Source organism: Gillisia sp. JM1 (assembly GCF_000424645.1).
Lineage (GTDB): Bacteria > Bacteroidota > Bacteroidia > Flavobacteriales > Flavobacteriaceae > Gillisia.
In genome coordinates this window covers 2,285,795-2,343,465 of the sequence record NZ_KE384218.1, presented here as the reverse complement: position 1 = coordinate 2,343,465, position 57,671 = coordinate 2,285,795, and the positions used below count along the sequence as shown (strand labels likewise).

General features: G+C 33.4%; 58 protein-coding genes (2 of these 58 running past the window's edge). 17 read left to right on the top strand and 41 right to left on the bottom strand.

Annotated elements, in window-relative coordinates; all coding sequences use genetic code 11:
- Positions 1-369, bottom strand: the 5' end (the start) of a protein-coding gene (locus H033_RS20320; RefSeq protein WP_231367624.1) for a hypothetical protein. Its footprint begins 582 nt before the window's first position; only the first 369 of its 951 coding nucleotides appear in the window; the start codon lies at positions 367-369; its stop codon lies off the left edge, out of view.
- Positions 370-602: 233 nt separating this feature from the next.
- On the opposite strand from H033_RS20320, the gene istA reads away from it, so the two are divergent.
- On the top strand, positions 603-1,529 hold the full coding sequence (istA, locus tag H033_RS20315; protein WP_231367623.1) for an IS21 family transposase: 927 nt from the start codon (positions 603-605) through the stop codon (positions 1,527-1,529).
- Here the strand turns inward: istA and H033_RS0113985 are convergent.
- Complete coding sequence (locus H033_RS0113985; protein WP_026836997.1) at positions 1,505-2,515, bottom strand: DDE-type integrase/transposase/recombinase; 1,011 nt, start codon at positions 2,513-2,515, stop codon at positions 1,505-1,507. The genes istA and H033_RS0113985 overlap by 25 nt on opposite strands.
- 102 nt (positions 2,516-2,617) lie before the next feature.
- Here H033_RS0113985 and H033_RS22155 point away from each other — a divergent pair, with 102 nt between their 5' ends.
- Both H033_RS22155 and istB read left to right on the top strand, forming a co-directional pair.
- Positions 2,618-3,319 (top strand): Mu transposase domain-containing protein, encoded by a 702-nt coding sequence (locus H033_RS22155; RefSeq protein WP_231367622.1) that lies wholly within the window; start codon positions 2,618-2,620, stop codon positions 3,317-3,319.
- A 24-nt stretch (positions 3,320-3,343) separates the two neighbouring features.
- Positions 3,344-4,084, top strand: a complete 741-nt coding sequence (istB, locus tag H033_RS0113975; RefSeq protein ID WP_026838127.1) for an IS21-like element helper ATPase IstB — start codon at positions 3,344-3,346, stop codon at positions 4,082-4,084.
- 30 nt (positions 4,085-4,114) lie between these two features.
- On the opposite strand, the gene H033_RS20305 is transcribed toward istB, so the two are convergent.
- The 27 genes from H033_RS20305 to H033_RS0113825 all read right to left on the bottom strand — a co-directional run bounded on the left by H033_RS20305 (position 4,115) and on the right by H033_RS0113825 (position 31,101).
- Positions 4,115-5,065 (bottom strand): hypothetical protein, encoded by a 951-nt coding sequence (locus H033_RS20305; RefSeq protein WP_231367621.1) that lies wholly within the window; start codon positions 5,063-5,065, stop codon positions 4,115-4,117.
- Positions 5,066-5,769: 704 nt separating this feature from the next.
- Positions 5,770-6,348, bottom strand: a complete 579-nt coding sequence (locus H033_RS0113965; protein ID WP_026838867.1) for a GNAT family N-acetyltransferase — start codon at positions 6,346-6,348, stop codon at positions 5,770-5,772.
- A 173-nt stretch (positions 6,349-6,521) separates the two neighbouring features.
- Positions 6,522-7,472 carry a hypothetical protein gene (locus H033_RS0113960; protein WP_026838866.1) on the bottom strand — a complete coding sequence of 317 codons (951 nt, stop codon included), beginning with the start codon at positions 7,470-7,472 and terminating at the stop codon, positions 6,522-6,524.
- A 185-nt stretch (positions 7,473-7,657) separates the two neighbouring features.
- Positions 7,658-8,002, bottom strand: coding sequence for a hypothetical protein (locus tag H033_RS20300; protein ID WP_155827824.1), 345 nt, complete (start codon positions 8,000-8,002; stop codon positions 7,658-7,660).
- A gap of 507 nt (positions 8,003-8,509) precedes the next feature.
- Positions 8,510-8,932, bottom strand: coding sequence for a hypothetical protein (locus H033_RS20295; protein ID WP_034886225.1), 423 nt, complete (start codon positions 8,930-8,932; stop codon positions 8,510-8,512).
- 1 nt (position 8,933) lies between these two features.
- Positions 8,934-9,725 carry a hypothetical protein gene (locus H033_RS0113940; RefSeq protein WP_026838865.1) on the bottom strand — a complete coding sequence of 264 codons (792 nt, stop codon included), beginning with the start codon at positions 9,723-9,725 and terminating at the stop codon, positions 8,934-8,936.
- 192 nt (positions 9,726-9,917) lie between these two features.
- A complete protein-coding gene (locus H033_RS0113935) occupies positions 9,918-10,139 on the bottom strand; it encodes a PLDc N-terminal domain-containing protein (protein ID WP_026838864.1) in 222 nt (73 codons plus the stop codon).
- 1,004 nt (positions 10,140-11,143) lie between these two features.
- On the bottom strand, positions 11,144-11,542 hold the full coding sequence (locus H033_RS0113930) for a hypothetical protein (RefSeq protein WP_026838863.1): 399 nt from the start codon (positions 11,540-11,542) through the stop codon (positions 11,144-11,146).
- Positions 11,543-11,545: 3 nt separating this feature from the next.
- Positions 11,546-11,695, bottom strand: a complete 150-nt coding sequence (locus tag H033_RS21655; RefSeq protein WP_155827822.1) for a hypothetical protein — start codon at positions 11,693-11,695, stop codon at positions 11,546-11,548.
- Positions 11,696-12,429: 734 nt separating this feature from the next.
- Positions 12,430-12,987 (bottom strand): hypothetical protein, encoded by a 558-nt coding sequence (locus H033_RS0113920; RefSeq protein ID WP_026838862.1) that lies wholly within the window; start codon positions 12,985-12,987, stop codon positions 12,430-12,432.
- 273 nt (positions 12,988-13,260) lie between these two features.
- The gene (locus H033_RS0113915; protein ID WP_026838861.1) at positions 13,261-14,322 is read right to left on the bottom strand and encodes a hypothetical protein; all 1,062 of its coding nucleotides are present in this window, start codon (positions 14,320-14,322) and stop codon (positions 13,261-13,263) included.
- A gap of 220 nt (positions 14,323-14,542) precedes the next feature.
- Positions 14,543-14,719: a hypothetical protein gene (locus tag H033_RS22400; RefSeq protein ID WP_316928642.1), complete on the bottom strand. Its 177-nt coding sequence runs from the start codon at positions 14,717-14,719 to the stop codon at positions 14,543-14,545.
- Between the two features lie 623 nt (positions 14,720-15,342).
- Positions 15,343-15,672, bottom strand: coding sequence for a hypothetical protein (locus H033_RS0113905; protein ID WP_026838860.1), 330 nt, complete (start codon positions 15,670-15,672; stop codon positions 15,343-15,345).
- 380 nt (positions 15,673-16,052) lie between these two features.
- Positions 16,053-16,661 carry a hypothetical protein gene (locus H033_RS0113895; protein ID WP_026838859.1) on the bottom strand — a complete coding sequence of 203 codons (609 nt, stop codon included), beginning with the start codon at positions 16,659-16,661 and terminating at the stop codon, positions 16,053-16,055.
- A gap of 866 nt (positions 16,662-17,527) precedes the next feature.
- On the bottom strand, positions 17,528-18,196 hold the full coding sequence (locus tag H033_RS20285; protein WP_155827820.1) for a hypothetical protein: 669 nt from the start codon (positions 18,194-18,196) through the stop codon (positions 17,528-17,530).
- A gap of 60 nt (positions 18,197-18,256) precedes the next feature.
- Positions 18,257-19,144, bottom strand: coding sequence for an IS3 family transposase (locus H033_RS0113885; RefSeq protein WP_155827685.1), 888 nt, complete (start codon positions 19,142-19,144; stop codon positions 18,257-18,259).
- 8 nt (positions 19,145-19,152) lie between these two features.
- Complete coding sequence (locus tag H033_RS0113880) at positions 19,153-19,464, bottom strand: transposase (protein ID WP_026836989.1); 312 nt, start codon at positions 19,462-19,464, stop codon at positions 19,153-19,155.
- A 2,218-nt stretch (positions 19,465-21,682) separates the two neighbouring features.
- Positions 21,683-22,240: a hypothetical protein gene (locus H033_RS0113870; protein ID WP_034886223.1), complete on the bottom strand. Its 558-nt coding sequence runs from the start codon at positions 22,238-22,240 to the stop codon at positions 21,683-21,685.
- A 48-nt stretch (positions 22,241-22,288) separates the two neighbouring features.
- Positions 22,289-22,741, bottom strand: coding sequence for a hypothetical protein (locus H033_RS0113865; RefSeq protein WP_026838856.1), 453 nt, complete (start codon positions 22,739-22,741; stop codon positions 22,289-22,291).
- Positions 22,742-23,626: 885 nt separating this feature from the next.
- Entirely contained in the window at positions 23,627-24,766 is a 1,140-nt protein-coding gene (gene xerA / locus H033_RS0113860) for a site-specific tyrosine recombinase/integron integrase (protein WP_026838855.1), read from the bottom strand.
- 187 nt (positions 24,767-24,953) lie between these two features.
- Positions 24,954-25,388: a type II toxin-antitoxin system VapC family toxin gene (locus H033_RS20280; protein ID WP_051227918.1), complete on the bottom strand. Its 435-nt coding sequence runs from the start codon at positions 25,386-25,388 to the stop codon at positions 24,954-24,956.
- A complete protein-coding gene (locus H033_RS0113850) occupies positions 25,388-25,639 on the bottom strand; it encodes a DUF6364 family protein (protein WP_026838854.1) in 252 nt (83 codons plus the stop codon). Before H033_RS0113850 ends, H033_RS20280 begins: the two co-directional genes overlap by 1 nt.
- A 270-nt stretch (positions 25,640-25,909) precedes the next feature.
- Positions 25,910-28,105, bottom strand: a complete 2,196-nt coding sequence (locus H033_RS0113845) for a B12-binding domain-containing radical SAM protein (protein ID WP_026838853.1) — start codon at positions 28,103-28,105, stop codon at positions 25,910-25,912.
- A gap of 34 nt (positions 28,106-28,139) precedes the next feature.
- Entirely contained in the window at positions 28,140-29,087 is a 948-nt protein-coding gene (locus H033_RS0113840; RefSeq protein WP_026838852.1) for a tRNA dihydrouridine synthase, read from the bottom strand.
- Positions 29,088-29,168: 81 nt separating this feature from the next.
- A complete protein-coding gene (locus H033_RS0113835; protein WP_026838851.1) occupies positions 29,169-29,867 on the bottom strand; it encodes a hypothetical protein in 699 nt (232 codons plus the stop codon).
- A gap of 135 nt (positions 29,868-30,002) precedes the next feature.
- Positions 30,003-30,431 (bottom strand): DUF4268 domain-containing protein, encoded by a 429-nt coding sequence (locus H033_RS0113830; protein ID WP_026838850.1) that lies wholly within the window; start codon positions 30,429-30,431, stop codon positions 30,003-30,005.
- 1 nt (position 30,432) lies between these two features.
- Positions 30,433-31,101 carry a ZIP family metal transporter gene (locus H033_RS0113825; RefSeq protein WP_026838849.1) on the bottom strand — a complete coding sequence of 223 codons (669 nt, stop codon included), beginning with the start codon at positions 31,099-31,101 and terminating at the stop codon, positions 30,433-30,435.
- A 146-nt stretch (positions 31,102-31,247) separates the two neighbouring features.
- Here H033_RS0113825 and H033_RS0113820 point away from each other — a divergent pair, with 146 nt between their 5' ends.
- A complete protein-coding gene (locus tag H033_RS0113820; RefSeq protein WP_034886408.1) occupies positions 31,248-32,420 on the top strand; it encodes a class I SAM-dependent RNA methyltransferase in 1,173 nt (390 codons plus the stop codon).
- A 1,546-nt stretch (positions 32,421-33,966) separates the two neighbouring features.
- Here H033_RS0113820 and H033_RS0113815 read toward each other — a convergent pair.
- Genes H033_RS0113815 through rlmD form a run of 3 tightly spaced genes read right to left on the bottom strand, consistent with a single transcriptional unit; the run spans position 33,967 to position 36,573 of the window.
- Complete coding sequence (locus H033_RS0113815; protein WP_026838847.1) at positions 33,967-34,674, bottom strand: DUF6048 family protein; 708 nt, start codon at positions 34,672-34,674, stop codon at positions 33,967-33,969.
- Positions 34,640-35,182, bottom strand: a complete 543-nt coding sequence (locus H033_RS0113810) for a DUF6452 family protein (protein WP_026838846.1) — start codon at positions 35,180-35,182, stop codon at positions 34,640-34,642. Before H033_RS0113810 ends, H033_RS0113815 begins: the two co-directional genes overlap by 35 nt.
- Positions 35,164-36,573: a 23S rRNA (uracil(1939)-C(5))-methyltransferase RlmD gene (rlmD, locus tag H033_RS0113805; RefSeq protein ID WP_026838845.1), complete on the bottom strand. Its 1,410-nt coding sequence runs from the start codon at positions 36,571-36,573 to the stop codon at positions 35,164-35,166. The genes H033_RS0113810 and rlmD overlap by 19 nt, the downstream gene beginning before the upstream one ends.
- Before the next feature lie 170 nt (positions 36,574-36,743).
- Between rlmD and rocD the strand changes: the two genes are divergently transcribed.
- The 3 genes from rocD to H033_RS0113790 all read left to right on the top strand — a co-directional run bounded on the left by rocD (position 36,744) and on the right by H033_RS0113790 (position 39,562).
- On the top strand, positions 36,744-38,024 hold the full coding sequence (gene rocD, locus H033_RS0113800) for an ornithine--oxo-acid transaminase (RefSeq protein WP_026838844.1): 1,281 nt from the start codon (positions 36,744-36,746) through the stop codon (positions 38,022-38,024).
- Positions 38,025-38,319: 295 nt separating this feature from the next.
- Positions 38,320-38,973, top strand: a complete 654-nt coding sequence (locus tag H033_RS0113795; RefSeq protein WP_026838843.1) for a TrmH family RNA methyltransferase — start codon at positions 38,320-38,322, stop codon at positions 38,971-38,973.
- Positions 38,974-39,010: 37 nt separating this feature from the next.
- The gene (locus H033_RS0113790) at positions 39,011-39,562 is read left to right on the top strand and encodes an SRPBCC family protein (protein ID WP_026838842.1); all 552 of its coding nucleotides are present in this window, start codon (positions 39,011-39,013) and stop codon (positions 39,560-39,562) included.
- A gap of 228 nt (positions 39,563-39,790) precedes the next feature.
- Here H033_RS0113790 and H033_RS0113785 read toward each other — a convergent pair whose 3' ends face one another.
- The 4 genes from H033_RS0113785 to rlmH all read right to left on the bottom strand — a co-directional run bounded on the left by H033_RS0113785 (position 39,791) and on the right by rlmH (position 43,616).
- Entirely contained in the window at positions 39,791-40,549 is a 759-nt protein-coding gene (locus tag H033_RS0113785) for a carboxypeptidase-like regulatory domain-containing protein (RefSeq protein WP_026838841.1), read from the bottom strand.
- Between the two features lie 68 nt (positions 40,550-40,617).
- Positions 40,618-42,483, bottom strand: coding sequence for a DEAD/DEAH box helicase (locus H033_RS0113780; protein WP_026838840.1), 1,866 nt, complete (start codon positions 42,481-42,483; stop codon positions 40,618-40,620).
- Between the two features lie 76 nt (positions 42,484-42,559).
- Complete coding sequence (locus H033_RS0113775; protein ID WP_026838839.1) at positions 42,560-43,132, bottom strand: non-canonical purine NTP diphosphatase; 573 nt, start codon at positions 43,130-43,132, stop codon at positions 42,560-42,562.
- A 10-nt stretch (positions 43,133-43,142) separates the two neighbouring features.
- Entirely contained in the window at positions 43,143-43,616 is a 474-nt protein-coding gene (gene rlmH, locus H033_RS0113770) for a 23S rRNA (pseudouridine(1915)-N(3))-methyltransferase RlmH (protein WP_026838838.1), read from the bottom strand.
- A gap of 41 nt (positions 43,617-43,657) precedes the next feature.
- On the opposite strand from rlmH, the gene nadC reads away from it, so the two are divergent.
- From nadC to priA, 5 genes are all read left to right on the top strand, one after another.
- Positions 43,658-44,515 (top strand): carboxylating nicotinate-nucleotide diphosphorylase, encoded by an 858-nt coding sequence (nadC, locus tag H033_RS0113765; RefSeq protein ID WP_026838837.1) that lies wholly within the window; start codon positions 43,658-43,660, stop codon positions 44,513-44,515.
- A 3-nt stretch (positions 44,516-44,518) separates the two neighbouring features.
- Positions 44,519-45,451: a YihY/virulence factor BrkB family protein gene (locus H033_RS0113760; RefSeq protein WP_026838836.1), complete on the top strand. Its 933-nt coding sequence runs from the start codon at positions 44,519-44,521 to the stop codon at positions 45,449-45,451.
- A gap of 16 nt (positions 45,452-45,467) precedes the next feature.
- Positions 45,468-46,031, top strand: a complete 564-nt coding sequence (locus H033_RS0113755) for a chalcone isomerase family protein (RefSeq protein ID WP_026838835.1) — start codon at positions 45,468-45,470, stop codon at positions 46,029-46,031.
- Between the two features lie 36 nt (positions 46,032-46,067).
- Positions 46,068-46,502, top strand: a complete 435-nt coding sequence (locus H033_RS0113750; RefSeq protein ID WP_034886407.1) for a DUF2147 domain-containing protein — start codon at positions 46,068-46,070, stop codon at positions 46,500-46,502.
- A 256-nt stretch (positions 46,503-46,758) separates the two neighbouring features.
- Positions 46,759-49,212, top strand: coding sequence for a primosomal protein N' (gene priA / locus H033_RS0113745; RefSeq protein ID WP_026838833.1), 2,454 nt, complete (start codon positions 46,759-46,761; stop codon positions 49,210-49,212).
- 71 nt (positions 49,213-49,283) lie between these two features.
- Here the strand turns inward: priA and H033_RS0113740 are convergent, their stop codons facing one another.
- Entirely contained in the window at positions 49,284-49,919 is a 636-nt protein-coding gene (locus tag H033_RS0113740; protein WP_410503528.1) for a LytR/AlgR family response regulator transcription factor, read from the bottom strand.
- A 268-nt stretch (positions 49,920-50,187) separates the two neighbouring features.
- On the opposite strand from H033_RS0113740, the gene rpsF reads away from it, so the two are divergent.
- The 4 genes from rpsF to H033_RS0113720 all read left to right on the top strand — a co-directional run bounded on the left by rpsF (position 50,188) and on the right by H033_RS0113720 (position 51,923).
- The gene (gene rpsF, locus H033_RS0113735; RefSeq protein ID WP_010229179.1) at positions 50,188-50,526 is read left to right on the top strand and encodes a 30S ribosomal protein S6; all 339 of its coding nucleotides are present in this window, start codon (positions 50,188-50,190) and stop codon (positions 50,524-50,526) included.
- Positions 50,527-50,528: 2 nt separating this feature from the next.
- Positions 50,529-50,825, top strand: a complete 297-nt coding sequence (rpsR, locus tag H033_RS0113730; protein WP_026838831.1) for a 30S ribosomal protein S18 — start codon at positions 50,529-50,531, stop codon at positions 50,823-50,825.
- Positions 50,826-50,838: 13 nt separating this feature from the next.
- On the top strand, positions 50,839-51,288 hold the full coding sequence (gene rplI / locus H033_RS0113725) for a 50S ribosomal protein L9 (protein ID WP_026838830.1): 450 nt from the start codon (positions 50,839-50,841) through the stop codon (positions 51,286-51,288).
- A gap of 158 nt (positions 51,289-51,446) precedes the next feature.
- Complete coding sequence (locus tag H033_RS0113720; protein ID WP_026838829.1) at positions 51,447-51,923, top strand: DUF6495 family protein; 477 nt, start codon at positions 51,447-51,449, stop codon at positions 51,921-51,923.
- Here the strand turns inward: H033_RS0113720 and H033_RS0113715 are convergent, their stop codons facing one another.
- The gene (locus H033_RS0113715; protein ID WP_026838828.1) at positions 51,924-53,165 is read right to left on the bottom strand and encodes an ABC transporter permease; all 1,242 of its coding nucleotides are present in this window, start codon (positions 53,163-53,165) and stop codon (positions 51,924-51,926) included.
- A 201-nt stretch (positions 53,166-53,366) separates the two neighbouring features.
- Here H033_RS0113715 and hisS point away from each other — a divergent pair, with 201 nt between their 5' ends.
- A complete protein-coding gene (gene hisS, locus H033_RS0113710; protein ID WP_026838827.1) occupies positions 53,367-54,737 on the top strand; it encodes a histidine--tRNA ligase in 1,371 nt (456 codons plus the stop codon).
- Between the two features lie 386 nt (positions 54,738-55,123).
- On the opposite strand, the gene H033_RS20275 is transcribed toward hisS, so the two are convergent.
- The 3 genes from H033_RS20275 to H033_RS0113695 form a co-directional block, all read right to left on the bottom strand.
- Entirely contained in the window at positions 55,124-55,390 is a 267-nt protein-coding gene (locus tag H033_RS20275) for a CCC motif membrane protein (RefSeq protein WP_316928650.1), read from the bottom strand.
- A 92-nt stretch (positions 55,391-55,482) separates the two neighbouring features.
- Positions 55,483-55,767, bottom strand: coding sequence for a DUF2752 domain-containing protein (locus tag H033_RS0113700; protein ID WP_026838826.1), 285 nt, complete (start codon positions 55,765-55,767; stop codon positions 55,483-55,485).
- A gap of 279 nt (positions 55,768-56,046) precedes the next feature.
- Positions 56,047-57,671 carry the 3' portion of a T9SS type A sorting domain-containing protein gene (locus H033_RS0113695; protein WP_026838825.1) on the bottom strand. 133 nt of this gene lie beyond the right edge of the window, so only the last 1,625 of its 1,758 coding nucleotides appear in the window; its start codon lies off the right edge, out of view; the stop codon is at positions 56,047-56,049.

Sequence of the window (57,671 nt, the reverse complement as noted above, 5' to 3'; positions counted from 1 at the left end):
AATATTTTCTCCTCTTTGTCGAATTCCATTTTCTTTAATGAAAAAGATTAAATCTGATTTCGTTATTAAATCCAAGATGTCTCTTGGTTTGATATTATAAGCAAGTAAAAATTCAGCTTTAAGAACGTATTCATCTTGTAATTCGAATTGATCTTTTATCTCTTTATTTAGCTTGGATAATGATTGATTCAATTCAGTTAATAACTTATCAAACCCATCTAATGAAATTCCAACTTTTTCGTCTTTCTCAACAGAATCAAAATGTTCAATTAAACTATTGATTTTTTCATCCAAGGTGCTCCCTCTCAAATTTTTAATTTCAAGACCTTTTTCACACAGTTCATTTAGCGTCTTCTTACTTTCGGTCAATGTGGATATTACGGTTCGAATCGTGCCAGGCAAAACGGTCTTAGGGTGCCAGGTAAAACGGTTCAAATGATGCCACTTTTGGTTAATTTAAATTGTAATGATTTACGGTTTGAATGATGCCATTTTTTAGGTTTGAATTCCTTTCGATGAATTTCCAGCTGTTTATTACGGTTCGAATGGTGCCACTTTAAAAGATCAAGTAAAAACTACCTTGTCGCTAAAAACACAGCGATATGGCCAATAAACTTGATCCAATGGACTTGAAACAAATTATCACCTTACATCTTGATGGGGTCAGTAACCGTAAAATTGGCTCCACTTTAGGAATCTCACGCAATACTGTAAACATCTATATGAAGCTGTTCACGGCAAGCGATTATTCTTTTATAGAATTGCTTTGTTTTGATAATGCAGCCTTATCTGAATTGTTTTCCTCGCACACTACTATTGATGTTGAGCGCCAAAATGAGCTGATGTTATACTTTGAGGGGGTCAATAAAGCCCGGAATCATCCCGGCTTTACCTTCTTGTATCATTACCAGCAATATGTCCAGTTAGCTGAGGATCCCTATAGTTATACCCAATTTTTAGAACATTACCGGCGAAAATATGCCAAGGCAAAGGGTTCTATGAAACTGGAACATGAGGCCGGAAAAGAGATGTTTATAGACTTTGCCGGGAAGAAACTTCATATAGTTGATAAAGAAACCGGAGAAATCATTCCAGTGGAAGTATTCGTTGCCATCCTTCCCAACAGTCAATATACGTATGTGGAAGCCTGTTTGAGTCAGAAACGAAGAGATCTCATTGCCTGCTGCACCGGTGCCTTAAATTTTTACGGGGGAGTTCCCAAAGCTATTGTGTCTGATAATCTAAAATCAGCGGTTACAAGGGCCAGTAAATATGAGGCGGAGATCAATCGCACCTTTAAAGACTTTGCACGTCACTATAACTGTGTGATCAATCCAGCACGGAGTTATGCTCCCCAGGATAAGGCTTTGGTGGAGAATGCGGTGCATCTCACGTATCAACGGATCTATTATCCCCTTCGGGAGATGACCTTCTTTTCTTTAGAGGATCTTAACCGGGAGATAAGAAAATTATTGATCAACTATAATAACTTACTTGTCGAGTTTCACAAGGTTGTTGATGGAAGTTGATTAAGATCAGATTGTAAACTTAGGATTTTATTTTTAAATTCATTGGGTGTTGTTTTAAATAATTCAGGTTCTATTTTGTACCATTTTTCAACTGCTTGAAAAGGAGTTTTCACATTAAGTTCTTTTCTCAAAGAACCATGCCTCCTGTACAAATTATAGTAGCACAGGAACTCCATCATATCCTTCCCCATCTGCTGTTTGTTTTGATATTTTATTTTTAGGATGGTATTGTTTTTAATCGTTCCGTTGGCTCTTTCCACCATACCGTTCGTTTTTGGTGTTGCTGGTTTTGTAAGCCTATGTTCAATGTTGTTCTTCATGCATTTCACATCCATTTTAGAAGGCTTGTCACAAAGTTTTCCTTTTTTGGACATAATAAGCCTGTTGGTGAATTCAAGTCCATTATCGGTTAAGATATGACTGATATGGACCGGAAAGAAATCCAGGCATTTGTCCATGAAATCTTCTGTGCTCTCAGCCTTTTTGTTTTCATAGACCTCATAGAACATAGTCCTGGTGGCCCTATCTATTGCCACAAATAAATAATATGACTGCCCTTCGAATTTGGGCAAATAGGTTACATCTATATGTAGGTACCCTGGTTTGTAGGCTTTGAATTTTTTGGCAATATCCCTCTTTTCCTGAGGTACTTTATTGATGTTTTCCTTCACAAAACAACGGTAGACAGAACTTCTTGAAATTGCCGGGTTACCCTCCAACAAAGATTCCCAGACCTCATCAATGGGTAGCCACGTGGAACTCCTCAAACTTATGGCAAGCGCTTTTTCCAAATCGGTCAAAGCATATATAATGTTATGGGGCGCACAGGAAACATCTTGGACGAAATCCCTGTTTTTCCATTTTGAAATAGTTTGTTTGGAAACGTTGAACCTTGATGCCAATTCGGAATTTGTAGCAGAATTGGTTTGAATTTGGGTACGAATATTTATATTCGTAGTGGCATTGAAATGATAGATTTGTTGCATAATTATTTTTATTTGTGGTAAAACAAAAATAATCAACTTTTTTATCTGACCCTTTCGGGGTTTTCTTTTTCGGCTACGCCTTCAAAGAAAACCCCGAAAGGGATGAAATGCCATCAACATTGTAGTGAAACTTTACACTTACTGTTTAAACGCAAAGAGGCAAGTCGTATTGAACTTTTTCAGTCAGTTGAACGCCAGTATTTAAAACCACTTCCCTCAAGTTCCTATGAGCTGAAGGATTATAGAAAGGCGAAAGTTCAGAAAATGGGATATGTTTACTTCTCTCCCGATAAGAGCTATTATAGCGTACCCTACCGGTATATTGGAAAAGAGACTTGCATTCATTACACCAAAGATATGATAGAGGTTTATTTCTATCAGGAAAGAATAGCACTACACCAGCGTAATTTAACCAAGGGGAGTTACATCACCAATACTACGCATCTCAGTAGCACTCATAAATTTTATTCCGACTGGAATCCGGAATTCTTCAAAAAGAAAGCAGCCCCTCATGGGGCATATGTACTGAGGTGTATAGAGAGAATTCTCACCTCCCATGACTATCCTGAAATAGGTTATAAACGTGCTATGGGAGTCATTCAACTTCACAAAGCCTATGGCTCGGAAAGACTCAATAACGCCTGTAAAAGAGCGCTGGAGGGAGAGGCATCATCTTACCAGCATATAAAGAATATCCTAAAAAACAATATGGATAAAGCATCTTTGTTTTACCAGGACCTGGAACAATCGAAAGCTCATATCCCGGTTCATCCTAACATACGTGGTGCCTCTGCATACAAATAACATTCACTAATTAAATTAAAAATAATGAACAACAATCAGACAATTGAAAAATTAAAAGCAATGCGATTGGGCGCTATGGCCAATTTACACCTTCAGCAAATCAAAGATAACCGGTTAGATGGAATGACCTGTGATGAGTACCTGGCACTGCTTACAGATCATCAATGGGAAGACCGGGAGAACAAGAAAATTGATCGTCTTTTAAAGCAGGCCAGCTTTAGACAAAATGCAAATCTTGCTGATATTAATTACTCCCCTGACAGGAACCTGGATAAGAATATGTTTGCACGGCTAAGTACGCTTGATTTTATAGCCCGCAAGGAAGGTCTTATTATTTGTGGGGCATCGGGAGTTGGTAAAAGTTATCTCGCTCAGGCATTAGGGCATCAGGCCTGTCTCTCTGGTTATAAGACCTTATATACTATTACCGCAAGAATATTTAAAAAACTAAAACTCAGTAAAGTGGACGGAACCTATTTGAAGGAGCTGGAGAAATTGATAAAAACCGATTTGCTTATTCTTGATGATTTTGGGCTGCAGGCTTTTGATAATCAGGACAGGGAAACACTTATGGATATTATTGATGACCGCCACAATAAAAAAACTACTATAATATCATCACAAATACCTGTCTCTGCATGGTATGAAATTATTGGAGGGGAAGGGACTCTGGCCGATGCGATATTAGATAGAATCGTAAACGCTTCTCATCGTATCGACTTAAAGGGAGAATCTTTAAGAAAAGGAATCCTAAGGAAGGAATAACATTAATTTTTTATATAATTGCAGTATCTTTTAAAGTGGCACTGTTTGACCGAAATCAGTGGCATGGTCCCTCCGAAATACCCACAATGTGCTTCCAGTCTTATAAATGCCTGTAAGCATAAGATTTGTAAATGATACTCCTTCTTTGATTATTCCTTCTATTTTTTGAGAATAGTCAAGTTTGCGGTCAATATTATGGTCTTTTGCAATTTGGTTGATGATTGGTTCTCTCAAAAGTTTTAAAGTTCTCCTGTAGAATTTTTCTGCAACTTCTTTTTGGCGAATTTTTCTTAGAACTCTTACCATTTCATCTGCAACATAAATAGTATTTTCTTTACTAGAATAGAAAATAACACCAATATTTTTGAGTCCTTTAATTACTTCTTGAATTTCAATTTTTTTGATTGGTAAAATTGAATAATTAATTAGTTTTATTTCTTCTTGGGATAGACCAAGTTGTTTTGAAAGAGTAAGGATTATAGATAGCTCATCTGAGCTAACTTTAGAATCTCGGTTGTTCTCAACATCATTATAATAAGCTGTGTGAAGACAAGCTTTATATATTTTATAGTCCCTTTTTCTTTTATCACTTAATTCAGATTTGTCATTTTCAAAATCTGCATTTAGTGCTTTTATTTTATTTTTAAGATTCTTTATTTCTGTATCATACAATCTTGAAAACCAATCTTGCTTCATTATACAATTTCCGTCTCTTATAATTATATCAATAAGAATATCTAATTGGGAAGTGATTTCCTGAAACTCACATTCAATATATTTCCTAAATTCATCAGAAGTTAAATTGAAGATTGTTGAAATATTCTGGTTATCAACCGACTTAAGACCTTTGTCTGAAGAACTCAATAATTTTTCTATTTCTTTCCCGTTTTTAGGGTTTTTGGAGATTATATTGTCAATTATCTTTATAAATGAGTTCTTTTCTAGTGATCCTAGCTTATCCAAAATTTTCTCTAATTTCATAATTGTGTTCTTTTGTCGGTTGTTTATTGCTTGTGCCTAACGGTCTTGGTTAAGGCAAGTGGCGTGGAGTAGGGACACGTTCTTTTCAGCTTAGTTATTTGTTACTTGGTGTCTAAAATATCACTTTTTACTGAAATACCCGCTATTTGCGCTTAACCGATGTTACCTACTGTAGCGACCAAGTTTGAGTAAGAACGAACGATTCCGAAATCCTCTCTTTATTGGTACAATTTTCAATAGAACTTTTGTATTTGAGTGAGAGTAAGTATTTTCTGAATTTATTCTTTAGCTTTATTTCTATCTAATTCCGTTAGAGTAAGATTTAGAGATATATTTTCATTTCTAATTTCTTAAGTTTTTGTTTTAGTTCTTTACTTCAATTTTTCATTTAATTCCGTTCGAGTAAGAATCAGAACGAATTATTTTCATTTCTGAATTTCTCATTTATAGCTTTTGTTCTTTAAGATACTTTTCATTTAATTCCGGTCGAGTGAGAGTCAGCTGGAATTATTTTCTTTGAAATTTTCTTCGTTTTTGTCTCGGAGCTATAGTAGGTAACGGTCTTGGTTAAGGCAAGTAGCGTGGAATAGGACACGTTCTTGTCGGTTTTGTTGTTTGTTAATTGATCTCTAAAATAACACTTTTCACTCAATTGCCCGCTATTTGCACTTAACCGATGTTATGTACTGTGCTAGTTCCGAATTTTATTCTTTACTTTTTTTATTTTTAAATTCAGATTTGAGTAATGAGTAAATCTCACTATCCAAATAATCTCTGTTATAATAATAATTCTCTCTGAAATATGCTTCTTTCTGAAATCCCATTTTAGTCAATATTGTCCGAGAATTTTCATTTCCAGGATTAATATTCGCTTCTAAACTATGAAGATTTAAATCCGAAAAGCCAAAATTGAAAATATTAATCATTACTTCTTTCATAAACCCCTTGCCCCAAAATTCTGGTTTTAAAGTATATCCGATCTCGGCTCTAGAATTTTTTTTATCCATTTTAAAAAATGCAAAGTCACCGATAAACGTATTGGTTGATTTTTCAATAATAGCCCAAAAAATTCCAGTTCTTTCCTCGTACATTTTTAATTTGTTAGAAATGAAACTTTCAGAATGTTGAGTTGTCATTTGTCTTTCCGCATCCATATAAATCATAACTCTTTCATCAGAGCGAATTAATTGTACATCTGAAGCATCTGTCAATTTTAACTTTCTCAGAATTAGCCTTTCACTTTCTAACTTTGGAAAATTCTTAAAGTATATTTCATTTATCATATGCTTTGTAGCTTATCCGGTGAAAATGCATAGTACATAACGGTCTTGTTTAACGCAAGTGGCGTGGAGTAGGGACGCGAACTTGTCGGCTTAGTTGTTTTGTTTCTTGGTCTCTAAAATATAACTTTTCACTGGAATACCCGCTATTTGCTGTTAAACGATGTTGGGCTTAGTTAAATTGCAACGAGTTCTTTTATGAAATCGTAAATAAATGGTAAAACGAAAATTGCTGGAATAGTAACTAATATCATTTTTGTATATAATTTGTAAGTATTCAATAGGCTTTTGTGCTTACCAACTCCAATTATAGTTTTTGGTTTAAAAATGAAGACTAATAAACATATTAATGAAAATATTGCTAGCTTAATTGCAGTTGCATTAAATTCTTCAATTGATGTGACGCTTTCTGGAATATAGTTAGCATTTGTTTTTAAAATTAATTCAATAGCCTCATCTCTATTATCTTCGTTAATACCACTTTCTATTAATTTATTTATATCCTTAGAATATACATTTACTGCTGTAGGAGATTTATTGGATACAATGCTAGTTATGGAAAGTAGAAAAATCATACCTGCAAGCATAATAAGAGGAAAAGAATATTCCTGCCATAATTGTTTTATCTTTTTCGGTTTATAACTTTCAATCCAATTTTCAATTTTGTAATTGATTTCATCTTTTGCTTCACTATCAGAGCATTCCAATTTATATTTTAACTCTCCATCAAACCGCTTCATAATATTTAAAGAAAAATGATTATTATAACCATATTCTATATCTATACTTAATTCTTTGGGTTTGAAATTTTTGATTTTTGGATCTATTAATAAATCCTTTAGTTGAGAATCTTTTAATTTACTTTCGTCTTGTGAGATTATTGTTATATCCTTTCTAATTTTCTTCATAAAAGAAGATTTTTGAATATAAATTCGAGCTTCTTCGATATTATCAAACCTCTTTTTCTTTAATTCTTCTTCGGCTTCAGCTTGTATTTCATTCTCGTACGAATCCTTTAATTTTTGGTCAATAAACTTTAATATTTCATCAAGTTCTTCTAATTCTTTACGACCTATAAACCAAGGTCCTTTAATTTGTTTTTCAGATGGAATGTATAATATCCCCATAAATTTCTTTTTAATTAAGCCCAACGTTCTTGGTTAAGGCAAGTAACGTGGAGTAGGGACACATTCTTGTCGGCTTAGTTGTTTGTTTCTTGGTCTCTAAAATAACACTTTTCACTCAAATGCCCGCTATTTGCGCTTAACCGATGTTATATATAGTGGTGAATACTAGAATTTTAAATCAAGGTCTAAATTACTTTTACTATCAGATTTAGCAATTGATAAAATATTATGCCAGAAATTATTCCTAGAATGATCCAAGGGAAACGATCTTTAAAACTTAATTTTACAGATTTTTCTTGTATCAGATCATTGCCTTTCAACAGTTTTAATTGAATAACCGATTTGTCAAACATATTGTATTTAGTGATTATTGAGAAATCTTCACTTTCAATTTTAAACTTATGATTTGTACCATTAATTGAATAACGACTAGATTTTTCCTCTCCATCGAGAATAACTTTTTCTTTACTAAATATTGAATTTTTAAATTTTATTTGATGGGAAGCAATATGGAATGTTGTTTCAGTCATATATAAGTAGAGTTTATATTGGATTATTCCAAGCATCAAGAGCCACTTCTAAAAAATAATCTAGTATCAAAATGGTTATTATTACAAACGCAATTACTCCTATTATTTTTAATATATTTTGGAAGGTTTGCATATTTATATTTTTAAGTTTCAATCGTTAAGTCAAACTTTTTACATGCAATTATTAAAAAATCGTCCAAAATAATAAGCAATTTGTCCGAAGAACAAAATTGAAAATACAAGTAATAATGAAGCTTTAATAATAAAAGGAAGTTGAATTTGTTTCTTATTCATAACACTCTGGTTTATAATTTTAAAACTACGAAATTTTAATAAATTAAGTAGTTTTCTTTGTTAGTATAGAAAAAAATCTTGATTGAATCCATTATATATAACGGTCTTGTATAACGCAAGTGGCGTGGAGTAGGGACGCGAACTTGTCGGCTTAGTTGTTTTTTACTTGGTCTCTAAAATAACACTTTTCAGCAGAACACCCGCTATTTGCTGTTATACGATGTTGGCAACTGTGCTCTCTACTATAATTTGAACCAAAATTATCATTATAATTAAAGTTAGATATATTGGCCAAATAGTTTTTCCGAAAATAGAATTCATTAAGCTATAATCTCCTTTTATATAATCCTCTGTTGACATTGAAAAATTAATTTCATTCTCATTAAGATTTCTGACTTTGTCATATAAAGCTCTAAACTTTCTTTCTTGTTGTAAAAAATAGCCATTTAAATACCAAAAAACTACAACTGCTAATAAAGCTATTGCTAAAAATTTCTCATTAATTTGATTATCAGAAAAGATGAATAAAACAGAAACAATAGAAATAGTCCAACCTTTAATTATAAAGGAATTATTACTCATTCTATTAATTGTATTATGTATATAGTCGAGATGTTTAAATTTTTTATCACTCATTTTATTTTATTAAAAATTTTGAATCTATTGGATGTTGCCTGTAAAGTTCATCTAGAGCATTATCTGGGCTAGAGCAATAAGAATTGAGCCAACGATTAAATTGAATAAGATTTAAATCTGTAAAATGTGATAGTTCAAGATTATATTCAATTCTGAGTTGTGACCTTTGACTTTCGTTTAACATAACAGTATCAGAAAACATTTTTGTCAATTCTTTTAATCGATTTGGTGTTATTTTTCTGATAATTTTTGTTGTGCTAATTTCCGAAAAGATCCAAGGCGAATTTGTACGTTCGGTAATTGATTTTGTAGAAACTGAATTAGGAGAGTTAAGGAAAAATATCACTTCACAGTTATCAATCATTTTGCTCAATGCGGAAGTTAGCATCAAATGTACGTGGCTAGTTGAATAGTTTCTACTTTGATAATCATAAGTTTCTCCACTTTCACTTTTACAATATTCATCATCAATAATTTTCAAAAGATCATTGGAATACCCCCAAACTGTAGAATCTATAAATGTTAAGATTTTAAATTCTGTATAAAGTGCACCTGCTATATAAACAGCATTTTTTAGATCATTATGAGAATGAGATAAAAATAAATGAGATTTAACTTCAGGAAACCAATCTGCCATTATTTTATCTCCGTCTATTGTTCCTTTTGGGAGTATGTATTCTTTAAGTCTTGGTCGAACAGAATTTTTTAAAATATTAAAAATTTCTATTCCAATTTCATGGTATTTATGAATATCAAATTCATTTTCTACATTTAAATTAAATCCTCTATACATTTCTTTTTTTTTGCATTGTTGCCAACGGTCTTGGTTAAGGCAAGTAGCGTGGAGTAGGGACGCGTTCTTGTCGGTTTTGTTGTTTGTTTCTTGGTCTCTAAAATAACACTTTTCAATAGAATGCCCGCTATTTGCGCTTAACCGATGTTGGCTTTAGTGCTTTTTTTTCAACTGAATAATTCGTTTCTTTTTTTAATTAAGTCGAATTTTTTTATTCTTTCCGATTAATAAATACAGAAATGATCCCAAAAGGGGAAGAAAAATTACTATTAAAATCCACATAATTTTATCATTTTGCTCAAACTTGTTTCTCAAAACATCTATTAAGCAATAAATCCAAAGCGCGATGGATATTAGTATTAGTGCTTGCCAAATAAAAATTCCAAAAGAGAAATCTGTTATTAATTTATCCATAGTATTTATTTTATCTATTAGTCATAGTGTATAATTTCATTTAAAAGTCAGCTTTGTCTTTTCATTAAATCCTACTCGAAGATTTATATTGCTATTTGGGTCATTATTCTCAAATATGTCATTAGCAGAATCCTAGTTAAATTCTTTTAATTCTTTAAGATTGTTATTGTTAACCGCCAAGTATTATCAGTGTTATCCCTGATAATTCATCTTTTTATGCTTTTTGAATTAATAATTTTGTTTCATTTTTTTTGCATTAAAGCCAACGGTCTTGGTTAAGGCAAGTGGCGTGGAGTAGGGACACGTTCTTGTCAGCTTTGTCGTTTATTTTCTTGGTCTCTAAAATAACACTTTTCACTCAAATGCCCGCTATTTGCACTTAACCGATGTTGTGGCTAGTAGCTTTTATCCGAGTAAGAATTTTTTTTATCAATATTATCATTTTAAACCTCATTGATTTTGTCACTTTTCACGTCTGAGTGATGTCAGTGATTTATCTTTAAAATCATTCAATTTTTTGTAGCTAACGATCCTGAGTAAAAGTCAGAATAAGAACTCAAATCTTCGGTTCGAGTAAAAGTCAGCGAATTGTATTTAAATCATTTTTGTCCTTTAATTCTCATTTTCATTTGATTTTTCACTCCCGAGTAAATTCAGCGATTTAAATTTAAAAATCATTCAATTTTTTGTAGCTAACAATCCTGAATAAAAGTCAGAATAAGAACTCAAATCTTTTAGGTTCGAGTAAAAGTCAACCAACTCCATTTTAATAATTTTTCAATCTCTTAAATTCCGCGTAACAGTTGTGAAAAACTGGTTCTTATCAATTGTTTTATCAATTATATTCTTTACGGAATTTTGTTTTTTGGCTATTAGCCACAACGGTCTTGTTTAACGCAAGTGGCGTGGAGTAGGGACGCGAACTTGTCGGCTTTGTTGTTTTTTACTTGGTCTCTAAAATAACACTTTTCATCAGATTGCCCGCTATTTGCCGTTAAACGATGTTAGGCACTGGCACTTTTGACTTTAAATATTGTTTTTAAGTTTGGACTAAAAATAAACAAAATTAAATAGTCTATTATTAAACTCATTATTAAGTAGACTATTTGAAAATTCTTATCAATTTGATCACCTAAATTTCCATTAATATTTTCGGCAATTACTGAAGTCGGAATTATTCCCTTGGCGTAAAAAATTAAATAATAATTCCACGCAAAACTAGAGGATCCTGCTATATCTGGATTATTATCTGGAAGTGAAAAATATAAAATAGAGAAGAATATTAATTCAATTAAGACTAAAATTATCATTGATTTCTTTGATTGATTCAATCCAAGAAGATTTCTATTTGGATTTTTATAGTTAAAAATGATCCAAGGAATTAATAAAATTAATGAGATCATATTTTAAAAGAAATCAGAATAATTTAATTGGCCATCTTTCATAAGTTGTTCAACTGCTCTGTCATACTCAGAATGTTCATACGTAAAATTACTAGGAATTTCTCCATTAGACCAAAGCTGATATAGTTCATTTTCTGCTTCTTCTTTTGTCATTTATTTTCTGTTTTTTTTGGTTGAGCGCTTGTGCCTAACGGTCTTGGTTAAGGCAAGTAGCGTGGAGTAGGGACACGTTCTTGTCGACTTTGTTGTTTTTTAATTGGTGTCTAAAATAACACTTTTCACTCAAATGCCCGCTATTTGCGCTTAACCGATGTTGTATAGCGGTTTTTACTACAAATATGTTGTTTTGTTGTCTGCCTTTTTTTTGTTTATTCTTTTCTGAATTATAATTTTATTTTTAACGTCCGAGTAAGAATCAGTTTTTAGTTTTTTGGTTCTTAATCATTTTTGTCAATTTTCATTTTAGAGTGAAAGTCTGAGTTATAAATTTAAAGGCATTCAATTTATCCATTTTTCACGTCCGAGTAAAAGTCGGCGTAATGATTTTAAAAATCATCGATTATTAGTTCTTCTTTTCAATTTAAATTTTCACAATTTCCGTCTTTGTAATTTATTCTCATAAAACTCACAGTTGAGTTTTTTTGTTTTTACTAAAATCTCAAAAAAGTCAGCTTAACAGTTGCGTAAGATTGGTTTTTATCATTCAGATTTTAGTTTTTTTTTTGGTTTTTTCTTTCTGAAAACTGCTTTACAACGGTCTTGGTTAAGGCAAGTAGCGTGGAGTAGGGACACGTTCTTGTCAGCTTTATTGTTTTTTAATTGGTCTCTAAAATAACACTTTTCACCAGATTACCCGCTATTTGCGCTTAACCGATGTTGTATACAGTTTAAAAATACTCTACTGTTTCTAATGAACCAATATAGTTTCCAGTGATTATATTTCCTTCATATTCGAGAATGAAAGAAATTTTATATATACCGCTAATATTTTCAATGGTAGCAGAACCGTCGTTCCAGTTATATATTCTGGGGTTTGCATTCCAATTTCCATCCTTTTGACTTAAATTAAAATTAATGGCTGAGCCAATTAGGTACTGAGCTTCAGTAGTTAAAATCTCATCAGTAATACTACTATATCTCAGCGGGTAGTAATTATTTATTTCACTTATAGAATCCTTTTCATTAAAGAATATTAAGTCAATTGTTGTCGTAGAGTTCTTTCCAAATTCTTTTCCATTTTCTGTGAATGTGGTATTGTCATTTGAAAGATGAATACCAAACATATTAAAGTCAGGATCACCACGAAAATTGATATAACCTTTATTCAATTCATAACTATTATTTTCAAAGATTATTTCTCCTCTGTTTAATTCTGGATCATCTTTGGAACAAGAAATTATTATAAATATTGAAGAAAGTAATAATAAGGATGTATAGAATTTCATAGCAATTAAATTTGTTGATAAGCTAAATTATTATTTATAAATAGAATATTAAATCATTGACTGTATGTCTGTTAATACCAGTTTTAATAGATTTAAATCCACTTATTATCAGAATTTTTCAATTTTTAAATTGTTTACAACGGTCTTGGTTAAGGCAAGTAGCGTGGAGTAGGGACGCAAACTTGTCGGCTTTGTTGATTGTTTCTTGGTCCCTAAAATATAGCTTTTTGTTCAAATACCAGCTATTTGCGCTTAACCGATGTTATAACGCGTTCACGACAGTTTGTTTACTTTCTTTGAATTTGAAAATTTGCTTAATTCTTCTAGAAAAATTAAAATATCTGTATTTATTATCAGATCATTATTAGAAATATTCGCTAAACCCTCCTCAATTAAGTAATCAATCGTTTTGAAGGTTATTTTCAAATTTTCATTTTTAGAGTCTATATCTTCTAATACTATAAAGCCAATATTTTTTCCTCTATTTCTCAAATCATATAGTTCTAATAACATCTTTCTTTCTGTTTTATTTTGTAAAATTCCATTCAGAAAGAATAAGACTAATTTCCCATAGACTATAAAAACTGTAAAGAAGTAAATTTTGTGCCTTGAATTAATTTTAGTTTTGTTATAAATTTCAAATTTCGCTAATTTATTTTTCCGTTTCTTTTTTCGAAGAAATTTATTTAATTTATATATAATAAATATTAGTAGCATTAAAAAAGCACTAATGGAAAAAATGATTATTTGCTGTCTCAAAAGTTCATTGTCAAATTCCTTTTCCGCATCGTCATCTAAGAATGTTCTTAAAACTTGAAAATCCCCATCAATTCCTGAAACCATTCCAATTGGTTTGACTTCAGGTATATTTTTGGAATTAGAAATAACGAGAACCTTAACAGTCAAATATTGATTCTCATTAATTGGAATTGGTTTTAATTCTACTTTATTTCCCTCTGAATTTACTTTAGCATTATCAAGTAAAAAATTATTTGAAGCATCAATAATATTTGGTATTTCTACTATTGATCCTTTCAATATTTTAAATCCAAATGGACTTCCTGTATAATAATCAACTTCTTTAACGTCATTATTCCCAACATTTTTTATCCTAATGATTAGAATATATAGTTTTTCTTTATTGGAATCTAATGTATCACCATTAAACAAAATTTGTAGATTATTGATATCTTCATTTATAGAAAGAACTTCAGTATTTGATAGTATGTCAAAAATTAATTTTGGTTTATTGCTTTTAAATTGGCCTTGATAAATAGCGTAAGAAAAACTTGCAATGGCAATAAAACCTAATAAAAAATTCCAAAATTTCTTCATATTATTTACCTATGATTTTGAACAAAGATTTCATTTTTAATTTAAATAATCTAAAAAAAATGATTCTTAGTGATTGCGTTATAACGGTCTTGTTTAACGCAAGTGGCGTGGAGTAGGGACGCGAACTTGTCGGTTTAGTTCTTTTTTTAATTGGTCTCTAAAATAACACTTTTCAGCAAAATGCCCGCTATTTGCTGTTAAACGATGTTGTTGCGCGTTATTACTCTAATTCCCCTTTTTCTTTTAGATAATCGAATATTATTTTATCAATTGAGGAAACGGTATTTGTATCAGCGTAATTCATCCATTTTATTTCTTCAATTTCATTATTCGCCATTAGAGTTCCGTTAAAGTCTGCTGAAGAACAAGTCATTTTTACTATTATTCCGTCTTTCATTCCGTCAGACTGTGCTTTAAAAGTTCCGATATATTCATAAGAGTTTGGACAATTTGAACACTCAGTTCTTCTTTAATTTCTTTAATCAAAGCTTGTTTATCTGATTCTCAGATTTCTCTTTTTCCTCCAGGAAAATAATACTTGTTTTTCCCTTTAGATTTAGTACTCAAGACTTGACCGTTTTTAATCTTTATGAGAGCTATTTTGTCAATTATCATAATATCTATTATGTGTTATATTTCATTTTTAAATCTCGAGAAATTCAATAATAACATCATATTAGAAGTGTTTTTAATTAACCCTTAATAATTTTAATTATCAAAAGTATAATGAATATTATCATCGCTAAAGCTCCAATTAATATTCTAAATTGCATGTAGTTTTTAATGGTTTTCCACCATGAATTGTCTCCCATTTTGTTATTTTAAATCATTTCAGAATTCTCTAATTTACTGGATTTTTCATTAATGCGCTACAACGGTCTTGGTTAAGGCAAGTAGCGTGGAGTAGGGACGCGTTCTTGTCGGCTTAGTTGTTTATTACTTTGGTGTCTAAAATAGCACTTTTCATACGAATGCCCGCTATTTGCGCTTAACCGATGTTGTAAACAGTGCTTTTGTTAATCAACCTTTTAAATAACTAAAGATTATTATTCCAAAAATAATTATTAATGCTCCCCAGTGAATTTTATAATTTGGATTCAAATCTATATTTAAATCTTTTATTAATTTTTCATTCTTTTTTAACTTTAAGTCTAATTCTCGTTTACCCAAAGCTTTAAAAGAGGAATTCAAAATAAATTGGTCAGAATCCAAATCAAAGTTGTGTTTTGTTCCAAAAAATGAAAACTTATTCGAAACTTCAATTTTATTAACTAAAATTTTCTCATTCCCAAATAAGGAATTAAAGAATTCAATTTTATAGGAATCAATAATAAATTCTGCGTATTTCATTCGTTCGATTTCAGTTTGTTATTTGACACAACACTCCAAATAGTTCCAAATATTATTATACCAATAACCAAAAAGAACGCATAATTTTCATATTTCTCATCCATATAATTGTTCGGTATATAGGATAAAGAGAATCCGAGTATTATACCAATAAATACTTTTATAGATTTCATATATTTTTCAGTTTTTAAATTATTGTATTTAATTAAAATTTTGGTTAAGCATTGTTTACAACGGTCTTGGTTAAGGCAAGTAGCGTGGAGTAAGGACGCGTTTTTGTCGGCTTTGTTGAATTTTGATTGGTGTCTAAAATAACACTTTTCACTCAATTGCCCGCTATTTGCGCTTAACCGATGTTGTGTGTCGTTGTAATTGTAACTCTATTCAAGGAAATATTTCTTGATTTTAGAAGTTGGTTCAAATTTTGTTGAATCGGGTTTTTTGGAAGCTTGAAACTGATATGTATAATTTTTATTTACGAACTCTCTAGTTAAATAATTGATACTTAGGTTTATAACAAAAGTACTGTCGTTTATAACAATTCCTCGATTTTCTACAAAGAATTTAGGCCCTAAAGACTGGATTCTTAGAATATTTCCTTCAATAGAGTAAACGGTGTAAATTTCTTTTCTTTCAAAAATCTCAGCATAACATCTGAAGAAATCAATAATGGTTTCAAAATCTTGTCTAGGTTTGAGAATGCATTTTTTACCTTTTTCTTTTACTCTAATAGTATTTGAACTGTTTCCTATAAAATCAAAATTCATAGCAGTTCCATCTTCAAAAAAAATTATTGGACTAATATAATTAGCAGTATCATTTTCTGATTTTACATGTATACGTTTACTATAATAGAAACCATCAAGTATAAAATTTTGATTATTTACTCCAATTTTTTCTTTTAGAATGAATCTATTCGTAGAAATAGTATTTTGAGCATAGAATTGTAAAGAGGTTAAGAATATTATTAGGTAAATTATGTTTTTCATTAGATATTTTTTATTTTAAATTAAACTCGTAACAAGAATTTTTATTAAATGACACACAACGGTCTTGGTTAAGGCAAGTGGCGTGGAGTAGGGACACGTTCTTGTCGGCTTAGTTGTTTGTTACTTGGTGTCTAAAATAACACTTTTCACTCAATTGCTCGCTATTTGCTCTTAACCGATGTTGTGAACTGGGGCGATTATCCGAGTAAGAACTTTTTCTAGCGATCTGATTAAAAAATCATCATTTTAAACCTCATTGATTATGTCACTTTTCACGTCTGAGTAAGGTCAGCTTTCTATTTTGTAGCTAACATTCCTGAGTAAAAATCAGAATAAGAACTCATATCTTAGGTTTGAGTAAAAGTCAGCGAACTGCTTTTTAATCATTTTTGTCTTTAATTTTCATTTTCATTGTGCTTTTCACGCCCGAGTAATTCAGCGATTTAAATTTAAAAATCATTCAATTTTTTGTAGCTAACATTCCTGAGTAAAAGTCAGAATAATAACTCAAATCTTTTAAGTTCGAGTAAAAATCAGCGCAATAAATGTAAAACATCATTTTAAAATTATTTTTCAATTTATAAGTTTTCTCGTTAGATTGATAATCAGATCATTTTTATTGTTTTATCAATATTATAAATTCAGCACAACAGTTGCGAAATATTGGTTTCAATTAAGACTTGAATTTAGTTCTTACTTTTTTTTAGAGCCCTTGTTTACAACGGTCTTGTATAACGCAAGTGGCGTGGGGTTAGGACACGTTTTTGTCGGTTTTGTTGTTTGTTAATTGGTCTCTAAAATAACACTTTTCAGCAGAATGCCCGCTATTTGCTGTTATACGATGTTGGGCGCTGTAACTTATTCCATTAATTATATTCTTCTATATATGATAACCATCTTTTAAAAGTATCCGGATAGATTGTTGGATTAGCATAACCTCGAGGTTTAATACCTTTTACACTTTTATTTATATATCGATTTCTTATTTCATCATTAGCAACTTTTCCATTGAAACCGTAACCCATATACAATTTGCCATTTTTATTCGGTCTTTCTTTTTTGTACCAATTTTCAACTTGAAATACTTCTCGGATTAGGCTTCTATACTCACTTAGAACGTATTTGAATTTTTTAGGTCTTGAATCCGACATTCTCCAAGTTTCTTTTGTTGCTTTGTAGATTGCTTCTACTCCAGCTCCTGTTTTATAATTTCTGTTTATATTAATTATAAGACAATCATCTTCTATTTCAGTCAGTAATTCTGCATTGTAAAGTGATTTAATTTCATTTGAAGACATAAGCCCTTTTTCAATAGAATTATATCCTCCTTGAATATTACCCTTTACATATGATTTGAAGGAAGGAATATATCTAAATGTATCAATTAAACTTGCTTCTATTGCGAATGCAGTTGATTCATTTAATCCGTGTCTTACAATAATATGTTTGACATTTTCAGGTCCAATTCGTTGTATCTCTTGATATTTTAAATTTTCGTTATCCTCTAATATTTCTTGATTTATATGCGAGAACACTCGGTTATTGTTTTGACCCCTATAAAACAAGAGTATTCTTTTAAATTTCGTTAGTTAAAATTATGCGGTTAATTTTTTTATTAAAATAAGGTGTTTATCTGCGTTCCATTTTTCCATAGGTGTTATTCTACCAAGTAGTCCGTGTAGCCTTTCGTTGTTGTAGAATAGCACGTATTCTTTAAGGATTTTTTCTATTTCCCCGAAAGTCCTATACTCAAACCTCTTAAAGACTTCTTTCCTCAAAATTCCATGATACGCTTCTATATGGGCATTTTCTTCGGGAGTTGCTATGTGTGTGAATTCTTGACTTACTCCTATCAATCCTAGGTATTCCCTTACATTTTTCGCTATAAATTGACTTCCATTATCACTTCTGATTACAACACTATCAGGATATTGATAAGCCATAAACAATTCTGAGAGCAACTTTATCACTTGATCTTGTTTAATAGAAAAAGCAAAAAGGTCTTTTAGTATTCTACGAGTATGCACGTCTATTAAAGATAGCAAATAGGCATTTTTACCAGCACTGGGGATCCAAACCACCTTGATGTCCATTTCTAGGCAATCAAAGGGTTTTGTAGTGATAACTTTTCTGAACTTAACAAATTTTCGGCCAGAACCACTCCTATCTATTCGGTCGTCCAACTTCAATAGATTGGCTTCTTTCATTATTCTATAGAGCTTTTTATGATTTATTGTATATCCATCCCGATTCAAATATGAAGTCATAAGCCTGTAACCGCAATCTATAAATGGATGACTTAATATTGATTTAACGGACTCAATAACAGCAAATTGACTAACCAAACCTTTATTGTCGTGATAGGTGAATTCGCTTGGCCTATTTCCCTTTTTAGCAGCACTGGGTTTTCTATAATAACTACTGTGGACCATACCTACCATATCAATAAGTTTGGTTTTACCAATGTTGTGTTTTAAGAACATAGCATCCACTAAATTTTTCTTGGATCGGACGTCCCAAACTTTTTTTTTAAAAGCTCTCGTTGAACTTCTAATTCGATCTCCTTGTTACTTAACAACTTCCGGAGTATCCTATTTTCTTCTTCTGCCTGCTTTAACTCTTTACTACGAATGTCATAGGTCATTTTTAAGCCTACTTCTCCCTGGGTGTCATATTTCTTCTTCCAACTATAAAAAGTACCAGTACTAACACTGTATTTGCGGCAGGCTTCAACAATGCCCAGTTCTTCTGAAGAAGATAGGATTTCTAACTTTTCTTCTAGACTCCATTTCTTGTATTTCATATCTCAAAGGTATTATTTGAAATTTAAAATATCACTCCGAACTTATTGGGGGCTAAACTAGTTATATTGACCTTTTCCAACGTAAAAGGGTTCGTTGTTTTCTGGATCTATTAAAAGATAAACATAGTACTGAAGATTTTCCTTTGTATTCTCATCAAACATTTTACTTGAATTTTTCTGGTTATTGCGCCCAACGGTCTTGGTTAAGGCAAGTAGCGTGGAATAAGGACGCTAACTTGTCGGCTTTGTTGTTTGTTACTTGATCTCTAAAATATAACTTTTCAATCAAATACCCGCTATTTGCGCTTAACCGATGTTGCATAGCGGTTTTTACTACAATTATGTTGTTTTGTTGCCTGCCTTTTTTTTTCATTTTTCTTCTTTCCTGAATTATAATTTTATTTTTCACATCGGAGGAAGGACCAGCTTTTGATATTTTGGTTCTTAATTATTTATGTCAATTTTCATTCTACAGTGAAAGTCAGAGTTATAAATCGAAAGGCATCCAATTGATTCATTTTTCGTGCTTGAGTAAAAGTCAGAATAATAAGCTGAATGCATCTATTTTTAGCTTTTACAGATCCGAGTAAAAGTCAGCGCAGTGATTTTAAAAATCATCAATTCTTACTTCTTCTTTTCAATTCAAATTTTTAAATTTTATTTAGAATCCACGTATTGATTTTAAGAATATCTAATTTTCACACTTTTCATCTTTGAAAACTTTTCACATAAAACTCAGAGTTGAGTGGTTTAAGTTTTTTACTAAAATCTTAAAAAAGTCAGCGCAACAGTTTCGAGAGATTGGTTTTTTATATTCAGATTTTTTTGAGTTTTTCTTTCTAAAAACTGATTTGCAACGGTCTTGGTTAAGGCAAGTGGCGTGGAGTTAGGACGCGAACTTGTCGGCTTTGTTATTTGCTAATTGGTCTCTAAAATAACACTTTTCAGCAGAATGCCCGCTATTTGCTGTTAAACGATGTTGTAGAGAGTTGTTTACTCCAAATTTATATTTTTGTTGGATGCCTTTTTTGTTTTTATTTTATAAATCTAAAATTATGTGTTTCACATTCGAGTAAGGATTTTTTTGAATTGTTTTCTTCTAAATTTTTTTGCTCATTTTTCACGTTTGATTGAAAGTCAGATTCAAAAACTAAAAGTCATTAATATTTGACACTTTTCACGCCCAGCCCAAAAATTCAGCGTTCTGAATTTAAAAATAATCAATTAATAATTCTTAGTTTAATGGAGATCCTCTCATTTTTCGTAAGAATTCGCGCACTGATTTTAAGAGCATTAAATTTTGACACTTTTCATACTTTTAAAATTTTCTCACAAACCCTACGTTTGAGTGCTTTTCGTTTTATCTAAAATCTTGAAAAAGTCAGCGTAACAGTTGCGTGAGATTGGTTTTTATATTCCGATTTTCAAAAGTGTTTTTTGCGTATTTTCCTGCTAAACAATTCTCTACAACGGTCTTGTTTAACGCAAGTAGCGTGGAGTAAGGACGCGAACTTGTCGGCTTTGTTATTTGCTAATTGGTCTCTAAAATAACACTTTTCAGCAGAATGCCCGCTATTTGCTGTTAAACGATGTTGTAGAGAGTTGTTTACTCCAAATTTATATTTTTGTTGGATGCCTTTTTTGTTTTTATTTTATAAATCTAAAATTATGTGTTTCACATTCGAGTAAGGATTTTTTTGAATTGTTTTCTTCTAAATTTTTTTGCTCATTTTTCACGTTTGATTGAAAGTCAGATTCAAAAACTAAAAGTCATTAATATTTGACACTTTTCACGCCCAGCCCAAAAATTCAGCGTTCTGAATTTAAAAATAATCAATTAATAATTCTTAGTTTAATGGAGATCCTCTCATTTTTCGTAAGAATTCGCGCACTGATTTTAAGAGCATTAAATTTTGACACTTTTCATACTTTTAAAATTTTCTCACAAACCCTACGTTTGAGTGCTTTTCGTTTTATCTAAAATCTTGAAAAAGTCAGCGTAACAGTTGCGTGAGATTGGTTTTTATATTCCGATTTTCAAAAGTGTTTTTTGCGTATTTTCCTGCTAAACAATTCTCTACAACGGTCTTGGTTAAGGCAAGTGGCGTGGAGTAGGGACACGTTCTTGTCGGCTTAGTTATTTTTCACTTGGTCTCTAAAATAACACTTTTCACTCAAATGCCCGCTATTTGCGCTTAACCGATGTTGTGGGCAGTTTTTAATTGTTCCGAAGTTTATAGACTTTGTTTATTCTTTTGTCAGCTATATAAAGTATTCTATCCGCATTTTCAAATGGTATATCCAAGTTTGCGCAAACCTTTTTTAAGTCTTTCAAATACTTTAAATAAATCTCTATTTGATTTTTAATATTTTTTTCACTCAAATAATTGTTCAATTTTAATTCCTGTCCAGTATAAATTATCCGATAAACTCTTTGGTCGATTATTTGATAGACATTATTATTCCGAAATCTTAAAATTGTAGATGCCATAGCAAGACGAACACCTTTTGTTTTAAGAAGCGCTGTTAAAATTCTTTTAGTCTTCTCCAAGTCAATTTTTTTGTGGTTAGGATTAATTGAATTAATCAACGAAATTAATTGATCATCAAAATCTGAATAACGATTTACTTTCCACAAAACAATTTCGTTTAGTTTGCTTTTATCAAAATCTTTTTTGTCTTTATCAAGGTATACTGTTAGTTTCTTTTGATAGTTGAACTTGTAATCGCTATCTAAGATTTTAAAGTCTTTACTGAAAATTGTTTTGTGATTCATTATATTTTCAAAATATTTCGAAACCCTTTGGTTGACTATTTTTTCTTTTTATTTTCTATTTACAAATCCAGTTACAGTCCTTTTATTAGTATCAGTTAACCAAATGAGAATGAAAGGCTTTGTTTTACTGTTGTAGGATTCCGATTCGATAGCTCTATTTTTAAATCCATTATCCATAATATTATATTTTAATTCATCAATTTCGCTCATTAAATTAAAAACTTTATTTGAATGTAGACTAAATATAATACTTGAAATCTTCCCCTTATCATATAATACTTTTATATCATAAATTTTTGAAGAAACCGCTTTTTCAAATATTAGCATTTTTTCGTCTTCCGACACTAATTCGTATTCTTTTGGAACTGCCTTTTTAATATCCTCTTGAGTTAGGTTTTTTTCTATCCAATTTTCCGATGTGGTAAATGGTTTTGAATTGAAATCTTGAGCATAAATGTTAAGGCTAAAAAAAACAATAATAATTGTAATGACTTTTTTCATATTCGTTTAATTTGGTTTTTAGTTAATTTTATAGTTTAAATCAAATTCCTTTAAGATTTTCATATTAGTCCGAATTTTTCTTAAATTGCCCACAACGGTCTTGGTTAAGGCAAGTGGCGTGGAGTAGGCACGTGAACTTGTCGGCTTTGTTATTTCTTTCTTGGTCTCTAAAATATAACTTTTTGTTCAAACACCCGCTATTTGCGCTTAACCGATGTTGCATATCGTTGTTTACTTCAAATATGTTATTTAGTTGTCTGCCTTTTTTTTCCTTTCCTGAATTATAATTTTATTTTTCACATCCGAGTAAAAGTCAGTTTAATTTCTTTCTTAATCAAATTTGTCATTCTTCACATTTAAGTAAAAAACAGATTTACAAATTTAATGGCATTCAATTTATTCATTTTTCGTGCTTGAGTAAAAGTCAGAATAATAACCGAAATGTATGTGTTTTACTTTTTTTTACCTCCGAGTAAAAGTCGGCGTATTGATTTTAAAAATCATCAGTTATTAGTTCTTCTTTTCAATTCAAATTTTCAGATTTTGCTGAGAATCTGCGTACTGTTTTAAAAACATCTATTTTTCACATTTTTTATCTATTAATCTTCTTTGCAATTAATTCAATATTAGTAAATATTGATCTTTTAAAGATTTTTTTAAAAATTAGCGCATCAAATTTGAAAGCATCCATATTTCACATTTTTCACCATTTAATCTTCTTTTAGTAATGTCAGATTTAAGTGAATATCTATCTTCTATAATCTTGAATAAGTCAGCGCAAAAGTTGCGAGAGATTGGTTTTTTTTATTCAGATTGTGAGTTTTTTTTGAGTTTTTATACTGAACAATGATTTGCAACGTGTTATATCGAATCGAATATACACCTTTAATCGAAAATATTCCGGGATAAACGTAGGTTTTCAGGGTTTTTATCGGATTCTGATAATTGCTTTAAAGCCACGTCCAACGGACTCTTGATCTTAAGTAGATCATGCTGAGTGACATGCGTATAGATCATCGTGGTTTCTGGACGGGAATGCCCCAATAATGCCTGAATGTGCCTTAGATCGATCCCATTCTCCAACATATGTGTCGCATAAGAATGACGCAACGTGTGTGGAGTTACATGTTTCTTTATCTTTGCCCGGTTACATGCCAGTTTTAAAACACTTCTTACAGAAGATGCACTATATTCATTACCATCCTTTCCTTCAACAAACAATTTCTCGGGCTTATAGCTGGTAAGATAATTATAAAGTAAAGGCACAAAAGCTTCAGCCATAACCACATGTCTGTCTTTTCTTCCTTTTCCATTTCGCACATAGATCTGCCTGCGGTCTACATCTATATCTTGCAATTTTAAACTTAAAGCTTCCCCAATCCGCAATCCCGAAGAATAAATTAGAATCAGCAGGGTGCGATGCTTCAAGTTTCGGGTAGCTCTAAAAATGTCTATTACTTCCTCCTTAGAAAGCACCACCGGCAAATATTTACTTTTATTGGGCCTATCTATATCATCCACATTCAAAGCTTCCAATTTATGTAATTTTTCGAATTGCTTTAGCGCGCTAATACATTGCCTATGCGTACTTATAGAATAACCTTGCTGTGCAATTTCCTTTTCAATAAAAAGTTCCAGATCTCTATTGTTATATTCTGAAATTGGTTTTTTCTGAAATTTTAAAAGTTTGAGGATAAAGCTGCAATAAGTACCAATGGTACTTTTACTATAGCGTTTCCCTTCCAGATAAGAACTGAATTCCTTTAAGTCCTCATCAATTCTAGGACTAATAGTATAAGATTGTAGCTCCGAATAATCGATGCTGCAGTCGAATTTCTGAAGATGACGATAGAGAATTTCTTTATTTTTCTGAATAAACTCTACGTAATAACAAGAATGAGTTTGAGTCCATTTAATTATTTCTAGTTTTTTTAAATGGAATTTTAATTCAGCATTGAACTTAAATGCGATGCCAATTTGTAAGACATCGTTATGCTGTAATGGGAAAAGTCTAACCTGCTCCATAGTCATTTATATATAGAGTTAAAATACTATAAATAAATGATTTAAAGCAGGTTGTGTGTTATTAAATATGAAAATAAGAAGAAGAAACTACTTTTTGATAAATGGTGTATCGGTCTTGGTAGATTCAAGTTGCTTGGAGTTGGGAAGCATCTTTATAGCTATCGGGATTGTCGGCTTAGTTGTTTTGTTACCTGGTATCTAAAATATCACTTTTTATATGATTGCCCGCTATTGTGAAAATCGTTGTTAACCTCTGGCTTTTCCTTTTAAATAGGTTTCTGGTCAGAATAATATTAATCTTTCCATTTTGAACCGCAGAAAAATTTTGTAATGCATCTTCAAAATCTTTGAATTCTGAATTAAGGGCATCTAAAACAACTTCTTTATCCATTTTTGTGATTTCTAGTATGCTCAAAAGCTGTTTAATTTTTTCTACTATTAATTGATGTTTTGCTGTTTTTCGTAATAAGTAATAAACATTACAGATTATAACTGCTGTGATATATCCATTTATTTTTTTCTCTTCGCAAAGGTTTAAAATATCAGTTGCATATTCAGCGAAAGGTTCACGATCAAAAAAGAAATCCAATATTACATCGGTGTCGATTAAAACCTTATCCATTATAAATATTTTTCTTCTAATCGGTTTTGAAGTTCTTTTTTATAATCCATGTTTTTTGGCATTTTAAAAGAACCTTTTAAAGATTTTACAACAGGATTCAATTTTTTAAAATCCCTGTTGTTTTCTTCTTTTGTCAGGGTCTTTAGATAGTTTTCGATAATATCAGACAAGCTCCTGTTTTTATCTTTAGCATATTCTTTAGCTCTTAGGATAATTTTTTCTTCTATAGTCAAAGTGAGTTTTGTATTCATTTTTTATGACTTAAAGGTTAATATAATAAAGATAGAAAATTATTTTTTCATACGTGTTGTTTTAAAATTAATTACACGTTTAAATATCTTGTGGCTAACAGATACATTTTGAATCCTACAAGCTAACTAATCCGTTCGAAGTGCTGTTTTTTAGTTTTAGTTCCTCCTTTAACTACGGAGAAAATGGGGCAATTCTATCATAAAAGCATGACAAAAATCTGAATCTAGCAAGTTAAAATAGTTACTGATAAAAAGGTAGGATCACTTGGTTTACAAAACCAGCAATCCGTTTTCTTTTAAAAGCAGAATAGGTTTAGAGAACCAGAAGAGCTCAAAATCCTCTAGATCCATTTCAAAATCTTTTTTTAGATCTGAAAAAGAGCGAAGCTTTTCATTTTGTGGCTGTAATAATGGTAAGTTTCTTAGTAACCAATCACCGGTTTCTTTTTCTAGAACAATCTGAAAGCTGTTTAGATTGCTATGAAAAGTAAATGCCAGCTGATGCCTGGTAATCCCTCGTTTTGTTTTTATCTGTTCAGCAATTATCGGCATTGCGCCTAACCAAACTATTTTTGCTGAAGGTCTTACGTTGAAGTTAGGATCTGTTTCTAAACATTTTTCAATAAAATCAGGATTTATCTGTGTCTTCGGAATTTTGAAATCGAACCATTCCTGAAGCGAAAGTTCGAATCCGATTCCGTGCATAAAATTGAAAAGCGATTTCTTAAGTCCGAAGCTAAATTTTGAATGCTCTATTCCTGTATGATCCTTAAAATCTACATCGTTGTTTGCAAAAGTGATGTTCTTATAATTCGGAGTAATTCCATAATCTGAAGGATTTAATCCCACCGGACTATGAGCTGTTAATGCGAACTGATGCCAGAAACCAGATTGAATAATTCCCATTTCAAATAATTGTCTTACCATCTCCAAACTGTCTACTGTTTCCTGAATAGTCTGTGTTGGGTACCCATACATTAGGTAAGAATGCACCATAATGTTGGCATCGGTAAGATTTTGAGTTACTTGCGCCACCTGAGATACTGTAACACCTTTATCTATCAATTTTAATAACCTGTCTGAAGCTACTTCAAGTCCGCCGGAAATTGCAATACACCCGGATGCCTTCAGCAGTAAGCAAAGATCTTTAGTGAAGTTCTTTTCAAACCGAATATTGGTCCACCAAGTTACCGTTAGCTTTCTTTTTATAATTTCTAGAGCCAAAGACTTCATTAAAGCAGGTGGTGCAGCTTCATCTACAAAGTGGAATCCGTTTTCTCCAGTTTGCTCAATGAGTTGCTCCATTCTATCTACCAATATTTTGGCAGCAATGGGCTCGTAAATTTTAATATAATCCAGAGAGATATCACAAAAAGTACACTTCCCCCAATAACAGCCGTGTGCCATGGTAAGCTTGTTCCAACGGCCATCGCTCCATAAACTGTGCATCGGGTTCGCAATCTCTATTACAGAGATATAATCTTCTAATAATAGATCTGAATAATCTGGAGTACCTAATGCACTTTGTTTATAATCTGCTTTAATCGTGTCATTTTTATAAACCACTGCATCATCTTCAATTATAAAAGTTCTTTTAAAAGTGGGTACTTCGGAATTATTTTTAGAACAAACAGCAGTTGCCAACAATTCAATTGGTAGTTCTCCATCATCTAAGGTTATATAATCTAGAAACTCAAATACGCGGGTATCAGAAACAGATCTTAATTCGGTATTTGGAAATCCGCCACCCATCGCGATCTTGATATGGGGATAATTCTCTTTTATAAATTGACCACATCTTAAGGCACTGTAAAGGTTCCCGGGAAAAGGAACAGAGATGCACACTAATTTGGGTTGTGTAATTTTTAGTTGATCATTAAGGATCTCTAGCGTAATAAGATCTATTAAAGTGGTTTCTTCTTGCAGTTCCTCGTAAAGCTCATCAAAAGAATTAGCACTTTGCCCAAGACGTTCAGCATACCTGCTAAATCCAAAATTATCGTCGATGCATTCCACAATAAAATCTGAAAGATCTTCCAAGTATAAGGTGGCTAAATGCTTCGCTTTATCTTGCATTCCCATAGATCCAAATGCCCAATCCATATCGTCTAACTGATCGAATCTGGAAGCACGAGGCAGAAAGTTATCAGTGCAAATTTGTCTGGCTAAGGTATTGTTCTTGCCTTGAAGAAAACGGACAACTTCATTTAAAGGTTGTAAATAAGCATCTTTTAAAGCATAGATGCGTTCACAATTTTCAGATTGAATACTGTCATTTTGAAAAGCGATCTCAAATAACTCTCTAAAAGTGTCTTCTGAAAATAGCTCGAGGATCACTTCAATTCCAAGATCCATTTGAAAGGCAGAAATATTTTTGGTATTCAGAAAACCTTTAAGGTATGCCGTAGCTGGGTATGGCGTATTTAATTGAGTAAATGGTGGAGTAAGAAGTAAAAGGTCTTTCAAAATAGCATATTAAATAGATGCCTACAAAGATAGCTTATTGTGCGCTTTTTAATATTTCTGAAACAGCTAGTTTGTACGCTTTGGGATTATTTGCTTTTTTTATTTTTTTAAAGGTCTTCTGCGGATTGCTGAAGGATTCTGAAAAGTAGCTCCAAAATCCTTGCATTTTCATCTTGATAGGAGTAGGGCCAGACAATGCTGCATCATACTGCTCATAAATGGTATCATGAAATTCACTGAAGATCTTCCATCTGTCTTTTGGGTATTCTGTTGTGTCTTTCTTTATCATACTTGGCAAAAAAGGATCTGCAATAAGACCTCTCCCAATCATAAAATGATCGATACTAGGAAAACGCTCCTGCATGTTCTTAAAGGCTTCAACACTCGTAATATCACCATTATAGTATAATTTATGTTTCGTGCTAGTAACACAGCGCTCAAAGGCATCCAGATCTACGCCACCTTTATAAAGTTGCTTTCCAATGCGGGCGTGAATGGCAATATTCTTCAGCGGATATTTATCAAGAATAGGAAATGCATCTAAGATCTCATTGCTGTTTTCATAACCCATTCTCATTTTCATAGAAACCAGAATATCGGTTTCAGAATGTGCTCGTTCTAGTATATTGTCAATTTTTGCAGGATCACAGATCAGCCCAGAACCCATTCCTCGTTTGGTGACCATAGGATAAGGGCAACCTAAATTCCAGTTGAGTTCCTTGTATCCTAATTCCTGAACGTACTTAGCTACAAATAAGAATTCGTCTGCATCATTAGTGATCACCTGCGGAATTACTTCTAGCGTATTATTATGCTCGGGTAAAAGATCCCGTTGATAGGAGTTTTTCACCACCATTTTCCCATCTAAGCGAATGTATGGCGCGTAGAAAGTATCTATTCCGCCAAAATAATGATGGAAAGCATTCCGAAATCGGAAATCTGTAAATCCTTGTAGAGGAGATGAAAGTAAGGTAAAACTCATAGGCTTTTTAATGGCCGCAAAGATACTCGAATTTAAGAGTTAAATAGGGAGTTTTATAAGGAGAATGGCGATTTAAAAAATCTACTCTTCTGGCTCTGGAATGAAGTTAGCTGAAAGTTCAAATTCATGATGGATATCTCCATGATCTTCATTCGCTGGGATGGTCCATATAATATCAGTAGTTATTTCCCATTCCGTCTCACTGATTTTGATGCCTTCTATAGTTCCATCGGTAACATTGAAATATCCTTGTTCTGGAGTATTCGATTGAGAATCGTATTTGGCTAAAGCTGTGCTAAAATTTTCTTTTTCTAATTTAAACTCAGTTTTGTCCTTATCAATTGCAAATATAAGTCCTATTTTATATCCGCTATCTGCTAGTCTTTGTCCGGTTATGGTATCTATTTTATCACCTGCAGCCTCGTAATAATAAAAGACAAGTTTGTCTCCTTCAACGATCTCTGCCCTTATAAATTCATTTTCATCTGTACTATAAACAATTTCTGACTTTGGGTAATAGTAAGGTTTAATTGTTATAGAGGGATGGACAAAACTTGCCCAACGATCATCTTCATCTGTATCTCCCTCGCTTTCTGTGTCAGTTTCTTCATTTGTTTCTCCTTCTTCTGATTCCTCTTCAGCTTCTTCTCCTTCTTCTGACTCTTCATAGGTGGCGGTTTCATCTACCACTTCCACGATGGTTTCGTCTACCTCTGGTTCCGAAGTATCACAACTAAACAAAAGGAATGCTGAAACAATAGCAAGAACAAGATATCTCATAGTTAATTTTGAAAATGATAGGTGAAATTACACTTTTTTTATAAAAAATCATATAAATATGAAATTAATGAACTGTTATCGATAAATATTTCAATAAAAATTAGAATATGATCAAAAGTTGTAAGATAATTCTGATTAAGCTTCTATATAATCCTTGTATTCCAGGAAAAAATCTTCTAACGGGCGCATGTGTATATTAAAGAATTCAAAAACCTTCGGCCAATGTTTTTTGTTATGGATATTCACCGAATCTAATTGTAGGTAAAATTTAGAAACTTCTTTTCCTTCAGGCAGTAGATAATGATTTTCTATCTCGAGAACTGTTAAATATTCTTCTTTTAAAATAGTTTTTAAGGCATAGATCTTTTCAAAATAATATTCCTGGATCACTTCATCTGCACTATAAACATCTATAGAAACTTGTGCGAAATCATTATTAAAAGTAAATTTTAATTGCACTTCCTTAATCCCTGTATTATACAACACCCATTTATGAGGATAATTTTTTCCGAAGCTGGTCCAGAATTCTTCGCGTATTTTTTTAGATTCTTCCTTACTGAACATTTTATAATAAATAAGCCAATAGTATTCCGGCGACAATCACTCCTAGCTTAGATGCATTAAAAGTGTGTGTTTTTGAAGCTTCAAAAATAATAGTGGTAGAAACGTGTAGAAAAATTCCAATCACCACAGCACTTATATAAGTGGTATACTCATTAAGTATTTCAAAATTAGCCGACATCCAGCTTCCTAAAGGAGTCATGAATGCGAAGAGTATTAAAAACAAAGCGACCTTAAATTTCCCAATATTAGATTGAAGTAAGAAAGCAGATAGAATTGCCGCTACTGGGATCTTATGTATTGCAACCCCATATAACAAATGCTCTGAAGTATTCAGCGGAAAACCTTCTAACAAAGAATGAATCCCTAAACTGATCAAGAGTAAAATTGGGAAATGAGCCGCATTCCCATCATGATGAATATGGCCGTGTTCAGCTCCTTTAGACAAAAATTCCAGAACAATCTGAAGCAATAATCCCAGCATAATGAATACGCCGATTTTGGCTTCTCCAGAGTTATAAACTGCCGGGAGCAATTCAAAAACCGTTACAGATAATAGATAAGCTCCACTAAAAGAAAGCAATAATTTAAATGCTAAGGAGGAATTCGGTTTTAAGAATAAGGCTATAAAAAACCCAATTAGAACCGATAAGAGTGGCAGAATATATATCATTTAATAAAGTATGTTCTCTAGATTGGTATTTACAAGTTGATTATTATGTTTTCTGAATCTTCCTTTAAAAACGGGTATTCTGACCAACATGTAATTGTCATATCGCACAAAAATAATGTATTTTTGCCGTTTAAGAAATGATGGGAATGGATAATAATTTTGAAATGGTTGCCAAAACACTTTTTGGCTTTGAACCTATATTAGCAAAGGAATTGCGTAATCTTGGCGCAATGAATATTAAAGAGGGCGTAAGAAATGTTCAGTTTACTGGAGATAAAGGTTTTATGTATAAAGCAAATCTTTGTTTGCGAACAGCCATTAAGATCTTAAAACCTTTTAAATCTTTCAAGATCACATCAGAAGAAGATCTGTATAATGAGATCAAGAAAATTGCTTGGGAAGATTTTATGGATGTAAAGGACACCTTGGCTATAGATGCAACCGTTCATTCTGAACAATTTACCCATTCCAAATATATCGCGCAGAAAACCAAAGATGCTGTAGTAGATAGATTTAGAGAGAAATTTGGCTCAAGACCAGATGTAGATCTGGATTTTCCAACCTTAAGAATAAATATTCATATAGAGCATAATTTCTGTAATGTATCCCTGGATAGCTCTGGACAATCCTTACATAAACGTGGCTATAAAACAGCAACGAACATCGCTCCGATAAATGAAGTTTTGGCAGCCGGAATGTTATTATTTTCTGGTTGGGATGGACAGAGTGATTTTATGGATCCTATGTGTGGGAGTGGTACTATTTTGATAGAAGCTGCTATGATCGCTTGTAATATTCCACCGAACCTAAATAGAAAAGAATTTGCTTTCGAAAAATGGAAAGATTGGGATGTAGACCTTTTTGAAAAGGTAGAAGAATCTGTACTTAAGAAAGTAAGGGAATTCCATTTTACAATTATTGGTTATGATAAAGCACCTTCAGCAGTTACCAAAGCTATAGATAATGTTGAAAATGCTAATCTTGCTGAATTCATTCAGGTGAAGCAACAAAATTTCTTTGAGAGCACAAAAACTAGCGAAAGACATTTACATATGGTTTTCAATCCCCCATACGGAGAGCGCTTGGACATAGATATGCCTGTATTTTATAAGGAAATAGGAGATACCTTAAAACAAAGTTACCCAGATACCGCAGCCTGGTTTATCACCTCTAACCTGGAAGCTATCAAACATGTGGGACTAAGACCTTCAAGAAAGATTAAGATGTTCAATGGGGCATTAGAATCTAAATTACTGAAATATGATATTTATGCGGGTACTAAGAAGCTGCATAAATTGAGAGATCAGGAAGAGGAATAGTATTTACCTATTTAGCACATTTTGACAGGCTCAATGTGACATTGAGGTTGTCATCCCGACGCTAGGAGGGATCTTCGATAAACATGATTCAGTTTCCTTGAGATTCTTCAATACGTTTCACTCCTTTCAGAATGACACAATTATCCTTTCAGGCAACAATGTCATTTAGTCCCGATTGCTATTGGCAGCAGTCGAGAAATCTTATCACTTGAAAGGATAGTTATTTAAGCCCATTTCGACAGGCTCAATGTGACAATTCGGTGTCACCCTGAGCCTGTCGAAGGATCTAAAAAAGTCGTATAATTAAACATGTTAGAAGCTGAAACAAGTTCAGCTTGACGTACTATGTTGTCATCCCGACGCTAGGAGGGATCTCTGATAAAGATGATTCAGTTCTATTGAGACTCTTCAATCCGTTTCACTTGAGATCCTGAAATAAATTCAGGATGACGATGCTACTCTATTGTCCTTTCGTTCCACAATGTCTTTTCGAGCGTAGTCGAGAAATCTTATCACTTGAAAAGATAGTTATTTAAGCCCATTTCGACAGGCTCAATGTGACAATTCGGTGTCACCCTGAGCCTGTCGAAGGGTCTAAAAAAGTTGTAACGTTAAACATGTTAGAAGCTGAAACAAGTTCAGCTTGACGTACTATGTTGTCATCCCGACGCTAGGAGGGATTTTCGATAAACATGATTCAGTTTCCTTGAGATTCTTCAATACGTTTCACTCCTTTCAGAATGACACAATTATCCTTTCAGCCAACAATGTCATTTCGTCCCGATTGCTATTGGGAGCAGTCGAGAAATCTTATCACTTGAAAAGATAGTTTTTTAAACTCATTTCGACAGGCTCAATGTGACAATTCGGTGTCACCCTGAGCCTGTCGAAGGATCTAAAAAAGTCGTATAGTTAAACATGCTAGAAGCTGAAACAAGTTCAGCTTGACGTACTATGTTGTCATCCCGACGCTAGGAGGGATCTTCGATAAACATGATTCAGTTTCCTTGAGATTCTTCAATACGTTTCACTCCTTTCAGAATGACACAATTATCCTTTCAGCCAACAATGTCATTTCGTCCCGATTGCTATTGGGAGCAGTCGAGAAATCAAATCATTTGAAAGAATAGTTTTTAAGCCCATTTCGACAGGCTCAATGTGACAATTCGGTGTCACCCTGAGCCTGTCGAAGGATCTAAAAAAGTCGTATAGTTAAACATGTTAGAAGCTGAAACAAGTTCAGCTTGACGTACTATGATGTCATCCCGACGCTAGGAGGGATCTCTATTATTGAGACTCTTCAATCCGTTTCACTTGAGATCCTGAAATAAATTCAGGATGACGCAATTGTTCCTTTGAGCGGAGTAGAGAAATCTCTTATTTGCTAAGGAAATTAGATCCTGAAATAAATTCAGGATGGCGATGCTACTCTCTTATCATTTCCTCCCGATTGCTATCAGGAAAAGTCGAAGAATCTCAGTATTAAGAAATTTAAATTAGATTCCTCCTCTCGTCGGAATGACAAAAAGTATTAAAGAATGACAAATTAATCCTTCGCTTTCTTATAAAGCGGGATGAGGTAAGAGATATTATAGCTGTATCCCACACCAAACTGACTGAAATCATTGGTCACTCCAAATCCAGGAATATATAAATTGTCCATATTAGAAGGAGTGGTTTCAGTTACTTGCCTTTTAAGTTGCACATTGGCTCCTAGATATAAATTTTGAAATAATTCTACTTTAATACCCACTATAAGCTCTACCCAACTAGCAGTAAGTCCTTTGCTCTCTTGTGGAGTTAGTATCACATCTGTTCCGAAGTAAGGGGTTTGAGTAGAAATAGCATAGCTCTCTAAAGTCTGAGAAAAAGTAGAAAATCCGTAACGCAGCCCTATAATAATAGCGTTTTCCATTCCTGCCCAATTTTCATACGCGTTATAATCTGCACCCAGTTTTATATAGCTTCCTTTGGCACTAACATTTAGATTTTCTTCGAAAAGATCCATTTGCTCATTTCCAATTTCAGCAGCCAGATAATAATCTTTATAGATCCTGTAATCTCCCAAAAGTTCTAATCCGCTGTATTCATCCTGCAATAAGGTTCGCAAGGGTTTGCTGAGGTCTATACCTACGCGCAGTCCATAACGTTCTTTATAGTTAAGCGTATCTGTAGCAGTTTGCGCTTTGGAACTTTCTATTCCCAAAATGCAAAAAATGCTAATGAAAAATAGAAATATGTGTTGTTGTTTCATCTTCTACAGTTGATTGATCTACTTGAATTCTTTTTATCCATTTATTAGAAACTGGAGTTTCCGGTTCAACTCTGGCTTCCAGGTTAATATAGGTTACTCTAAAACTACAGGCTCTGTTTATATATTCCTGATTTCGGGCATAGGTAAAATCAACAATATCACTATTTTCTTCGGAAGTGGTATCGCCTTCAGCACCCGCGTTTAGGATAAATTCGTAAGTCGTGAAATCTACATCAGTTTTTAAAGGAATACTTATTTCCGAAGAATTTACCCTATTGATAAAATTTACAGTATCCCCTTCAGCTATAAGGCTTAAATTGGTAACGGGTTTAGGTATAGTGTCACCCACTGATTCATTATCAAAAAAGGAAATCTTCAGGAGCGGAGTGATCACGGTAGATTCCGCACAAATGTCATCTCGCTGACAGCCCAGATTTAATAATAACAGCAAAATCAGTCCAAAGATCAACCTGCTGCTATTTTGAATTTTTATCTTTTTTCCAAACATACTACGTTTTCTACATGAAAGGTTTGTGGAAACATATCTACAGGGCGTACTCTGGTTACTTTATAATGTTCGTCTAAAAGTGCCAGATCCCTTGCCTGTGTAGCCGAATTGCAACTAACGTAAACAATTCTTTGAGGCAAGATACCAATTATTTGAGCAACAACATCCTTGTGCATTCCATCTCTGGGTGGATCTGTAATGATAACATCTGGATGCCCGTGTTCATTAATAAAGTTTTGTGTAAATACTTTACGCATATCCCCTGCATAGTACTCGGTATTCTCTATATTATTTCGTTTGGCATTCTCTTTTGCATCTTCAATTGCAACTGGTACTGCTTCTATACCAATTACTTTCTTCGCGTTTTGTGCTACAAATTGCGCGATGGTTCCCGTTCCTGTATAAAGATCGTAAACCAATTCATTTCCAGTAAGTCCTGCGAAATCTCTTGTTATTTTATATAATTCGTAAGCTTGAGCAGAATTGGTTTGATAGAAAGATTTGGCGTTGATCTTAAATTTAAGACCTTCCATTTCTTCAAAAATATGATCTTCCCCTATATAACAAATCACTTCCTGATCGTAAATGGTATCGTTTCCTTTACCATTAATTATGTATTGAAGGGAAGTGATCTCAGGGAATTTTTCTGCTACACTATCTAATAACAAAGTTCTTTTTTCTTTGTCTTCAGCAAATAATTGCAAGACTACCATGATCTCTCCTGTAGAAGAGGTACGAATCATAAGTGTTCTCAACAACCCATATTGATTTCTAGTATTGAAAAATGGGATATCATTTGCAATGGCAAATTCCTTTACATGATTCCTTATGGCATTACTAGGATCTTCTTGCAAATGGCACTTTTTAATATCTAAGATTTTGTCCCACATGCCCGGAATATGAAATCCTAAAGCATTCTTATCTTCAAAATCCTTTTCACTATTTATCTCGTCTAGAGTTAACCATCTACTATCACTAAAGGAGAACTCCATTTTATTTCTATAAAAATAGATCTCTTTACTTCCTAAAATTGGTTCTATTTCTGGTAATTCTATTTTACCCAGACGCTGTAAATTATTGGTGATTTCTTGTTGCTTGTAGAATAACTGGTGCTCATAGCCCATGTGTTGCCATTTACAACCTCCACAGGTTCCAAAATGTTGACAAACCGGCTCTACACGCTTATCTGAAAGTTTATGGAATTTAGTGGCAGTACCTTCGTAAAACGACTTTTTCTTTTTGGTAGTTCGTATATCTGCAATATCTCCCGGAACAGCGTTATTTATAAACACCACTTTTCCATCTGGTGCCTTTGCTATGCTTTTTCCTTTAGCACCGGCATCTAAAATTTCTAATTCATCAAATACCAGATTTTTTTTCTTTCTTCCCATAGCGCAAAAATAGGATAATTGTGAAGATTTTATAGTGCTCCCATTATAAAATTCAGATAACATTTAGTAAATTGCGCCTGTTGAATTTTTGGTTGATTTCTCTCCATTTTTCAACAAATTATTAAAGAAAAGAAGGAATTGTTATAATAAATTATTTAAAAACACAGAATATGCATTTAGAAAAAGTAACAGCTTCAAAACAGGCGATTGAAATGGAAGACAAACACGGAGCTCATAACTACCATCCACTACCGGTAGTATTGAGTAAAGGAAAGGGAGTTCACGTCTGGGATGTAGAAGGTAAAAAATATTATGATTTTCTTTCGGCATATTCTGCAGTAAACCAAGGGCATTGTCATCCAAAGATTGTGAAAGCAATGCACGATCAAGCTTCTACCTTGTCTCTAACTTCAAGAGCATTCCATAACGATATTTTGGGACCTTACGAGAAATATATTACCGAATATTTTAAATTCGATAAAGTACTTCCTATGAATACGGGAGCTGAAGCGGTGGAAACTGCTATCAAGATCGCCAGAAAATGGGCATACGAAAAGAAAGGAGTAGAAGAGAAGAAAGCACAGATAATTGTTTGTGAAAATAATTTCCACGGAAGAACAACTACCGTGATCTCTTTTTCTAATGATGAGAATGCACGTAAGAATTTTGGACCTTATACACCAGGTTTTATTAAGATTCCATATAATGACATTGATGCATTAAAAGAAGCTTTAGAGAACAACGATAATATTGCAGGTTTCTTGGTGGAGCCAATTCAAGGGGAAGCAGGTGTGTTTACTCCGGCAGATGATTATATGAAGCAGGCAAAAGACTTGTGTAATAAACACAATTCGCTTTTCATAGCAGATGAGATACAGACTGGAATTGCACGTACTGGTGGTTTGCTAGCTGTTTGTGGTAATTGTGACTGTCAAGCTCATTGTGAAAGACAAGAAACTTATACCAGACCTGATCTCTTGATCTTAGGAAAAGCACTTTCTGGAGGGAATTATCCTGTTTCTGCCGTACTTGCAGATAATGAGGTGATGAATGTGATCAAACCGGGACAACACGGTTCTACTTTTGGAGGTAATCCTGTTGCAGGAGCTGTAGCTATTGCTGCTTTAGATGTTGTGAAAGATGAACATCTTATTCAGAATGCAAGAAAACTTGGTAATCTTTTTAGAAGTGAATTGAATAAATATATAGAGCAAACTGATCTTGTGAATTTGGTAAGAGGAAGAGGTTTGCTAAATGCTATAGTCATTAATGATTCTGAAGAAAGTTCTACTGCTTGGGATATTTGTATGGCACTTAGAGATAATGGCCTTCTAGCAAAACCAACACACGGAAATATCATTCGTTTTGCACCACCATTGGTAATGACCGAAGAAGAATTATTAGACTGTGTGGCTATTATAGTTAAAACTTTAAAACAGTTTGAAAAATAAAAAGTCTATACTTTTTTAAATCCCTCATTGAGGGTTTAACCCGGCTGGGCAGGTTCCCCGAGGCCTGCCCGATACGTTCAGGCGGGCTTTCCTCGAATTTTTAAAAGTATTTCCCTCCCGAACCATCGGGATATACCTCTTGGGCTTGCCCCGTGGTTCTTGATTATATTGACCGATCTGAAATTGATTTTTTAGATCGGTCTTTTGTAATCCATTATTGAGGGTATAGTTTGCAGAGGCTTATCCCGAGGTTTTTGATTACTTTCAAATAAAAACATATCAAACAGTTAATTGAATGGCCAGTATAGAATTTTTGGCATTTTTAGAAGAATTGCTTACTCCAGAGCGAAAAGCTTTATTCAATAAGGTGATAGAGCAGCGCACCAATCATTTTACTGTGGTTACAGAAGATGTTTACCAATTACATAACACAAGTGCCGTCATAAGAAGTTGTGATGTGTTTGGCATTCAGAATGTCCATGTGATCGAGGAGCAAAAAGTAAAAAAGATAGATCGTGAGATCGCGATGGGAGCGCAAAAATGGGTGACACTAAATAGGCATGATGATAGTTTGAAATGTATAAGCAAGCTAAGAGAGGATGGCTACCAGATTATTGCTACTTCTCCAAATGCTGAAGCCATCGAACTATCAGATTTTGATATTACAAAACCCTCCGCTCTTTTTTTAGGAACCGAAAAAGATGGACTTTCCAATGAAGTATTGTCCAATGCAGACCAGTGTATAAGGATTCCAATGGTTGGATTTACAGAGAGTTTAAATATCTCGGTTTCAGCAGCAATTATCCTACAGGAACTCACATCCCGATTAAGAAAAAGTAAAATATACTGGGAATTGAGCGATTATGATAAAAATGAAGTTAAATTTGAATGGTTGAGAAAAAGTTTTAAAAACTTTGACCATTTGGTTACAAGATTTGAAAATAGTTAGTATTTTTTAATTTTAAAGATTATAACAGAAGACCTACATGACCCTATTTTTTTATATTCTTATTGCCATTATCACTTTTATAGCATTCCTGCATGCTATGGCAAAAAAGGAATTTGATATTAGTAGAACATTGGTAATTAATCGTTCTAAAGAGGATGTGTATAATTTGGTGAGACAACTAAAAAAGCAACATCATTGGATGCCTTGGTTTTCAAAAGAATATAAAGGAGTCTTAAAATTTAATGGGGATGATGGAAAGCCTGGAGCGCTCTTATATTGGAAAAAAAATAATAGGCTTATTGAAGGTACCCAAAAGATAGTAAAACTTAATCAAGGTCGAATTATGGAGACCAGAGTGCTTGTATTAAGACCAGCAAAAGTAATTTGTCTTGAATACAAAGGTTTGAAAGAGTTAGATGAAAATAAAACCAAAATAGTTTGGGGTGTTCGTGGAGGTCTTAATTTCCCTTTTTCAGTAATTGCTCTTTTTCAACCAGTAGATAAAATATATGGAGAGGATCTTGAAGTGGGACTTAAAAACCTTAAAAAGATGCTGGAATATAAGCATGAAAAAACCGAAGTCAATTAAGTATCAACTTCGGTTATAATTTTTTTGTATATCCGTTTAGAGTCCAGTGACCAAATTATCCTATCTGAAATGGTCGCGTCAACCTGAACTTGTTTCAGGGTCTTATACCACATATTTGAGATGCTGAAACACGTTCAGCATGACGGTAACAACCTGTAATTAATTAATAAAAAACTATTTACTGGAACAAAAGCAGACATATAGTAATTTTTTGATTACTAATAGAATTTATCTCTTTAATACCTTGTACTCTTCGTAACATCCACTTATGGCATCTAAGATTTGTAGATCGTTTGCAGAATTCATAAAATCTTTAGAGTAATTACATCTTGCAAGAATCTCTTCGATCTCTACAGAACTAATCTGCAGCACAGCTGCTAAGGTTTGTCTGTCAAACTTGGTTTGAAGCAGGCTTCTTATTTCATCGTTCTCTTTCATTTTACGCAACTTTTTCATCTGCTTCGGTTTATTTCCGAAGAGATTATAAAGTGCATCTGCAGGGTTGAATATAGCGCCCAGCGCTTTCGCTGCTGCTCCAGGGGAATAACTTCCGCCTTCATATCCAGAATTTAATCCAGAAATACTATACCTGCTATTTTCATAGATAGGAATATTCTTAACGTCTATTTCAAGATAACCAGTAAGTGTGATAGGGCCAACAACTACTTCTTCTAAAGCAATTCCCAACTCTGTCATTTTTACTTTTACGCTTCCATATTTTAACCAGTCGTTTGTTACCCGAACTTGAATTGTTCTAAATCCCAAATAGGAAAAATAAAGGGTATCATTAACGGTTGCTTGTATCTCAAAATCTCCTTCTGAAGTGGTTGTAGTACCTTTAACCTGATTAAGGTTAACGATATTCACATTTTCCAACGGAAGATCGTTGGAAGCATTTAAAACTTTACCACTAACCATGTCCTGCGCTTGTACAGCACTTATAGAACAAAGGATTATGATAAATGAAAGAATTGGTAGTAACCTCATAAAAGTAAAATACATTGGGAGGAAGGTACATTAATAACTATACCAAACTCCTCCCAATGATTATTTAATTATGATCTATTAGATTTTCTGCGATTCACAGAACTAGATATATTCTTTTTTCTGCTTCCGCTTCTTCCAGAAGATTCACTAGAATTTCCAGAATCACCAGATCTTCTGCTTGATCCTTCAGAAGGTTTGTCAGATCTTCTTCCTCTAGATTCAGACGAACTATCGCTTCTTCTAGATTTAAAATCTCCGCTGCTTTTACTGCGACTTCTGTTACGATCTCCACCACCAGAAGATCTTCTTCCGCCACCTCGACCAGTGTCTTGAGAAACTTCTACGTTTACACTTCTTCCTTGGTGCTGTACATTTTCGAAAGTAGCGATTACCTTTTCAGCCATTTCTGTGCTAGTGTTGAAGAAAGAGAAGCTTTCTTTAACATCTACTCTAGAAACATCATCTCTTCCAAGATCTAAAGTTTCTTTTAAATAATCTTTTAGGGACATCCAATCGAAATCATCTTTAGTTCCAACGTTAATGAAATAACGTGTGCTATCTCCACCATAAGATCCGCCAGATGCGCCATCTCTATCCCTAGAGTTGGAAACTTTTGAATTTAGATCTGATGCGTTCTTGTAATGGTTGAAGAATCTGGTAAATTCAACAGAAAACACCTTTTTAATGATCTCTTCCTTCGTTAAACCTTCCAAAACCTCTTCTATACTTGGTAGATAAGGGTCTATATCATGATTTATCGTAGTATTCTTGATGTCGTTAGCAAGGTGAAAAAGCTGAACTTCACAAATTTTCATTCCATCTGGAATTTCTTTTTGTTCAAATTTTTTCTTTATAATACGCTCTATACTCTTGATCTTTCTAAGTTCACTTTTAGAAACAATAACCATAGAGATACCAGTTTTTCCTGCTCTTCCAGTTCTACCACTTCTATGAGTGTATATTTCTGGTTCATCAGGTAGTTGGTAATTGATTACGTGAGTAATATCATCTACATCAATTCCACGAGCGGCAACATCTGTTGCTACCAACATTTGTATCTGGCGATTTCTAAAACTCTTCATTACCATATCACGTTGGTTCTGACTTAGATCCCCGTGCAATGCTGCAGCGTTATAACCATCTTCAACTAAGTTTTCAGCAACTTTTTGAGTATCTCTCTTTGTTCTACAAAAGATCACAGAGAAAATTTCTGGATTAGCATCTGCTAATCTCCTTAAAGCGGCATATCTATCGCGAGTGTTTACTAGATAATACTCATGAGAAACTGTAGAAGTACTTTCATTCTTATTTCCAACAGTAATTTCTACTGGGTTACGCATGAATTTTTTAGCGATCGTTGCTACCTCTTTAGGCATTGTAGCAGAAAACAACCATGTGTTCTTTTCAATTGGAGTATAGGATAAGATATTTGTAATATCTTCAAAGAATCCCATATTCAACATTTCATCTGCTTCATCAAGGATGCAGTATTCAATTTTAGAAATATCAACCAACTTACGCTTGATCATATCCTGCATTCTTCCCGGAGTTGCAACAATTACTTGTGCACCACGACGAATTTGCTGAGCTTGATCTGTAATGCTTGCTCCCCCATAAATAGCTACTGTATTTAATCCTGGAGTAAACTTCGCATAATTTTTAAGCTCATTGGTAATTTGTAAACACAATTCCCTGGTAGGGGAAAGAATCAATCCTTGAGTATGCTTACTTTGTGCGTTGATCTTGTGGATGAGTGGAAAACCAAAAGCGGCGGTTTTTCCTGTACCTGTTTGGGCAAGTGCTACCATATCGGTGTCTTCTTGCAATAAAATTGGAATCGCTTTTTCCTGTACCTCACTCGGCTCTGTAAAGCCCATTTCCTCAACAGCTTTAAGTATGGCAGGATTTAATCCTAATTGTTCAAATTTATTCATATAAAATTTTAATAAGTTGCAAAGGTACGATTTCCTTTACAGCTTACACAAAAATTCTTAAATGAATCACAAACAACTACTTAACTAGATAATCTATAAGATATTGGAGTGCTTTTGCGCGATGACTTAGCTTAGATTTTTCAATTAATTCCATTTCAGCGAAAGATTTTTTGGAATTATCTGGCTGAAAAACAGCATCGTATCCAAAACCGTGTTCTCCTTTTTTCTCCTTTAAAATATGACCTTTACAAATTCCCATGAATAAATGTTCATGATCATTAAGATTTAGCGCTATTACAGTTTTAAACCTAGCAGAACGATCATCTTTAGATTCTAAGTTGGTTAATAATTTCTGAATATTGGCCTCATTATCTTTATTTTCTCCCGCATATCTAGCAGAATAAACTCCAGGCTCTCCATTGAGTGATTTTACTTCTAGTCCTGTATCATCTGCAAAACAATCCATTTGGTAATGCTCTTTCACGAAATTTGCTTTTAAAATTGCATTTCCATCTAAAGTATCTGCTGTTTCAGGAATTTCATCATAACATCCTATATCTTCTAAGGAAAGCAGCGTAATATTCTTTGGGAATAATGCCTGTACTTCCTGAAATTTGTTTTTATTGTGAGTTGCGAATACAAGTTTCATATTTGTTTATTTAGCGGTGATGATAAGGTTCGTTCTTTAATATAGTAAAGGCTCTGTATAATTGTTCTGTAAAAAAAAGCCGGACCATCTGGTGAGAAAATGTCATTTTTGAAAGTGATATCATAGTATCGGCTCGGTTATAGACCTCTTCAGAAAACCCATAAGGTCCTCCAATTATAAAGATCACTTGCTTCAATCCGCTGTTAAATCGCTTCTGAATAAATTCAGAAAAACCAACAGAACTCAGTTGCTTCCCATTTTCATCCAGAAGCACCACGAAATCTGAAGTAGAGATCTTGTTAAGTATAAGTTCTCCTTCTTTTTGTTTCTGCTGATTTTCATCTAGATTTTTAACTTTTTTCAGATCAGGAATCAGTTCAATTTCAAATTTGTTATAAAACTGAAGCCTTTTTATGTAAACATCCGTTAAATTTTGAAGAGTTTTATCATCTGTTTTACCTATACCAAGTAATTTTATGGTCATTTTACTAAGACTTTGCTACATTTACAAAAATAACTATTGCGATGATTTCACAAGCACAATTTCAAAAGGAAATTGAATTAATTATTTCTAATGCGATAAGAGAGGATGTTGGTGAAGGAGACCATAGCTCTTTGGCATGTATTCCAAAAGAAGCCAAAGGGAAGGCTAAGCTACTTGTAAAAGATAATGGGATCATTGCCGGAGTAGAATTTGCAAAACAGGTATTCAACGCCATAGACCCAGACCTTAAAGTGGAAACTTTAATTGAAGATGGGCAACGCGTACAAAAAAGAGACATTGTATTTTATGTGGAAGGTTCCTCACAATCTATTTTGAAAGCAGAGCGCTTGGTCTTGAATGCAATGCAACGAATGAGTGCCATTGCTACCAAGACAAACGAATTTGTGAAAAATTTAGAAGGGACAAAAACACAAATTTTAGATACCAGAAAGACTACTCCAGGTTTAAGAGCTCTAGAGAAATGGGCAGTAAAAATTGGAGGAGGCGAAAATCATAGGTTTGCGCTTTATGATATGATCATGCTTAAAGATAATCATATAGACTTCGCTGGAGGAATTACTCAGGCAATAGATAAAACTAAGGCATATCTTAAAAATAATGATCTTGATCTCAAAATCATAGTAGAAGCGAGAGATATGAAGGAGATCCAAGAAATTTTAGAAAATGATGGAATTTATAGGATCCTTATAGATAACTTTAATTACGAAGATACAAAAAAGGCTGTACAGCTAATAAATAATAAATGTCTAACAGAATCTAGTGGTGGAATCACCTTAGACACTGTAAGAAAATATGCAGAATGTGGGGTGGATTATGTTTCTAGTGGAGCATTAACACATTCTGTATACAATATGGATCTTAGTTTAAAAGCGATATAATGCATGCAAGCTAAAAAATCTTCCAAATCATTATTAGTTAAGATATCTGAGTCATGGGAGTATAGAACAAGTAAAATCACGCTTCCAGGTTTAAAGGGTTTAACCTTGCATGATCTTTGGGTAATCTATTCTAGAGGTATTATAGAAGGAACTTTTTCTACTAGAGCAAGTGCTATTGCATTTAGTTTTTTTATGGCACTGTTTCCGTTTTTACTATTTATATTAAATCTTATCCCTTATATTCAATTTATAGACGATTTCCAGTTACAATTCTTGGTGTTTATGGATTCGCTATTACCGCCAACTACTTCAGAATTTTTTAATAATGTGTTTTACGATATTGCGAGCACTCCCCGTGGAGGTCTACTTTCTGTTACTTTTATACTTTCGGTTTTTTTAATGGCAAATGGGGTAAATTCGATTTTCACTAGTTTTGAATATTCATTTCATACCAACACCAACAGGTCTATTATAAGACAATATTTGGTAGCTCTAGGAATTTCTATAATCATGGCATTGTTGTTGTTAATTACTGTAATATTAGCGGTTTATCTCACTTATGCAGTAGATGATATTAGCCAGTTAGGGATTTTTGGAGAGAGGAGCTTGTCACCTAAATTAGTGAAATACACTGCATTTACTTTATTGATTTATACTGCAGTTGCAACATTATATTATTCGGGTACAAGAGAAGGAAGGCATTCTCCATTTTTTTCGGTAGGAGCATTGTTCACTACCATTTTAATATTGCTAAATACCTATTTATTTGGTTTATATATAGAAAACTTTAGTAGATACAACGAATTATATGGATCTATAGGAGCTCTTTTAGTACTTATGGTGTATATATGGTTAAATTCTAATATATTGTTGCTCGGTTTTGAATTGAATGCCTCATTACTTAAAATGAAAAAGAAAACTAAATTAATTAATTAACTAAACTCAAATTAAAATGAAAAATGTCTTATTGTTATTGTTTGCAATGGTAACTATTGCTTCTGCACCTGCTCAAACAAAAGCAGCTGGTGTTACTTTGCCAAACTCTGTTACTTTTGAAGGTGAAAAATTAGCGCTGAATGGAGTAGGGGTGAGAGAAAAATTCTGGATGGATATGTATGCTGGTGCTTTATATTTGGATAAAAAGAATGCTGATGCAAATGGAATTTTAAATGGGAATCAGCCTATGGCAATTAAGCTACATATGGTTTCCAATTTAATTACTAGTGATAAAATGATCGATGCTGTAGACGAAGGTTTTGAAAATGCTGCAGGTGGTAATACTTCAGGTATTTCTTCAGAAATAGCTCAATTCAAAAGTTATTTTTCAGAAGAGATCCAAAAAGGTGACATTTTTGATATGGTATACCTTCCTAAAGAGGGTGTAAAAGTTTACAAAAACAATAAGTTGCTTGGAACCATTCCGGGAAAGGAATTCAAGAAAGGTTTATTTGGAATCTGGTTATCTAATAAACCAGCCGATAAAGATCTTAAGGAAGCAATGTTAGGTAAAAGCTAATTGAAACAAATAAAAACAACTAGACTTATTCCAATTATGAAATTGAAAACCTCAAGCTTAATTATTTTACTTTCTCTTTGCTTTGCATTTAATGCTCACGCACAATCAGTGCTTGGAAAATGGAAAACTGTAAATGAGGAAACGGGGCAATCTACTTCCATAATAGAAATATTTAAAGTGGGAGAGGAGCTTCACGGTAAAGTAGTGCGAATCTTGAAAGAAGAAGATCGAGACAAGGTTTGTACCAAGTGCGAAGGTGAACTTAAAGATAAACCAATTGAAGGTATGGTAGTTATGACTGGTTTAGGAAATGATGATGGCGAATATTCCGGAGGAACTGTAACCGATCCCAAGACTGGAAAGGTTTATCGATGTAAAATCTGGCTAGATGAGGATAATCCTAAAATATTAAATGTGAGAGGTTATATCTCTTTTTTCTACCGAACTCAAACTTGGGTACGAGCAGAATAAAATTCTAAAAAATAGAATTGTTAAAAAGTCCACTCTTTAAGGAGTGGATTTTTTATTTGCAGTAAAAAGAAGTTTAAATTTGTATGAGTATCAATTTACTTAAGTGTATTGCTTTAAAATATCACAGCGAGTGAGGTGGAGATGTTTTCAATGCCTTAGGATACACTTAGATAGATAATCATTAGAAGAGTCAATCTTTTAAAATACCGAGAAGTACAGATTCTCAAAGATTTGTTAACCAACTTAAAGCTACTGCATGGGTTTTTATATAAATGTAATTCTTCCACTTCCATTAGAAATGCAGTTTACCTATGAAATTTCCCAAGCCGAGTCTGAAGTATTGACCTCCGGAATGCGCGTTGCTGTGCCTTTTGGAAAATCTAAAATATATACGGGAATTGTTGCTTCCGTTCACAATACTGCACCAGAGAAGTATGAAGCCAAGGAGATTGAACAGATCCTTGATGACTCCGCGATTATTACTGATAATCAGTTGAAATTTTGGAACTGGATATCTTCTTATTATATGTGTGCAGAAGGAGAAGTGCTTAAGGCAGCTCTCCCTGGAGGCTTCTTGTTGGAAAGTGAAAGTTTAATTCAGCTAGTACCATCTGGGAATGGGGAAGATGAAAATCTAGACGATCAAGAATATCTAATTTATGAAGCCTTGCAAAGGCAATCTTCTCTTAAGATCCAAGAGATCATGCAGTTGTTAGATAAGAAAACGGTACTTCCTGTTATCAATGGATTAGTTTCTAAAGGTATTGTGGTTGTTAATCAGGAAATTTTCGAGCAATATAAGCCCAAGTTGATACGCTATGTAAAACTGAATGAAAAGTACCTTTCAGAAAAAGAAATGCACCTTTTGCTAGAGGAACTTACCAAGGCACCTAAACAGAAAGCAGTAATATTAACTCTTTTTCAGCTTCAAGCGAAATCCAAGAAGCCACTCGAATTAAAAGCGCTTTCTAAAGCTAGTGGAACTTCTACCGCAGTTATAAAGAGTCTAATAGATAAGAAGGTCTTATTAGAATACCATTTACAAAAAGACAGAATTCAATTCGACATAGATAATGTGGACCAAAAAATGGTTCTAAATGAATGGCAACAAACTGCATTTAATGAAATAACCGAAGCTTACAAGGATACAGATGTTTGTTTGCTTCATGGAATTACTTCTTCTGGGAAGACAGAGGTCTATATAAAACTTATAGAACAAGTGATCAAGGAAGGGAAGCAAGTTCTTTATTTACTTCCTGAGATAGCTTTAACAGCTCAATTGGTTTCCCGCTTACAATCCTTTTTTGGAGAACAGGTATTGGTTTATCACAGTAAATATTCTGTGAATGAACGTATGGAAGTATACAAGCATGTTTTAAACGATAACGCGAAAGCAAAGATTATTTTAGGAGCACGCTCCGCCATATTTCTTCCTTTTCAAGATTTGGGTCTTATTGTAGTAGATGAAGAGCATGAGACCACTTTTAAGCAATTTGATCCCGCACCAAGATACAATGCGAGAGATGCATCTGTAGTTTTGGCAAAATTTCATGATGCAAAAGTGCTTATGGGATCTGCAACTCCTTCTTTAGAAACTTATTATAATGCAACCCATAATAAATACACACTTGTTTCTCTAGACAGAAGATATGGCAATGTATCACCACCTGAAATTGAGATAGTAGACCTTAAGGAGAAATACAAGAAGAAGCGAATGACGGGTCATTTTTCTGATAGATTGTTAGAAGAGATCAAATTAACATTAGAAGAAGGAGAACAGGTGATCTTGTTTCAGAATAGAAGAGGCTATTCCCCTATTTTAGAATGCCTTACTTGCGGTCATTCCCCCCAATGTCCCAACTGTGATGTAAGTCTTACTTATCATAGTCATAGCAATCAATTGCGATGTCACTATTGCGGTTACCACATGGCAATGCAAAAGCAATGTATGGCCTGCGAAAGCGTAGAACTTACTACAAAAGGTTTTGGAACGGAGCAAATTGAAACAGAATTAAGATCCTTACTTCCTGAAGCAAAGATTGGGCGTATGGATCTAGATACCACACGAGGAAAACATGGGCATCAAAAAATAATAAGCGCTTTTGAACAGGAAAGTATAGATGTTTTAGTTGGAACCCAAATGTTAAGTAAAGGTCTCGATTTTAGAAAAGTGAGATTGGTGGGCATTATGAATGCCGATAATTTACTAAATTTTCCAGATTTTAGAGCGCATGAGCGCAGCTTTCAGCTAATGCTTCAGGTTGCTGGGAGATCTGGAAGGACTAAGAATAGGGGGAAGGTGATCATTCAAACTTATAATCCGCATCATCAAATTGTAAAGCAGGTTTCAGAAAATAATTATATAGAAATGTATAGGGAACAACTGGAAGAGCGCTATCAATATCAATATCCTCCTTATTATAAGCTTATAAAATTCACTATTAAGAGTAAGGATTATTCTAAAACTAATGATGCAGCCGACTGGATTGCTAAGTCTTTGGCTAATGTTTTTCGGGAAAATGTTTTAGGCCCGGAATTTCCACCGGTGGCGAGAATACGAAATGAATACTACAAAAATATACTTTTAAAGATACCGCCTAATCAATCGTTAGGAAAAACAAAAAAGTATATTCGCAAGATCTTAACTAGTTTTAAAGCAGTTGGAATGTGGAGAAGTGTAAGGGTAATCACTAATGTAGATCCAACCTAAGCGCAAGATCATTAATTATAATAATTAGATCGCTTAGTGAAGGAAGCTATTTCTTTTTGAACGTTTAGAATTTATTGCATTGAGCTTAAAGCTTCTATAAGATTTGCTTTCTTATGTCTACTTAGCGGCAGTTGCTGCTTATCGATCTCTATATTCTTACTATTATAACGTTCTACTTTTTCAAGATTTACAATATAAGATTTATGAATTCTCAAAAACTTATCTGAGGGTAATTGCTGTTCAAAAGATTTCATGGTTGCAAGCACTACAAAAGTATCCTTTTCGGTTACAAACTTCACGTAATCCCCTAAAGCTTCTATATACTTAAGTTTGCTAAGAAATACCTTTCTATTCTTAAGGTTGCTTTTTACAAAGATGAAATTTTCATCTTCAACAGGAGCTCCATTGGTCTTTAACTGATAAAGATTAATGGCCTTTGCAACGGCATTATTAAAACGTTCTCTATTAACCGGTTTGTGGATGTAATCTACCGCATCATAATCAAATGCTTTGAAAGCATATTTTGTTTTACCTGTAACAAATATAATTTGAGGTTTATTTGGAAGATCATCTAGAAGCTCAAAGCCTGAAAGGATTGGCATCTCAATATCTAGAAATATAAGATCTACTTCTATATCTAGTAAACCGTTCTTGGTTTCTATTGCATTATTGTATTGTGCAACCACCTTTAAGTTAGGGTGATCCATTATAAGCTTTACAATCGATAAACGTTGTAAGCTAGAATCATCCACAACAGCACATTTAAGTAATATTTCGTCCACGTCTTGATAAGGTTAAGTGTTAACAATATTACTCATTAAATTTTACTAATACAAGATAAATAGAAATTAGGTTTCGATGAAACACCATTTTTCTATTTGAAGTGCATAAAACACTTAAGACGCAATAAGAAAGACTTTGCATATAATAAAAATAGTGTTACTTTTGCAGCCAAATTAATTTAAATCATAGTTTATGAATCATTATGAAACTGTTTTCATCTTGAATCCCGTTTTATCTGATGAACAGATAAAGGAGACAGTTAAGAAATATGAAGATTTTCTTGTTTCTAACGGCGCCAAGATGGTATCCAAAGAAGATTGGGGGCTAAAAAAATTAGCTTATGCAATCCAACACAAAAAAAGTGGATTTTACCACTTATTCGAATTCCAAGCTCCAGGAGAGGTAATCAATCCTTTAGAAGTAGAATTCAGAAGAGAAGAGCGTATGATGCGTTATCTAACTGTACGTTTAGATAAACATGCTATTGCTTGGGCAGAGAAAAGAAGAAATAGAAACAAAGAAAAAGCGTAGTTATGTCATCTATTGAACAACAAGCAAAAGGAAAAAAAGACGGAGAAATCAGGTATTTAACTCCGTTAAATATAGAAACCAACAAAGCTAAAAAGTATTGTAGGTTTAAGAGATCTGGTATTAAATATATCGACTATAAAGATGCAGATTGGTTATTGAGCTTCGTAAACGAGCAAGGTAAATTGTTACCACGTCGTTTAACAGGAACTTCTTTAAAATATCAGCGTAAAGTGGCTGTAGCGGTTAAACGTTCTCGTCACTTAGCATTAATGCCGTATGTTGGCGATTTATTAAAATAAGAAAGAGGCAATTATGGAATTGATACTTAAAAAAGACGTAGACAATTTAGGATTTAAAAATGATATGGTAACTGTGAAGCATGGTTACGGTAGAAATTTTTTAATTCCTCAAGGTTTTGCAGATTTGGCAACTCCTTCAGCAAAGAAGGTATTAGCTGAAACTATTAAGCAACAAGCTTTTAAAGAGCAAAAGAATATAGATGCAGCTAAAAAACAAGCAGCTAAACTAAACGGATTGGAAATGAAACTTACTGCAAAAGCAGGTGGTGGAGACAAGATGTTTGGATCTATTACCAATGGAGACTTATCTGATGCATTAGCAAAAGAAGGAGTAGAATTGGAGAAAAAATATATTACGATCGCCGGTGGAAACATAAAGCGTTTAGGACAATATGAAGCTACTTTGCGTTTTCATCGTGAAGTGATTTCTACCTTTAGTTTTGACGTTGTAGCTGAGGCTTAATCAAATAAATTATTTAGAGCTGCTTAAAGAATATCACTGATATTTTTTGAGCAGCTTTTTTTTTATACTTATTTTAAAGTGAACATATTAAAAATGTTATTTCTTCTTAAATTATACAAATGAAGAAATATACATTTTAACTTTTCAGGATTTTGAACATGAAATATAATAGACTTACCAAAGAACAATTTGAAGAATTACATCAGGAATTTATAAATTTTCTGGCCTCTCAATCTATCACTGCAGACGAGTGGGAAAAGATCAAAAAAGATAAACCAGAGGTTGCTGAAGATGAATTGGATGTTTTTAGTGATCTTATTTGGGAAGGGGTTTTAGAGAAAGTAACTTATCTGGAACATTTTTCTAAACACCAAATGTATTTGTTCAATATTACAATGGCAGAAATTAAACTTGTCGCCGTAAAAGTAGAGAACGAAGCAATAGATGTAACTACCAGAGAAGGCTACCAATGGCTTCAAAGCAATTTATTGAATGATGCGGTGAATCTTTATACTTCTACCAAAGCGGTGAGCGAGGATAGAAATAAAGATATTTTTGCTTTGATAAAACAAGGTGCTGTTATTACTAAAGGGAAATTGTTCGAGTATTTTAACGATATGGTAGAGAATAATTAATTATTCGTACCTCAAGGATTCTATAGGATCTTGTTTGGCAGCTTTATTAGCAGGGTAACTTCCTGCAAGTATCGCTACTAAAATAGTAATTCCGGTTGCCCAAAGCATCGCTTTCCATGGGGTTACAAAATCAAAGTCGGCTACAGATGATACCGCGTATCCAATTAAAATTCCGAGTATAATTCCCAAGAGTCCTCCCAATTGACCGATAATAAGGGTTTCCATGAAGAATTGAGTAGCGATGGTGCTTTTCTTGGCACCTAATGCTTTCCGAATTCCTATTTCTCTAGTTCTTTCTGCTACAGAAACTAACATAATATTCATTAAGGCGATAGAAGAACCGAAGATCGTGATAATAGAAATTATCCAGGCAGCAATATTTAGATAGCCGGTGATCGAGAGGATTCTATTAATAAGATCGTCACTCTTTTCTATTCCAAAATTATTGTCTTCCACAGGATTAAGACCACGAATATTTCTGAAAGTGATAATTGCTTCACTTTGTGCACTTTCCATTAGCTCCTTATCGTCAACTTTTACACTTATGTTGTAGTTGATATTCGGTTGAGTATAAATGGATCTCGCTGTTTCTATAGGGATCAAAACACGTAGATCTTGATTGTTACCAAAGGTAGAGCCCTTAGATTCCAAAATTCCAATAACCTGGAATTTCGCCCCGCGAACGCTTATTGTTTTGTTAATTGGATTCATGTTCTTGAAAAGTCCTTCAGCAAAATCGGCTCCTAGAATAGCAACTTTGTTGTTATTTTGAATATCAAAATAATTGAATTCACGACCGTTCTCCAGTTTTAGTCCAGAGTTGGTAAGAAAATTCTCATTTACTCCTATCACAGAAACCTCAGGATCTGTTTTTTCACTTTCATATTTTACTTCGGCATTTCCAGTTCCGTTAAAGGAAAGGGAAGTTTGAGTTTTAGGGAAAACAAAATTCTCTTTAAAAGTTCGAACTTCTCTGTAAGATAAAATTGGATTTATTTTTTCCTTTTCGTCGCCCCCACGTTGTTGAGTAACGAATTCGTAACGTTGCAAATTAAAAGTATTAGAACCCATGGAAGCAAAATCGCTACTAATAGTATTCTCTAAAGCACTAACAGCACTAAGAATACCAACCAATGCGGTAATTCCAATAGCGATAATTAATACGGTGAGTATCGTTCTAAGAATCTGACTTTTAATAGATTCAAAAGCAATTCTTACATTTTCTTTAAAAAGTTGAAACATAATATATCGGGTCTAACAAAAAGATTAGACTATCAAGATACCTATATGTTACTTAAATTTTGAAATTTGTTTCGGTTCATTCAAAAATTAAGATATTTGCAGCATTAATAAAATTGAAATAACTGTTGAAAATATTGATGTCCTTGTACTCATGTGAGCTGAAGTAAAAATACATTCACCAGTATATCACAAAATAAAATTATGGCACAAAAACCATCGATCCCAAAAGGTACCAGAGACTTTTCTCCTTTAGAAGTTTCTAAGCGGACTTATATAATGAATTCGATTAAAGCACAATTTGAAAAATTCGGATTTCAACCAATTGAAACCCCAAGTTTTGAAAATTCAGATACTTTGATGGGAAAATATGGGGAAGAAGGGGATAGGTTGATCTTTAAGATCCTAAATTCAGGAGATTTTCTTAAAAAAGCAGATCAAGAAGCTTATAGTAATTCAGATAGCCTTAAGCTTACGCCTTCTATTAGCGAAAAAGCCTTGAGGTACGATCTTACGGTTCCTTTTGCTAGATATGTGGTTCAACACCAAAGTGAGGTAGAGTTTCCGTTTAAGCGCTACCAGATCCAGCCGGTGTGGAGAGCAGATAGACCACAGAAGGGAAGGTTTAGAGAGTTCTTTCAATGTGATGCAGATGTGGTTGGGAGTAACAGCCTTTGGCAAGAAGTAGAATTCATTCAGTTATATGATGAAGTGTTTACTAATCTTCGTCTTGAAGGTGTTACTATAAAACTTAACAATAGAAAGGTTTTATCTGGTTTTGCTGAAGTGATTGGAGAGCAGGATAGATTGATAGATTTTACTGTTGCCTTAGATAAATTAGATAAAATTGGAGAAGATGGTGTGAAAAAAGAGATGCTTGAAAAAGGGATTTCTATGGAAGCATTACAGAATATTCAACCAATTTTTGGGCTGAAAGGCAATTTTGGTGAGAAAATGGAAGTGCTGAAGCAAATTCTTTCTAATTCAGAAATAGGTATGAAAGGTGTTGAAGAATTGCAATTTATTCAGAATGTAATTTCTGAAATGCCATTGAAATCGGCGCATTTAGATCTGGATGTTACCTTAGCGCGAGGCTTAAATTACTATACAGGAGCTATTTTTGAAGTTGCTCCACCAAACACTGTTAAGATGGGTTCTATTGGCGGCGGTGGAAGATATGATGATCTTACTGGTATCTTCGGCTTAAAAGACATGAGCGGAGTTGGGGTCTCATTCGGATTGGATAGAATTTATCTTGTTTTAGAAGAACTCGATCTTTTCCCAGATACGGTTACAGCTAATACCAAAGTATTATTTATAAACTTTGGTGAAAAGGAAGCCCTTTATGGTTTGAAAGCCGTTCAGAAATTAAGAGATTCAGGAATTGCTGCAGAGCTATATCCAGACGCAGCCAAAATGAAGAAACAAATGAATTATGCCAATAGACGTGAAATTCCATTTGTGGTTCTAGCAGGTGAAGAAGAGATGAATAATAAAGTCTACGGGCTTAAAGACATGGTTTCCGGAGATCAGGAAAAAATATCTATAGAAGCTTTAATAGAAAAATTGGATTAAAATATTTTTAATTGTCCATGTTTCAGTCCGTGATAATTTTTATCAACTGTTTCTGAATTTTTCGTCATGCTGTACCTAGGTATCGGGAGTTTCAGCATCTTCGTTCTTCTTATTAAGGAGATCCTGAAACAAGTTACCATTGACGTAATTTCAAAGTTACTCCAAATAAGAGACCCTGAACTCCCGAAGTATCGGGACAGTGTGACGAACTTCCGTCATGCTGAACTCGTTTCAGCATCTTTCATACGTCAATTTCCTCCGTTAGATAATTTTTTATCACGGGTCTCAGGGTGACGAGAAGTCAAGAATTCCTATAAAGTAAGGTGAAAATATAAAGCCCCAGAAATATCACATTTCTGGGGCTTTATATTTATATAAGCATTCAATTACATCCCTTGTTGCTCCATCATCTCGCGCTGGAATTCTTCTAAACCTTCCATTCCTCCATAAAATATTAGCGCTCCAATAATAGTCAGCATAAACAAGACCCTTAGCACTAAGCCAATAATTGCCAGGATGCGACCTATTTTTACATTTTGATATCCCATATACAGTTCGGGATTTGCATTATAAATTTCCATGGCCTTTTTAGCTAAGACTAATGTTATAATCGCAAATATCGCACCTACAACGCCATAACAGCAGCAACCTATAATAGATAATATTCATAAAATTAGTATTAGAGTGGCATTAGGTAATTCTTGCTTGTTTAATTCCATAAGTTGAATTCGTTTATTGGTTGGTTTTAGTTGAAAAAATAATACATTTTAATTAAATAACTAACAGCTAACACAATTGCAGTAATTAGTATAAGCGTTATTTTGATGAAATAGTCCTTTTGGAATTTATAAAAAAGGTTGAAAACCACAAAGCCAAGCAAGATCAATATCGGATAGATAGCCGGGAACATAAAAAATGCTCCATGAAAATCTCCATTTAATAGTAACAATATTGAGCGCTGGCCACCACAGCCATAACAATCAATTCCGAAAAGTTGTTTATTTAAACAGGGAAGTAATAGTTCTTCCATAATTTCAATTTCCCTCACTGAGGTTTTATTTCCTTGTCTGCCCGAAACATTAGGCGGGCTAAGCTCGATTTTTTAATCCCTCATTGAGGGTTTAATTCCCGGTCCCTATAGCCATCGGGATGCCTAGAATTTTTAAAAATATTTTCCTCCCGAACCATCGGGACATACCTCGTGGGCTCGCCCGTACCGTTCGGGCGGGCTTGCCCCGAGGTTCTTGATTTTTATTCTATCCCGATCATTAATGGAAAACACCTTTTGGGTTTTCCCGAGATTTTTAAATTAATTTGAAATTATCACTTTTTTGGAAATTATAGTATCATCCTTATTAGTTATTTTAAGAATATATAATCCTTTGCTCAATTTTCTGGTAGAAAATTCATGGTAATTCTCGTTGGTAATTCCTTTTTTCTCAAAGATCTTTTTGCCTAAACTGTCAAAAAGTACAATATCTCTCGGAGTAGATTTATCAGGAATTCTTATTTCTAATCTAGATTCGGGATTGTTCTGGAAAATGCTGAAATTGGTGATATCTTTTACTATATCCCAATTTATATAGATCTGCTCCTTGTTTGTGTAGGTGATTTTAAATCTTTCAGAATATTCGCCAGCCTCCAAATTAAACTTAATTGGCCCATTACTTAGATTGTAATACAGGTTAGTAGAAGAATCCAATAGAAATACTTTGGATGTTATTCGTTTTATTTCAGCAATACTAAAAACGATCTCTGAAGTTTCTGAAAGCACTATAAAAAGGGGGATTTCTTCAAGCTCATCTAATGGCCTAACATTAATAAGATAATTCTCGTCTTCAATCATCCAACCCGCATCAGAGCTCAAGTATTCAGGATTAATGGCATCCATTGCATGATCTGCTGCTTTTGTGGCGTTATCGCGCAGCACCAAAAGTATTTGCCTAATGTAGTTGTTCTGTAATTCGATATTTAACCTTAGCATTGGGAACTCCTCCTCAGTTTCTAAGCCTTTTCCGCCTCCTTTTTTGGATTTGAACTCAGATAAATGCTGATCTTCTTTTATAAAGTTCCGGTATTTATTATCGAATATAATTTTTCCATCTTGGCTTCCAATTACAATAAAGCCTTGACCTATTGGAGAGAACCTTCTGGCGTAATAAGCTCCAATAGTTCCTCCTTCTGAAATTGTATTCCCAGAGCCATCAAACTTATTGAAGATAGCCGGCACATATCCGTAAATCCCCCCTCCCGGAGAATAGGCGCCATAACCGCCCTCATATTCTTTCAAATAGTGAGAATCTATATTTTTAGAATCCCAGAAATAAGCAATTCCCGTAGTGCTTTTATTATCCTGAAGAAAGGCATTAAGGTCTAAAGCAGAAGGGTAGGGGTTCCCAATAAGTTTATTGCTTTCTTCCTGAATGTCTAATTCATAAACTCCTGAATTTGGTTTTCCTCGGAGATCATAACGTTGTTGGTTTCCAGGGTTGTTAGGGATATTATAGATGTTTATGGAGGTGTTCGTACCATTCACTCCCTTCATGGTAAACCCTTCTCCTGGCTGAATATTAAAATTGTTCCCAATAAATTCCCAGTCGGAATATTCGTAGCCAGAAAATTTATAGATCCATTTATTAGAGATGCTTAATGGTTGAGAAGTTCCATTATAGTTTGAAGTGATTATTGCTGGCTGACTTTCAGTTTTGGTAACTGGATCAAAGAATAAACTTCCAAAGGAATTATTAGAGCTAGTATTACTTACCGGCATGCTCCAATAATTATAAGTAAAATCACTTGCATTTCCTTCTTGAAATAGAGAGATAATTCCATCTCCACTATTTTTAGAATTGGATTTTCCTTGGATTAACTGTGCTTCTTTTCTTAAATAAATACTGGGTTTTGGTTTCTCTCCCAGATTAGGTATTAAATGAA

Excerpts from the sequence above, each read along its gene's own strand:
- istA (WP_231367623.1), top strand. The coding sequence starts at position 603 with ATGGCCAATAAACTTGATCCAATGGACTTGAAACAAATTATCACCTTA.
- H033_RS0113985 (WP_026836997.1), bottom strand. The coding sequence starts at position 2,515 with ATGCAACAAATCTATCATTTCAATGCCACTACGAATATAAATATTCGT.
- H033_RS22155 (WP_231367622.1), top strand. The coding sequence starts at position 2,618 with ATGAAATGCCATCAACATTGTAGTGAAACTTTACACTTACTGTTTAAA.
- istB (WP_026838127.1), top strand. The coding sequence starts at position 3,344 with ATGAACAACAATCAGACAATTGAAAAATTAAAAGCAATGCGATTGGGC.
- H033_RS20305 (WP_231367621.1), bottom strand. The coding sequence starts at position 5,065 with ATGAAATTAGAGAAAATTTTGGATAAGCTAGGATCACTAGAAAAGAAC.
- H033_RS0113965 (WP_026838867.1), bottom strand. The coding sequence starts at position 6,348 with ATGATAAATGAAATATACTTTAAGAATTTTCCAAAGTTAGAAAGTGAA.
- H033_RS0113960 (WP_026838866.1), bottom strand. The coding sequence starts at position 7,472 with ATGGGGATATTATACATTCCATCTGAAAAACAAATTAAAGGACCTTGG.
- H033_RS20300 (WP_155827824.1), bottom strand. The coding sequence starts at position 8,002 with ATGACTGAAACAACATTCCATATTGCTTCCCATCAAATAAAATTTAAA.
- H033_RS20295 (WP_034886225.1), bottom strand. The coding sequence starts at position 8,932 with ATGAGTGATAAAAAATTTAAACATCTCGACTATATACATAATACAATT.
- H033_RS0113940 (WP_026838865.1), bottom strand. The coding sequence starts at position 9,725 with ATGTATAGAGGATTTAATTTAAATGTAGAAAATGAATTTGATATTCAT.
- H033_RS0113935 (WP_026838864.1), bottom strand. The coding sequence starts at position 10,139 with ATGGATAAATTAATAACAGATTTCTCTTTTGGAATTTTTATTTGGCAA.
- H033_RS0113930 (WP_026838863.1), bottom strand. The coding sequence starts at position 11,542 with ATGATCTCATTAATTTTATTAATTCCTTGGATCATTTTTAACTATAAA.
- H033_RS21655 (WP_155827822.1), bottom strand. The coding sequence starts at position 11,695 with ATGACAAAAGAAGAAGCAGAAAATGAACTATATCAGCTTTGGTCTAAT.
- H033_RS0113920 (WP_026838862.1), bottom strand. The coding sequence starts at position 12,987 with ATGAAATTCTATACATCCTTATTATTACTTTCTTCAATATTTATAATA.
- H033_RS0113915 (WP_026838861.1), bottom strand. The coding sequence starts at position 14,322 with ATGAAGAAATTTTGGAATTTTTTATTAGGTTTTATTGCCATTGCAAGT.
- H033_RS22400 (WP_316928642.1), bottom strand. The coding sequence starts at position 14,719 with ATGAAAGACGGAATAATAGTAAAAATGACTTGTTCTTCAGCAGACTTT.
- H033_RS0113905 (WP_026838860.1), bottom strand. The coding sequence starts at position 15,672 with ATGAAATACGCAGAATTTATTATTGATTCCTATAAAATTGAATTCTTT.
- H033_RS0113895 (WP_026838859.1), bottom strand. The coding sequence starts at position 16,661 with ATGAAAAACATAATTTACCTAATAATATTCTTAACCTCTTTACAATTC.
- H033_RS0113885 (WP_155827685.1), bottom strand. The coding sequence starts at position 19,144 with ATGTTCTTAAAACACAACATTGGTAAAACCAAACTTATTGATATGGTA.
- H033_RS0113880 (WP_026836989.1), bottom strand. The coding sequence starts at position 19,464 with ATGAAATACAAGAAATGGAGTCTAGAAGAAAAGTTAGAAATCCTATCT.
- H033_RS0113870 (WP_034886223.1), bottom strand. The coding sequence starts at position 22,240 with ATGAATCACAAAACAATTTTCAGTAAAGACTTTAAAATCTTAGATAGC.
- H033_RS0113865 (WP_026838856.1), bottom strand. The coding sequence starts at position 22,741 with ATGAAAAAAGTCATTACAATTATTATTGTTTTTTTTAGCCTTAACATT.
- xerA (WP_026838855.1), bottom strand. The coding sequence starts at position 24,766 with ATGGAGCAGGTTAGACTTTTCCCATTACAGCATAACGATGTCTTACAA.
- H033_RS20280 (WP_051227918.1), bottom strand. The coding sequence starts at position 25,388 with ATGGATAAGGTTTTAATCGACACCGATGTAATATTGGATTTCTTTTTT.
- H033_RS0113850 (WP_026838854.1), bottom strand. The coding sequence starts at position 25,639 with ATGAATACAAAACTCACTTTGACTATAGAAGAAAAAATTATCCTAAGA.
- H033_RS0113840 (WP_026838852.1), bottom strand. The coding sequence starts at position 29,087 with ATGAGTTTTACCTTACTTTCATCTCCTCTACAAGGATTTACAGATTTC.
- H033_RS0113835 (WP_026838851.1), bottom strand. The coding sequence starts at position 29,867 with ATGAGATATCTTGTTCTTGCTATTGTTTCAGCATTCCTTTTGTTTAGT.
- H033_RS0113830 (WP_026838850.1), bottom strand. The coding sequence starts at position 30,431 with ATGTTCAGTAAGGAAGAATCTAAAAAAATACGCGAAGAATTCTGGACC.
- H033_RS0113825 (WP_026838849.1), bottom strand. The coding sequence starts at position 31,101 with ATGATATATATTCTGCCACTCTTATCGGTTCTAATTGGGTTTTTTATA.
- H033_RS0113820 (WP_034886408.1), top strand. The coding sequence starts at position 31,248 with ATGGATAATAATTTTGAAATGGTTGCCAAAACACTTTTTGGCTTTGAA.
- H033_RS0113815 (WP_026838847.1), bottom strand. The coding sequence starts at position 34,674 with ATGAAACAACAACACATATTTCTATTTTTCATTAGCATTTTTTGCATT.
- H033_RS0113810 (WP_026838846.1), bottom strand. The coding sequence starts at position 35,182 with ATGTTTGGAAAAAAGATAAAAATTCAAAATAGCAGCAGGTTGATCTTT.
- rlmD (WP_026838845.1), bottom strand. The coding sequence starts at position 36,573 with ATGGGAAGAAAGAAAAAAAATCTGGTATTTGATGAATTAGAAATTTTA.
- rocD (WP_026838844.1), top strand. The coding sequence starts at position 36,744 with ATGCATTTAGAAAAAGTAACAGCTTCAAAACAGGCGATTGAAATGGAA.
- H033_RS0113795 (WP_026838843.1), top strand. The coding sequence starts at position 38,320 with ATGGCCAGTATAGAATTTTTGGCATTTTTAGAAGAATTGCTTACTCCA.
- H033_RS0113790 (WP_026838842.1), top strand. The coding sequence starts at position 39,011 with ATGACCCTATTTTTTTATATTCTTATTGCCATTATCACTTTTATAGCA.
- H033_RS0113785 (WP_026838841.1), bottom strand. The coding sequence starts at position 40,549 with ATGAGGTTACTACCAATTCTTTCATTTATCATAATCCTTTGTTCTATA.
- H033_RS0113780 (WP_026838840.1), bottom strand. The coding sequence starts at position 42,483 with ATGAATAAATTTGAACAATTAGGATTAAATCCTGCCATACTTAAAGCT.
- H033_RS0113775 (WP_026838839.1), bottom strand. The coding sequence starts at position 43,132 with ATGAAACTTGTATTCGCAACTCACAATAAAAACAAATTTCAGGAAGTA.
- rlmH (WP_026838838.1), bottom strand. The coding sequence starts at position 43,616 with ATGACCATAAAATTACTTGGTATAGGTAAAACAGATGATAAAACTCTT.
- nadC (WP_026838837.1), top strand. The coding sequence starts at position 43,658 with ATGATTTCACAAGCACAATTTCAAAAGGAAATTGAATTAATTATTTCT.
- H033_RS0113760 (WP_026838836.1), top strand. The coding sequence starts at position 44,519 with ATGCAAGCTAAAAAATCTTCCAAATCATTATTAGTTAAGATATCTGAG.
- H033_RS0113755 (WP_026838835.1), top strand. The coding sequence starts at position 45,468 with ATGAAAAATGTCTTATTGTTATTGTTTGCAATGGTAACTATTGCTTCT.
- H033_RS0113750 (WP_034886407.1), top strand. The coding sequence starts at position 46,068 with ATGAAATTGAAAACCTCAAGCTTAATTATTTTACTTTCTCTTTGCTTT.
- priA (WP_026838833.1), top strand. The coding sequence starts at position 46,759 with ATGGGTTTTTATATAAATGTAATTCTTCCACTTCCATTAGAAATGCAG.
- H033_RS0113740 (WP_410503528.1), bottom strand. The coding sequence starts at position 49,919 with ATGGATCACCCTAACTTAAAGGTGGTTGCACAATACAATAATGCAATA.
- rpsF (WP_010229179.1), top strand. The coding sequence starts at position 50,188 with ATGAATCATTATGAAACTGTTTTCATCTTGAATCCCGTTTTATCTGAT.
- rpsR (WP_026838831.1), top strand. The coding sequence starts at position 50,529 with ATGTCATCTATTGAACAACAAGCAAAAGGAAAAAAAGACGGAGAAATC.
- rplI (WP_026838830.1), top strand. The coding sequence starts at position 50,839 with ATGGAATTGATACTTAAAAAAGACGTAGACAATTTAGGATTTAAAAAT.
- H033_RS0113720 (WP_026838829.1), top strand. The coding sequence starts at position 51,447 with ATGAAATATAATAGACTTACCAAAGAACAATTTGAAGAATTACATCAG.
- H033_RS0113715 (WP_026838828.1), bottom strand. The coding sequence starts at position 53,165 with ATGTTTCAACTTTTTAAAGAAAATGTAAGAATTGCTTTTGAATCTATT.
- hisS (WP_026838827.1), top strand. The coding sequence starts at position 53,367 with ATGGCACAAAAACCATCGATCCCAAAAGGTACCAGAGACTTTTCTCCT.
- H033_RS0113700 (WP_026838826.1), bottom strand. The coding sequence starts at position 55,767 with ATGGAAGAACTATTACTTCCCTGTTTAAATAAACAACTTTTCGGAATT.